The organism is Microbacterium sp. NPDC058062, assembly GCF_042885375.1.
GTDB classification, from domain to species: domain Bacteria; phylum Actinomycetota; class Actinomycetes; order Actinomycetales; family Microbacteriaceae; genus Microbacterium; species Microbacterium trichothecenolyticum_C.
In genome coordinates this window covers 1-57671 of the sequence record NZ_JBHVSC010000008.1, presented here as the reverse complement: position 1 = coordinate 57671, position 57671 = coordinate 1, and the positions used below count along the sequence as shown (strand labels likewise).

Genomic DNA, 57671 nt, shown 5'->3' with positions numbered 1-57671 from the left:
CCCGGTTACGCGCCGTACCCGCCCGGATATGCGACCCCGGGGTACCCGCCAGCGGGCGCGGTGTTCTCCACCGCACCGGCGCAGCCGGGTTACGGGCCACCCGCACGGTACGGCACCCAGCCGGGCTACGGCGTGCCGCCCGGCTACGGCGCACCGGCCCAGCCGGGTTACGACGCGCCGACCGGGTACGGTGCACCGGCCCAGCCGGGTTACGGCGCGCCGACCGGGTACGGTGCACCGGCGCAGCCTGTATACGGCGCCCCGGCGCCGCCTGCCTACGGTGCGCCTGCGCAGCCGGCGTACGGTGCGCCCGCCGACCGCCCCGCAGCCCCGGCGCCCGCGCAGCCGCCTGTCGCTCCGCCCTCCGCAGACCCGGCAACCCCGGCGCCCGCGGACGAGCCCTCCTCCACCCGCTGGACCGCCCCCGGCGCCGCACCCGACGGCGCCGACCGCGAGTCGCCGTGGGCCTGATCCCTGCCGCTCTGCGCGCACTCGCGCGCGCGTCCGACGCCGTCCCGCCGCTCACGCCGGACGGTGACGAAGCGCGGCGGTGGGCGGAGCAGGAGCTGTCGGACCCGGCCTACGACATCGCCGAGCCGACGCCGTTCGACCGCATCGCGCGCGCCGTCGGCGACTTCATCGCGTCGCTGTTGAACCCGGACCTCTCGGGCGGCTGGGGCTCGACCTTCGCGCTCGTCGCCGCGATCGTCGTCGCCGTCGTCATCGTCGCGGCTTTCCTGCTGTGGGGCGTGCCGCGGGTGACCCGGCGTGCCGCCTCGCGGACGCCGCTGCTGTTCGGCGAGGCCGAGCACCGCTCCGCCGCCGAACTCCGGGCGGCCGCCGCCGAGCGCGCCCGCGCGGCGGACTGGGACGCGGCGATCGTGCTGCGCTTCCGCGCCCTCGCCCGCGGCTGCCTCGAACGCGGTGTCGTCGACCCGCCGCCCGGTGCGACCGTGCACGCCTTCGCTCGAGCCGCCGGCGCGGCCTTCCCCGCGCTCGAGCCCCGGCTCGAAGCCGCGGCCACCGCGTTCGACGACGTCCGGTACCTGCGGCGTCCGGGGAGCGAGGACCTCTACCGTCTCGTCGAGTCCGCCGACGACGCCGTCGTCGCGGCCCGCCCGGTCATCCGCGAGGAGGTCCCCGCGTGAGCACAGCGACGGCGACCCCGCGGGAGACGTCGGCTCCGGATGCTGGGCCCCGGCGCGGCCGCCGGATCGCGGCGTGGGTCTCGATCGGGCTCGCGCTGCTCGTGATCGGCGGGATCGGCGGGGCGGTGTCGGCGGCGAACCAGTGGGCGCAGCGCGACGCGCTCGACCCGGACTCGACCGGCCCTGGCGGCACGCGCGCTCTCGCCGAGATCCTGCGCGACCACGGCGTCGACGTGGAGGTGGTGCGCGATCGCGCGGCCGCATCGGAGATTCTGGGCACGGAGCCTGCGACCCTCGTCCTCCCGGACGCGCCGGCCCTCTCGGACGACGCGATCGCCGACCTCGCCGCCGACGCGACCGACATCGTGCTCATCGAGCCACGGGCCCGCACGCTCGATCTCCTGCTCCCAGGCGCCGCGCCCGCCGGGGTCGCCCCCGACACGGCGATCGAGCCCGACTGCGATGTCGACGCGGCGCTGCGCGCCGGTGCCGTCGCCCCGGGGGCGGTCTACAGCGCGGGCGATGCCGAGGCGTGCTACCCGGCGGGAGCCGGCTCCGGTCTCGTCGTGCGCTCCGCCGATGACGGCCGCGTCGCCGCGGTCGACGCCCGGCCGCTCTTCGCCAACGAGCACCTCGCCGAGAACGGCAACGCCGCGCTCGCGGTGAACCTGCTGGGGCGGCATCCACTCGTCGTCTGGTACGTCCCGAATCCCGGCGACACCGACCTGGCGAACGCGAACCCCTCGCTCGGCGACCTCACGCCGCCCTGGGTGAGCGCGGTCATCGTCCTCCTCCTGATCGCAGGCATCGCCGCGGGCGTCTGGCGCGGCCGCCGGTTCGGCCCGCTCGTCGCGGAGACCCTGCCCGTGACCGTGCGCGCCTCCGAGACGACCGAGGGCCGCGCCCGCCTCTACGCGCGCGCCGGCGATCCGCTGCACGCGGCGGACCGCCTGCGCATCGGCGGGCTGCGGCGCATCGCCGCCCTCCTCGGCCTCGGCGCGAACGCCGCCGCCCCCGAGATCGCCGACGCCGCCGCGGGCCGCACCGGGCTCGACCGGAGGATCGCGCGCGGCATCCTGATCGACGACATCCCCCGCAGCGACGCGGATCTCGTCGCCCTGAGCACACGCTTGAGAGATCTCGAGGACGCCGTGCGCACGGCCGTCCGCCCCGAAAGGAGTCCCCGATGACGGACACGCCCGCCACCGCGAGCACCGAGGCGCCCGCCGCGACAGACCGCCCACCCCTGGACGACGCCGCCCTGCGCGAGGCGATGAACCGCGTCCGCCTGGAGGTGGGCAAGGCCGTGGTCGGGCAGGACGGCACGGTGACGGGCCTGCTGATCGCCCTGCTGTCGCGTGGTCACGTGCTCCTCGAGGGGGTGCCCGGTGTCGCGAAGACCCTCCTCGTCCGGGCGTTCTCGACGGCGCTGGGTCTCGACACGAAGCGCATCCAGTTCACGCCCGACCTCATGCCGGGCGATGTCTCGGGGTCGCTCGTGTATGACGCGAAGACGGGCGAGTTCGAGTTCCGCGCGGGCCCGGTCTTCACGAACGTCGTGCTCGCGGACGAGATCAACCGCACGCCGCCCAAGACGCAGGCGGCTCTGCTCGAGGCGATGGAGGAGCGCCAGGTCTCGACCGACGGCGTGACCCGTCCCCTCCCCGACCCGTTCCTCGTCGCGGCCACCCAGAACCCCATCGAGCACGAGGGCACCTACACGCTGCCCGAGGCGCAGCTCGACCGGTTCCTGCTGAAGCTCATCGTGGAGGTGCCGGCCCGGGACGCCGAGCTCGCCGTGCTGCGTCGCCACGCGAGCGGATTCGACCCGCGCGACCTCGCGGGCGCGGGGCTGCGCCGCGCGGCGAGCGCCGACGAGATCCGGGCGGCACAGCGGGCCGCGGCATCCGTCACCGTCTCGGACGACGTGCTCGGCTACGTGGTGGATCTCGCGCAGGCCACGCGCCGCAGCCCTTCGGTGCAGCTCGGGGTGAGCCCGCGTGCGGCGACCGCGCTGCTCGCGGCATCGAAGGCGTGGGCATGGCTGGGCGGGTACCCGGCGATCACTCCGGACCATGTCCAGACGATGCTGTTGCCGACGTGGCGCCATCGGATCCGGCTGCGTCCCGACGCCGAGCTCGAGGGCGTGTCCGTCGACGCCGTGCTGGGTTCGGTGCTGCAGCAGACCCGCGTCCCGATCTGAGCCGCATGTACGTCACCGGTCGTCTGCCGCTGCTCCTCGCCGTCGGAGCGCTGCCTGTCGCGCTGCTCTCGGCGGCCGGCGTCGACGCGTGGATCGCGGCGGCGGGGTGGGTGCTGCTGTCCCTCGTCGCGATGCTCGGCGACGCCGCGGCGGCACCGGATCCCCGCAGGATCGCGGTGACGCGAAGGATGCCGGGGCGCGTGCTCCTCGGCCAGCCGGTCGTCGCCGAGCTCGTCCTGCGCAACGGCGGCGAGCGGACGCTCCGGGGCCGCATCCGCGACGCGTGGCAGCCGACGGCGGGCGCTCCTGCGGAACGGCCGGCCGTCGTCATCCCGCCCGGCGAGGCCCGGACCATCGCCGTCCCGCTGCTCCCCCGGCGCCGCGGCGAGCTGCGCTCTCGCTTCGTCGTCGTACGGTCGGACGGACCACTGCGCCTCGCCGGACGCCAGGCTCGCCTCGACGAGCCCGGCGCCGTGCGCGTGCTGCCGCCCTTCACCGCCCGACGTCATCTGCCATCGCGGCTCGCTCGGCTGCGGGAACTCGACGGCAACACCAGCGTGCAGGTGCGCGGCCAAGGCACGGAGTTCGACAGCCTGCGCGAGTACGTGCGGGGCGACGACGTGCGATCGATCGACTGGCGCGCGACGGCGCGGGCCAGCACGACCATGCTGCGCACGTGGCGCCCCGAGCGCGACCGGCACGTCGTGATCGTGATCGACACCGGGCGCACGGCGGCCGCGCGCGTCGGCGACGGGGTGCGGATGGATGCCGCGATGGAGGCCGCACTGCTGCTCGCGGCGCTGGCCACCCGGGCGGGCGACCACGTGCACCTGCTGATGTTCGACCGCACGATCCGCGCCCGCGTCACACGCGTGGACGGGCCCGGTCTGCTGCCCGCGCTGGTGGACGCGATGGCGCCCGTCGAACCCCAGCTGATCGACACCGACTGGGATGCCGCGTTCGCGCAGGTGCGCGCCCTCACCTCCCGCCCGTCCCTGGTGGTGCTCCTGACCGCTCAGGACGCCGCCGAGGCGGCGCGCGGATTCCTCGGGTCGCTCCCCGCCCTCGCGCGGGGGGCGCACGTGCTGGTCGGCACGGTCACGGACGAACAGGACGAGCTGCCGGAGCGCCCCGACGCCGCCGATGTGTACCGCGCCGCCGCCGTCGAGCAGAGCGCCCACGACGCCGCCGTCGTTGCGGCGGCGATCGGCCGCGCCGGGGGCGAGGCGATCGCCGCGACACCCGAGGACCTGCCGCCCCGCATCGCCGACCGCTACCTCGCGCTGAAGGCCGCCGGTCGTCTCTGAGACGTCGAGGAGCAGCATCCGCCACCCCGAACGGGTGGCGACCGCCGCCTGAACCGCCCGGGAAACTTGCGGAGATCAGGCGTTGTTCACGGACACTCCGCACGCGGTTCCTGGGAAACGGCTGAGGATGCCGCTAGCCTCGCGGCGAGGAAAGGAGTCCGCCATGTCGGATACCACCATCCCGCCCACCACGGTGAACAAGCTCGTCGCGGAGGCTCTGGGAACGTTTCTGCTCGTCTTCGGCGGTGTGGGCGCGGCGCTGTTCGCGGCCAACTTCCCGGCCGGTGACGAGGGCAATCCGCTGGGCATCGCCTTCGTCGGCGTCGCGCTCGCGTTCGGTCTGACGGTCGTGGCGGGCGCCTACGCCTGGGGGCCGATCTCCGGCGGCCACTTCAACCCTGCGATCACGCTCGGCCTCGCCGCTGCCGGCCGCTTCGAGTGGAAGAACACGATCGGCTACATCATCGCGCAGGTGATCGGCGGCGCCCTCGGCACGACGCTCATCGTGCTGATCGGCATCTTCGGCACGAACAACTGGCTCGCCAACGCGCAGGACAGCGGCTTCGCGTCCAACGGCTACGGCACCGGCGACTTCGGCTCGCCGGGCGGCTTCGAGCTGGGCGCGGCGATCATCGCCGAGGTTCTGCTGACGGCGATCTTCGTGCTCATCATCCTCGGCGTCACCCACTCGACGCGGGGCACCGCGGCGCTCGCGCCGCTTGCGATCGGCCTCACGCTGACCCTCATCCATCTGATCTCGATCCCGATCGACAACACGTCGGTGAACCCGGCCCGTTCGATCGCCGCCGCGATCTACGGCGGTCCCGGCCCGCTGTCGCAGCTCTGGGTGTTCATCGTGTTCCCGATCGTCGGCGGCCTCATCGCCGGCGTCCTGCACCGCGCGCTCTTCGAGCCCAAGGGCACGCTGCCTCCGGTGCCGGCCGAGGCGCGCGTCAAGTAATCACCGCACACACCACGAAGAGCGGCCCGCCCCCTTTCGGGGACGGGCCGCTCTTCTGCGGGTCAGCGGGTGTCAGACGAGGTCGAACCGGTCGAGCTCGGTGACCTTGCCCCAGGCCTTCACGAAGTCGCGCACGAACTTCTCGTTCGCGTCGTCCGAGGCGTAGACCTCGGCGACGGCGCGCAGCTCCGAGTTCGACGAGAACAGCAGGTCGACGCGCGTGCCGATGCCCACGGGCGCGCCCGAGCCGTCCTTGACGCCCGCGAACGCGTGCGCACCCGGGTCGAGCGGCTTCCAGGTCGTGCCGAGGTCGAGCAGGTTCACGAAGAAGTCGTTCGTGAGCTCGCCCTTGCGGTCGGTGAACACGCCGTACTCCGAGCCGTCCCAGTTCGCACCGAGGACGCGCAGGCCGCCGACGAGCACCGTCAGCTCCGGCGCGCTCAGCGTGAGCAGGTTCGCGCGGTCGATGAGGTGGTGCTCCTCGGGCATGAACGCCTGCGGTCCGTAGTAGTTGCGGAATCCGTCGGTGGTCGGCTCGAGGAACGCGAACGACGTGACGTCGGTCTGCTCCTGCGTGGCGTCGGTGCGGCCCGGGTGGAAGACCACCTCGGCGTCGACGCCGGCGTCCTTCGCCGCCTTCTCGACCGCCGCGTTGCCGGCGAGCACGATGAGGTCGGCCAGCGACACCTTCTTGCCGTCGGTGCGGCCGTCGTTGAACGACGCCTGGATCTGCTCGAGCTTCGCGAGCACCGTGGCGAGCTGGGCGGGCTTGTTGACCTCCCAGTCCTTCTGCGGGGCGAGGCGGATGCGGGCGCCGTTGACGCCGCCGCGTTTGTCGCTGCCGCGGAACGAGGATGCTGCCGCCCACGTGGTCTCGACGAGCTCCGACACGCTCAGCCCGCTGTCGAGGATCTGCGCCTTCAGCGCCGCCGCGTCCGCCGCGTCGATGAGCTCGTGGTCGACCGCGGGCACGCGGTCCTGCCAGAGCAGCTCCTCGGCGGGGACCTCGGCGCCCAGGTAGCGCTCGATCGGGCCCATGTCGCGGTGGGTGAGCTTGAACCAGGCGCGCGCGAACGCGTCGGCGAACGCCTCGGGGTCGTCCTTGAACTTCCGCGAGATCGCGTCGTACGCGGGGTCGGTGCGCAGGGCGAGGTCGCTCGTGAGCATGCGGGGCTCGCGACGGCCGTTCGAGTGCGCCATGGGCACCATGTCGGCGCCGCCGCCGTTGATCGGGCGCCACTGGTGGCCGCCGCCCGGGCTGCGCATGAGCTCCCACTCGTAGGCGTAGAGGATGTGGAAGAACTCGTTGTCCCAGCGCGTCGGGTGGTACGTCCACGTCACCTCGAGGCCCGACGTGATGGTGTCGTCGCCGTGGCCGGTGCCGTGGCCGTTCTTCCAGCCGAGACCCTGCTCCTCGAGGCCGGCGGCCTCGGGGTTGTCGCCGACGTTCGTGTCGGGCGCGGCGCCGTGGGTCTTGCCGAAGGTGTGACCACCGGCGATGAGCGCGACGGTCTCCTCGTCGTCCATCGCCATGCGGCCGAACGTCTCACGGATGTCGCGCGCCGACTTCAGCGGGTCGGGCTCGCCGTTCGGGCCCTCCGGGTTCACGTAGATGAGGCCCATCTGCACGGCGGCGAGCGGGCGCTCGAGGTCGCGGTCGCCCGAGTAGCGCTCGTCGGCGAGCCACGTGGTCTCGGGACCCCAGTACACGTCGGCGTCCGGCTCCCACACGTCGGCACGTCCACCGGCGTAGCCGAAGGTCTCGAAGCCCATCGACTCGAGCGCCACGTTGCCCGCGAGGATCATGAGGTCGGCCCACGACAGCGACTGGCCGTACTTCTTCTTGACCGGCCAGAGCAGGCGGCGCGCCTTGTCGAGGTTGACGTTGTCGGGCCAGCTGTTCAGCGGTGCGAAGCGCTGCTGACCGGCGCCGCCGCCGCCGCGGCCGTCGGTCACGCGGTACGTGCCGGCGCTGTGCCACGCCATGCGGATCATGAGCGGGCCGTAGTTGCCGAAGTCGGCGGGCCACCAGTCCTGCGACGTGGTGAGGGTCTCGGCGATGTCGGCCTTGACCGCGGCCAGGTCGAGCGACTCGAAGGCCGCTTTGTAGTCGAAGTCCTCACCGAGCGGGTTGGCGACCGCCGGGTTCTTGGCGAGGATCTTGAGGTTCAGCTGGTTCGGCCACCAGACGCTGTTGGCGTTGCCGGTGGTCGGATGCGGCTGGCCGCCGTGGATGACGGGGCAGCCCTCGGTCTCGTTCGGGCGCGGGCGGGTCTCGCCGTCCTCGCGCTCGTCGACCGGGGTGTCGATCGGGGTGACCGCCTGATCGGCGTCGGTCGGGTTCTCACCGATCTCCGGGATCGTGTCGTTGGTGTCGGTCATGGCTTCCTTCCAATCGGATGGGCTGGGAATCGGACAGGATCAGGGGCGCGCCGCGACGGAGACGGCCGGTTCGCCGTCGGCCGAGGCCGCCTGCGCGCATGCGGGGCAGATGCCCCAGAAGGTCACCTCGGCCACCTGCACCGCGTAGCCGTGCGCGTCGGCGGGCGTGAGGCACGGTGCCGCGCCGACGACGCAGTCGACGTCCTCGACGGCGCCGCACTGCGAGCAGATGAGGTGGTGGTGGTTGTCGTCGACGCGCAGCTCGAACAGACCAGGGCGGCCCGCGGGCTCGATGCGGCGCGCGAGGCCGGCGTCGACGAAGTCGCCGAGGGCGTTGTACACCGACTGCAGGCTCGTGGCGGGAAGCGTCCGGGCGACGACGGCGAACAGCTCGTCGGCGCTCGCGTGAGGGCGCTCGATCAGCGCATCGACGACCGCGCGCCGCGAGTCGGTGACCCGCAGTCCCGCGGCACGCAGTCGCGTCGCCGTGTCGACGGCGCGCGCATCGACGTCGGTCTGCGGGGTCATACCCCGAGCTTAGCGTTGTTTTGAGTAACTCAAAACAGTGATATGCGGCATCCGTCTCGGGGATCAGCCCGCGACGAGCGTCGGGGTGCCCGCCTCGTACTCGGTGAGGTCGCCGGTCTCCCCCAGCCGGTGCGCACGCCGGCCGAACACGAGCATGTAGACGAGGAACAGGGCGAGCGCCGCCGCGCCGATGCCGATCTTGACCGGCCAGGGCCAGGGCTGCGCCGTCACGAAGCCCTCGATGACGCCCGACACGCCCAGCGCGATCACGAGGCCGATCGCGATCGTCGCGAGGGAGCGGCCCGCCGCGGCGAGCGCTTCACCGCGCGAGCGCGGCCCGGGTGCGACCCAGGCCCAGAAGATCCGCAGCCCCGCAGCCCCGGCCACGAAGATGCAGGTGAGCTCGAGCAGGCCGTGCGGGAGGATGTACAGCACGAACACGTCGCCGCGGTCGAACGCCGCCATGATCGCCGCCGCGGTGCCGACGCCGACCGCGTTCTGCACGAGCACCATGATCGGCCAGATGCCGGTGATGCCGAACAGCACGCACTGTGCGGCGATCCAGGCGTTGTTGGTCCACACCGTTCCGGCGAACACCGCCGCGGGGTTCTCGCTGTAGTAGTCCGTGAACTGGTTCTCGGCGTACTTCTCGAGCTGCGCCTGACTTCCGAGGCTCGCGATCAGCGCAGGATCACCGGAGACCCACAGCGCGACGACGACCATCACGATGACGAAGCCGACCGCGATCGCAAGCGTGGTCCACCGCACGCGGTACAGCGCGGCGGGCAGCTGCAGCGCGAAGAAGCGCGGGATCTGGCGCATGACGTTCTCGGGCGCACCGGTCAGTCGCAGCCGGGCGCGGCCCAGCATGGTCGAGATGTGGTCGCCCTGGACGCTGCGGCCCGCCGATGTCTTCGCATCGGCGAGGTCGGCGGAGGCCGCGCGATACCGGGTGACGAGCTCGTCCACCTCGGCGCCCGACAGGCGACGGGCGCGGCTGAGCTCGTCGAGGCGCGCCCACTCCTCGCGCCGAGCCGCCGTCAGCGCGTCGAGGTCCATGCGCTTTACTGTAGCCATGCCCGCCGAGCAGCCCGCCATCGTCGACATCCACCAGGACGAGGTGCTCACCGGCGAGGCCGTCGCGCTCGACGTGCAGCCGCTCGGCTTCTTCATGCGCGCACTCGGGGTGATCATCGACATGATCCTCGGCGTCGCGGTGTTCCTGCTGCTGGTGTGGGGCATCACCTGGCTCGCGGGCATCGGCGCCGTGGACGAAGCGGTGATGCCGATCCTCACGATCGTGCTCCTCGTGCTCGTCATGGTGGTGATCCCGACCGTCGTCGAGACCACCAGCCACGGGCGCAGCCTCGGCAAGCTCGCCGTCGGCGGCCGCATCGTGCGGGCCGACGGCGGCGCCTCGGGTTTCCGTCACGCCTTCATCCGCGCCCTCGTGGGCGTGTTCGAGCTGTGGTTCACCGTGGGCGCCGTCGCTGCGCTCGTCGGCGCCTTCACCCCTCGGTCGCAGCGTCTCGGCGACCTCCTCGCCGGAACCTACTCCGAGCGCACGCGCACGCCGCGCCTCCCCGACCCGCAGCTCGGCGTCCCGCCTCAGCTCGCCGAATGGGCCGCCGTCGCGGATATCGCGCGACTTCCCGAACGCCTCTCCCGGCGCCTGGCTCAGTTCGCCCGATCGGCGGCGAGCATGGAGCCGACCGCGCGTGCGCGGGTCGCAGCATCCCTCGCCCGAGAAGCCGCCGAGCACGTCTCACCGGTGCCGTCCGTCGACCCCGAGACGTTCCTCATCGGGGTCGTCGCCGTCCGCCGCGAGCGCGAGCTGCGGGCACTGCGGCTCGAGACCGCGCGCGCTGATGCGCTCGCGGGTCCGGTGTCGGCGCCGCCCCGCGGCTTCCCCGAGCGCTGAGTCCGGGGCCGCACTCAGTAGCGGTAGTGCTCCAGCTTGTACGGACCCTCGACCGGCACGCCGATGTACGACGCCTGCTCGGGGGTGAGCTCGGTGAGCTGCACGCCGAGCGCGTCGAGGTGGAGGCGCGCGACCTTCTCGTCGAGGTGCTTGGGGAGCACGTAGACCGCGGTCGGGTACTCGTCGCGCTTCGTGAAGAGCTCGAGCTGAGCGAGAACCTGATTCGTGAACGACGCGCTCATGACGAACGACGGGTGGCCCGTCGCGTTGCCCAGGTTCAGCAGACGGCCTTCGCTCAGCACCAGCACGCTGCGCCCGTTCGGAAGGCGCCACTCGTGCACCTGCGGCTTGATCTCGATCTTCTCGACCCCCGCGAGGGACTCGAGGCCCGCCATGTCGATCTCGTTGTCGAAGTGGCCGACGTTGCCGACGATCGCGAGGTGCTTGAGCTTGAGCAGGTCGTCGACGGTCACGACGTCCTTGTTGCCGGTGCCGGTAATGACGATGTCGACCTCGCCGGCGACGTCGTCCAGGCGCGCGACCTGGTAGCCGTCCATCGCGGCCTGCAGCGCGCAGATCGGGTCGACCTCGCTGACGATGACGCGCGCCCCCTGCCCGCGAAGCGCCTCGGCGGCGCCCTTGCCCACGTCGCCGTAGCCGCACACGAACGCGACCTTGCCGCCCATCAGCACGTCGGTCGCGCGGTTGATGCCGTCAGGGAGCGAGTGGCGGATGCCGTACTTGTTGTCGAACTTCGACTTCGTCACCGAGTCGTTCACGTTGATCGCGGGGAACAGCAGATCGCCGGATGCCGCGAGCTCGTAGAGGCGGTGAACGCCCGTGGTGGTCTCCTCCGTGACGCCGAGGAGGCCCTCCGCCATGCGCGTGAAACGCTGCGGGTCGCGCGCGAGGCTGGCGCGCAGGGTCTCGAGGACGATGCGGTATTCGGCGGAGTCGTCGGCCGCAGCATCCGGAACCGAGCCCGCCTTCTCGAATTCGACGCCCTTGTGCACGAGGAGGGTGGCGTCCCCGCCGTCGTCGAGGATCATGTTCGGGCCGTCGTAGCCCTCGGCGGTCCAGTCGAAGATGCGGTCGGCGAGGCGCCAGTACTCCTCGAGGGTCTCGCCCTTCCACGCGAAGACCGGGACGCCGGCGGGGGCGTCGACGGTGCCGGTCGGTCCGACGACGACGGCCGCGGCTGCCTCATCCTGCGTGGAGAAGATGTTGCAGCTCGCCCAGCGTACCTGCGCGCCGAGGGCCACCAGCGTCTCGATGAGCACCGCGGTCTGCACCGTCATGTGCAGCGACCCCGCGATGCGGGCGCCCTTCAGCGGCTGCGATGCCCCGAATTCCTCCCGCAGCGCCATGAGCCCCGGCATCTCGTTCTCGGCGAGGCGCAGCTGATGGCGCCCCGCTTCCGCGAGGGAGAGGTCGGCGACCTCGTACTCGAAGCCCTCGCGGGACTCGGTGACCTCGGTGGCGGCAGGCGTGGCGACGGGCGTGTGGGTCGGCATCCGCCCATTCTCCCACGCCCGTCGCGGGCCAGGAGAAGTGCAGGATCAGGCCCGCAGGGTCTCGTGCCTGACCACGACCCAGCCCTTGGGCACGGAGAGGCGGTCGGTGTGGATCGCGCAGAGGTCGTGGGCGTGCGGATCGCCGGCGGCGCCGAGCGGACCGAGAGCCGCCATCTGGTCGCCGTAGTCGTAGGTGAGCGTGGACACCGCCTCACGGGCGCATCCGACCTTGGAGCAGACTCTCTCGCGCATCGCGTAGACGCTATCGCGCACGGCCGACACAGGGACGGATGCCGCGCCGCAGCGTCTCCGGCAGACCCTCGTCTGCGCACCCGGTGAGGGCGCGTCCTCAGCTGAGGACCGCTGCCGAGATGCGGACCGGATCTCGGCGCGTCGGCCCGCATTCCCGCAACGCTCCTCAGCTGAGGACGTGGCCACGCGACCTAGGATGGGGGCATGGCGTGGCGTCGGAGCAAGACCAGCGAGCGCGCGCCGCGGCGCGCATCCCGTCACGGACGCCACGGACGCGAAGGGCGCAGCTCCGTGGTCCGCCCGCCGCTGCCCCCGCTCGACACCCGCGTCGACCGGTTCGACCTGTCGGTCGGCACCGCTGCCGAATTCCTGCGCTCGGCGTGGCCGGAGCTGCGCGACGTCCGCTTCGAGGTCGCCGACATGCCCGCCGCGACCGACGACGACGGAATCCCCCGGTGGACGGTGCTGCCCGACGCGGGCCGCATCATCCTCTACCGTCTGCCGATCGAGCGCCTCAGCCACATGCATCGCGACGACGAGCTGCACCGGCGCATGCTGGTGGAGGGTGCCGTCTTCCGCGCGGCGGCCGAGTACCTCGACCGCGACCCGTGGGACCTCGGACCGGAGCGCTTCAGATACTTCTGACTCCCCAAGGGCCGACTCCCGGTCAGGGGTAGACGACGATCTCCGGGGTCGCGACGTCGGCCGGCCACACCGGCACGCCGGCGAGCGCGCCATCGCCCGCGAACGACAATCCTGCGCGCACCGGAGCCGCAGGCTCGAAGAGGTACAGCGTTCGGGTCGCCAGTCGCACCGCGACCGACCCGTTCGCCGGAACGCTCAGGCTGATGGCCGACCCGCCGTCGGTCGGGGTCACGTTCACCGTCACGGGCTCGCCGGAAGGGTTCACCACCGTGAGCGAGGGCGTCGGACCGCCGGGCGTCGCGAACAGCGACGGCACCGTCACCTCGGGCGCCGGCGTGTACCAGGCGAAGTCGTCGCCCGCCGAGATGCCCGTCGCCTGCCACACGGCTGCGACCACGGGGGCGTCCGCCTCGACCGTGACCGTGTAGGCGCCGGGCGGCAGCCCGTTCAGGGCGAGCTCGAGCGGCTTGCCGGCCTCGAGGGACAGCTCCTGGGGCTCCCCGACCGTCTCGGTGCGGCCGGCGGAGTTGACCGACACGCGTGCCGTGGCGGGAAGGTTGGGCGACAGCATCCGCAGCACCGTCGTCTCGTTCGTCGCGCCGTCCTCGTCGGTCGGACGCGTGACCGTGATCCCCGTGATCATCTGCGTGTTCTCGGTGTGGGCGATCGGCCCGACCTGATCGACCCCGCCGGGCGTCAGGGTGCGGGTGATGCTCGTCTGCAGCGACGCGTGGATCGGCGCACCGATCGCCGACACGCGGACGACCGGCGTCTCCTCGCCGAGCGCAAGGCCGGCGAGCGGGACCACGCGCTGCGTTCCCGGCGCGATCACGAGGTCGGCTCCGCCGGGCGGCGTCTCCGGTCCGTCCACCCCGTACACCGTCAGCTGCACGGTGGCGGGGACCGCGCCCGGGTTGGCGAGCAGCACCAGATCCGCGGCGCCGGTGGCTCCCGATCCGCCGACCAGCCACGAGTCGAGGAGCGGCGGGCGGCAGGCGGAGACCGCGAAGCCCGAGAGGTCGTCGGCGTTCGCCGTCGCCGAACCGGTCGCGGCGATGTCGACAGCCTCGCCGTCACGCGGCTCCGCCGTGTACGCGAGCGGGCCGGGTCCGACCCCGGTCGTCTGCAACTGCTGCTCCGTGGCCCCCTCGCCGTCTGCGGTTCCTCCGATGACGGACTGGGGCGCGGCGAGGGTCACCGTGGACGCTGCGGTGGGGTTGCGTCCGATCGACAGCAGCCCGCCGTCGCAGGCGATCACGGATGCGGCCGGAGCCGGGGTCGCGGGAATGCTGAGCGGCTCGCGCACGACGGTCGGCCACGGCACCGAGACCGCGGTCACGACCGCGACCACCGCCGCGACCGATACGGCGGTGCCGATCAGCAGGCGGGCGCTCGTCGTCGCCCAGCGGAACACGCGGCGGTCGCTCATCGACCCTCCTGCCAGTGGGGTCCCACGACGCGCGGGGTGCGCCGGGCCTCCCGGATCGAGGCGGCTGTCGGCACGGCCAGCAGCAGCGCGATGCCGAAGATCGCGAGCTGCCCGAACGCGATCCAGCGACCGAGGACCGACACGGATGCCGCCTCCTCGGGCCTCGGCGCGATCTCGTCGACGACGCGCCACAACTCGCCCTTGGCGGTGTCGCCCACCACGACGAGCGTGTCGCGCTGGCCGAGCGCGGTCATGGCCGAGAGCCGCATCGTGCGCGCGGCATCCGTTTCCGGTTGCGTACTCGGGGCGAGCAGGATGAAGCCGACTCCGCGGTCCGCAAGCTGTCCGACGACGTCCTCCGAGGAGGGAGTGACGAGATCGGCGGCGAGCCCCGCGAGCTCGGCGTCCTGCCGGGTCGGCTCGGTTCGCGTCGACAGCAGGGTCGTCTGCCCGCCGATCGTCTCGCTCGCGCCCCACACCACCTGCGCGGCGACCCCGGCGTCCGCCTGGGGGGTGAGCACGATCGTCCCGACGTCGGGATCCTCGCGCCCCTCCGCGGCGACGAAGGCGGGAAGCGTGCTCGCCGGCCCGTCGGCGATGGTGGCCGCTCCTCGAGTGAACGCGGTGAGCGAGGGAACCGCGAGCACCGCCATGGCGGCGAAGACGAGCGCCGCCGCCACGCCCCGCACCAGGGCGACGCGAGGCGCCAGCCCGGCGTCGAGCGCCACGAGGGCGCCGCCGAGGCCGCCCAGCCACGCCAGGCTCAGCCCGGTGCCCGGCCAGAGCGGCACGGTGATCGACTGCGAGAAGGCGACCGAGATCCCCACCGCGGCGAACGCGGTACCCAGGCCGAGCGCGGTGACGACGAGCAGCACGATCCCGGCCGCCCAGCGCTGCGTGAGGGGTGCGGCGAGGGCGAGCAGCGCGAGTGGCACCGTGAGCAGCGGTACCCACCACGTGGGCCCGTCAGGCAGGATGGTCGCCCACCCGGCGAGGTCAGGGGTCGGGATGCCGGCCGCCAGCAGCGCGCGCCCGGCGGCGTCCGCGGCCACCTGCGGGCCCGCCCACGGCACGCCGGGGTCGGCGACGAGGCTCCACGCCTGGCCGTTCGCGAGCGCGTTCCAGACCAGAGGGAGCGCGAGCGCCGCGGACGGGATGAGCGTCCAGATCAGACGTGCGACGCCACGACCCGCGCGCAGGATGACGGCGGCGAGCACCGCACCGATCCACACCACCAGCATCGCCGGTGCGAGCGAAGGAGCGGTGGCGACCACTCCCGCCAGCAGGATGGACGCCGCACCGGCGCCCGCCCACGAGCGGTGCGCGACGGTGCCCGCATAGAACAGCCACGGCAGCAGAAGGTGCAGGATCACGCCCGTCGGGCGGCCCTGCGTCAGGGCGACGAGCAGCGCGGGCGACAGCGCCCAGACCGCCCCGCCGAGAAGTCGAAGGCTCGCCCGCTCTGTGACCCGTGTCGCGGCGAACCACCCGCCGAGCGCGGCGAGGGGCAGCGCCAGCACCCAGAGCAGCACGAGCGCGCGCGACGGCGCCCAGGCCCACAGGGAGCCGAGCACGGCAACCACCGCGGCGAAGGGATCGGCAGGACCGATCGTGTCGAGGCCGAGCGCACGCTGGCCGTACATGGCGTCGTCCCAGAGCTGCCCGACCGTGGTCGCCAGCGGCTGGAGCGCTCCCCCGCCCAGGACCGGCCACGCCAGCAGCGCCGGAAACGCCGCGACCGAGACGACGAGCGCGGCGAGCACGAGCCACGCCCCGCCCCCGGCGAAGAACCTCAGATCGCTGCGGCGGTGACCACCGAGCATGACCTCGGGGTCGTCGTCGAGTCGTTCGCGCAGCTCGCTCCGCGTCGTGCGCAGTGGTGCCACCTGCGCCCATGACCCGGTGCGCGCCTGCGCGAGGTGACGGCGCCCGCGCCAGACGGGCACCAGACGAACGAGGACAACAGCAGCCGCCGCCCACTCCGCAGCGATGCGTCCGGGCTGCTTGCGGGCCAGGTCCACGATCGAGCGCCACAGCGCGAGCGGAAGGATGGTGAGCCAGTGCAGCGGTGCCACGAACGCCGGCGCATACACCAGCCGGCGGTGCAGCTGCGCGACGCGTTCCGCGTACACGGCGCGGCGCTGCCGCTGCGGGGTGAGGGGCGTCGGCAGACCCGCGACGCCGTCGCCCGCCGTGGCGACGAGTGCACTCGGCACGAGCAAGACGCGCCCGCCCGCCAGGCGTGCCCGCACGCCGAGATCGAGCCCCTCGTCGGCGCCGGAGAGTCCCCGATCGAGGCCGCCGAGCCGCTGCCACGCGTCGGTTCGGGCCAGGATGCCGCGGACGTCGGCGCCGAGCACGTCCTCCCGCGCGTCGTGCTGACCCTGGTCGAGCTCGTCGTCGGCGAGCCCGACCGTGCGGCCGAACCGCGTCATCCCGACCCCGAGCGACACGATCTCCGTGCGGTCGTCCCAGCGCACGAGCTTGGGCGCGACGAAGGCGACCGACGGCGACAGCTCGAGCGCGCCGGCGAGGCGGGCGAGCGCGTCGGGCTCCGGCGCGGTGTCCTGCGCCAGGAGCCACACGGCATCCCCGTCGAGACGCGGCGCGACCAGGGCGGTCGCCGCGGCATAGCCGGTGGACGCGCCGGCCCGGAAGACGAACTCGGCTCCCGCGGCATCCGCGATCTCGAAGAGATGGTCGTCGCCCCCGCACACCACGATGGTGAGGACGTCGACAGGACGCGTCTGCTCGCGAAGCGCCGCAAGGGTGCGCTTCAGATGGAATGCCGCCGGGGTACGACCATCGGGACGAACCACCAGGATGGCGTGGACGCGGTTCGAGGTGACGGTGTTCGACGTGGCGGTGGGCATGTCCTGGTCAGCCTAGGTGGCGCTCGGAGCTCACGCCGGGCGCACGCGCCGGGTCGGCCGGATCGACCGGCCGCCCGGCGTGCGCGTCAGCCCGCTCGACGCTTCAGCTTGCGACGCTCGCGCTCGCTGAGACCGCCCCAGATGCCGAACCGCTCGTCGTTCTGCAGCGCATATTCGAGGCATTCGCCTCGCACGTCGCACGACGTGCAGATGCGCTTCGCATCACGCGTGGAGCCGCCCTTCTCAGGGAAGAACGCCTCCGGATCGGTCTGCGCACACAGTGCGTCGGTCTGCCAGGCGAGCGGATTGTCTTCTTCCGCATCGATGTTGCGGCGTACCCCCGGAACCCCCAGTTGAACCGGATCGACGAACCAGTCGTCGGGAACGCCGGAACGGTATTGCGAAACCGTCATGTCGTTCTCACCCCCCGTGATCCTGCTCCACGCTGGTGCGTGTTGTAGGGCTAATTACACCCGTGTAGTTCGATGAGGTCAAGTCGCAGATAGTAAATGCTCAACCGTCTCTTGAACCTTCACGACGCGCCGACGGCGTGTCGCTCTGTCATAACGGTCCGATGAGAAAGCGATGAAGCGATGATGAGGTGCGGCGTGTCAGCGCCCGGGAAGGGCGATGAAGAGCTCGCCTCCGCCCCGCACGCGCAGGCCGCCCTCGTTCGGCGTGACGAGCACAGCTGCTCCCGGGGCGAGCGTCGCGGCCTCCTGGCTGGCCAGTCCCGCCACCGCCGGACGTCCCGCCGTCGCGACCGCGATCGCGGGACCCTCGAGCGCCACCTCGACGCCCTCGGCGCTCGGCGAGACCGCGAGCAGCGCGAAGTCGGCGACCGGGACGTCGTACCGGCGCACGCCCGCCGCGATCTCACGAGGCCGGATCACGGGCGGCAGCCCCGGCGTCGCGTCGAGCACGCTCACGAGCTCGGCGGCGTCCACGTGCTTGGGTGTGAGGCCACCGCGCAGGACGTTGTCGCTCGCCGCCATCAGCTCGACGCCGAGACCGTCGAGGTAGGCGTGCAGCACGCCGGCCGGCACGAAGAGGCCCTCTCCGCGCTGCAGGGTCACGAGGTTCATGAGGAGCGCGACGACGATTCCGGGGTCGCCGGGGAACGCGGTGTCCAGTGTGCGTGCGAGCGCGAGCTCGGCGGCGAACTCGTCGGACTCGGCCGCGACAGCGGCCGCGATGACGTCGCGTGCGGCGTCGGCACCGTCGGACAGCAGCCAGCCGATGACGGCCGAGAGAGAGGCATCCGTGTCATCCAGACGCTCGGCGAGCGGCCCGGCACCTTCGCCGAGCGTCGCCACCAGGCGACGCGTCGCGTCGAGGTCGCGAAGACCCGCGAGCGCGCGGAACTCGTCGCTCAGCGCGACGATGAGCTCGGGCTTGTGGTTCGCGTCGCGGTAGGTGCGATCGCCGGCGTCGCGCGGGATCCCCGCCGCCTCCTCGCGCGCGAAGCCCTCCTCGGCCTGGGCCTTGGACGGGTGCGCCTGGATGGACAGGGCGGATGCTGCGGCCAGCAGCTTGAGCAGGTACGGCAGCGGTTCGCCGAGACCCGACGCCGCGCCCTCGTCCGCGATCCAGCGGTCGAGCGTGCGACCGTCAGCGGTCTCGGAAGGATCGCCGGGGTGGTCGCCGAACCACACCTCCGCCTCGGGACGACCGGACGCCTCGCGCCCCTCGAGATCGGCGAGCAGGGAGGTCGAGCCCCAGGCGTAATCGCGGGGGTGGTTCGCGAGCGGGATCAGCACCCGAACAGCCTAGCCAGGCGGGGTCGGGACCCCGCTTCCCGGGCTCGCAGATCGGACGGGCGCCCGGGGTACCCTGAGAGCGATGGCCGTCCATTCGAAGCATCCGGCGTCGGCGCCGCCGGAACCGCCGGTCCGCGAGAAGACCGGCCACCTCATGCTGCGCGGCTGGTGCATCTTCGTGCTCTTCATGTCGCTGTCGGGCACTGCGTGGGTGAACGCGTTCGGTCAGACGGCGGCGACGGTCATCACGATCGCGGGCGGCGTTCTCTCCGCCGTCCTGTGGATCGTGCTGCGCCCGCCCGTGCAGTGGCGGCGGCTGCCCTGGTTCGTGGTCGCGTACGTCGCGTGGGCCACGCTTTCGCTGACGTGGTCGGCCTGGCCGGGAACGACCGCGCTCACCCTGCTCCTCCTGTGGATCACCACGCTGCAGGCGCTCTTCATCGGCAGCGTGCTGACCTGGCGCGAGCTCGTGCGCGCCGCCGCGTCGGCGCTCAAATGGGTGGTGGCGCTCTCCTTCGTGTTCGAGCTGTGGGTCTGGGTGTTCATCCGCGGGCCGATCATGCCCGGCTGGATCATCGAGAAGGCCGACGATCCGATCGAGTACTGGTCGCGCGGCAACCTGTTCGAGTGGGACAAGCGCATCCAGGGCATCATGGGCAACGCCAATCTGCTCGCCCCGGTGGCGCTCCTGGCGATCATCGTGTTCGGCATCCGTCTCGCCTCCGGTGCCCCGCGACGCACCTTCCTGTGGATCTGGATCGGGCTGTCGGCCTTCTTGTTCGTGCGCGCCGGGTCGGCGACCGCGTACCTCACCGCTGCCGCGGTGGTCGTCGTGCTGGTCACGGTGCTGCTGATGAGAACGGCGACGAAACCCGGCGAGCGCACCAAGTACTACGTCGCCTACGTCGTCGTCGGCCTCGGCGGGCTGCTGACGCTGTGGCTCGTGCGCGACCTGATCTTCTCGACCCTGGGCCGCAGCGCCGACCTCACGGGCCGCGAGGGCATCTGGGAGGAGGTGCTGGCGCGCACCGGCGAGCGCCCGTGGACCGGATGGGGCTTCGCGACTCCTTGGGTCACCGCCGACCCGGCGTTCGACATCCGCATCATCGACCACGGGCAACTCGTCATGCAGGCCCACAACATGTGGGTCGACGTGTCGATGCAGCTCGGCGTCATCGGCGTCGTGCTGCTCGCGTTCCTCTACCTCGCCTTCGTGTGGCGCGCATGGTTCTTCGCGATCGACCGACCCCGGTGGGACCTCCGCGCCGATCGCCCCTATTCGCCGCTCACCCTGCTTCCCACGCTGGTGGGCGCCATCCTGCTCGTGCAGGGGCTCGCCGAATCGAGCCCGCTGCTGCTGTGGGGCTGGCTGTTCCTCGTGATGCTCGGCTCGAAGATCAAGCAGTCGCCCCATGTCGGCGTGGGTCCCGCCGAGCGGACGGTCGCGATCGAGCGCGGCGAGGCCGTCGCGCGTGACGGACGCGCGGGGCGCGAGCCGGGCACGCCGGCGGCCGCGGCGGACGACCTGCCTGCAGGGCGCGGCGCGTGACCGACTCGCCGCATGCCGCGGCGCCCGGGTGGCTGGGCACACTGCTGGCCTCGGCATCCTTCGCCCGCGCCTTCACGCTCGTCGTCTTCGCCACCGTCTTCTCGGCCTACGCGATCGAGCGGATCGCCGGCCGTGTCACCTACGTCACCATCGTCACCGGGCTCTGCGTCTTCGGTCTCGGCGTGATGATCTCCCGCCGCCGCGAGCTCTCGCTGCTGCGGCTCGTGCCGACGACCGTCGTGATGTTCGTCGTCTGGGCGTTCGCGAGCATCTTCTGGTCGAGCGACTCGAGCGCCTCGTTCTGGAGCTGGGTGTCGATGGCGGCACTCGCGTTCCTCGCGGTGGTCATCGGGCATGTGCGCGACACCCTGCAGACGGTGCGCGCGCTCGGCGATGTGCTGCGGGCGCTCCTCGGCGTCTCGCTCGCGCTCGAGGTGCTCTCAGGCATCCTCCTCGACATCCCGTTCACGTTCCTGGGCATCCAGGGCAGGATCGCCGAACTCGGCCCCGTGCAGGGCATCTTCGGCACGCGCAACCTGCTCGGGTTCGTCGCCGTGATGGCGCTCATCACGTTCCTCATCGAGTACCGCACGCAGTCGGTGCGCCCCGGCGTCTCGCTGGCGTCGGTCGTGCTGGCGGGAGGCCTCGCGGTCCTCAGCGACTCCCCCACCGTCGTCGTGCTCGCTCTGGGTGTCGGGCTCGCGGTCGGCGCGCTCGCCCTCGTGCGCCATGCCCGCCCCGAGCGCCGCGCGGGCCTGCAGCTCGCCCTCGGCGCCCTCGTCGTCGTCGGGGTGTTCGTCGGCTACACGGCGCGGCATCAGATCATCGCGCTGCTCGGCGCCGGCACCGACTTCTCGATGCGGGTCGAGCTGTGGAACTTCATGGTCGACCTCCTCCGCCAGAAGCCCGTGCAGGGCTTCGGCTGGTTCGGCGTCTGGGACCAGGGCGAGTATCCCTTCAACGCCATCAACTTCTGGTTGAACAAGGACCACGCCACCGGCCTGAACGCGTACTTCGATGTGGCGCTGCAGCTCGGCTGGGTCGGGTTGGTGCTGTTCCTCGCGCTGGGTGCGCTCGCGCTGGGTCGTTCGTGGCTGGTCGCGGGCGAGCGCCGGTCCGTGGTGTACGCGTGGACGCCGTTGATGCTCGTCGCGCTGCTCGTGGACTCGATGTTCGAGAGCTTCACCTTGACCGGGCTCGGGTGGCTCATGCTCGTCCTGTGCGCGGTGCGGGCGGGCCAGTCGCGTTCGTGGCGCGAGAAGCTCGACAGCGGGACGGATGCCGACGGCCCTGGCGCGACGCCGGCTTCGGGGCTGCCCCACGCCCAGGGAGAGCAGGGGACGGCAGGGTAGGCTTCTCTCCGGCCCGACGTCTCGGCGCCAGCCATCGTTTTCCGGAGATCATCCCCGTGACCCACGTCCCGTCTGCCGTGCAGTTCGACCCCACCAGCGCGACCATCGCCGTCGTGACCTTCAACCGGTCGGGTCTGCTGGCGCGGCTGCTGACGAGCCTCACCACGATGGACCCGAAGCCGGGCCACATCGTGATCGTCGACAATGCCTCGACCGATGACACCACCGATGTCGTGGAGTCCTTCCGCGAGAGCCTCGAACCGGCCGAGCTGGTGTACCGCCGGCTCGAGACGAACACCGGCGGCTCCGGTGGCTTCAGCGAGGGCATGCGCGTCGCCTACGAACTCGGCTCCGAGTGGATCTGGCTCATGGACGACGACGTCGAGGTCCTGCCCGACGGCCTGGCGAAGATGGGCAAGTGGGCGCCGCGCTTCAAGAGCATCCAGGGCCGCCGCTACGACTACGACGGCAGCGCGTTCTACTGGCAGTACCGCGTGGCCGAGCCCCTCGGCATTCCGATCCCGTTCGCTCCGGCCGAGTTCGACGAGTCGGGCTACAAGCCGATGAACTCCGGATGCTTCGAGGGCATGTTCATCCACCGCGACATCGTGCAGCAGATCGGCCTGCCCGACCCGCGGTTCTTCATCTACTGGGATGACCAGATGTACGGCTGGCTCGCATCTCGCAAGACGCAGTCGGTCATCGTCGACGAATTCGTGCTGCGGCGCACGCGCGAGATCAAGCAGTGGGACATGGGCATCCGCCACATGAACGCGTCGAGCAACGCGTACCGCTACTACATCATGCGCAACCGCGCCTACATCAAGAAGTACTACCGCTCGCTCGACGTCTACAACCCGCTGCTGTTCGGCCTCGGCACGAGCCTCACGTTCGGCAAGGAGCTCATCCGCCTGGTGTTCGTGGAGCGCACGTTCCGCGGCACGTCGAACCTCTTCCGCGGTCTGCGCGACGGGCGCAAGATCGCGAAGGATGCCTCGTGGCAGCCGATGCCGCCGCTCGAGGCGGCGACGGCGCAGGCCTGATTCAGGCGCCTGTCGGGTAGTCCGCGTTGTAGCGGTCGAGCACCTCGTCGATCGGGGCATCCATCGCCAGATGATGCTTGTCGAGGTAGAGACCGCGCGTGCAGAAGCGGCGCAGGTCGCGCTCGCTGTGTGAGACGAAGAAGAGCGTGCGCCCGTCGGCGAGGAGTTCGTCGATACGCTTGTAGCACTTCTCCCGGAACGCCTTGTCGCCGACCGCGAGGACCTCGTCCACCAGGAGGATCGGCTCTTCCAGCTGCGACACCACCGAGAACGCCAGGCGCACCTTCATGCCGTTGCTCAAGTGCTTGTAGGGCGTGTCCACGAAGTCGTCGAGCTCGGCGAAGTCGATGATGCCGTCGAATCGACGTGCGACCTCGGCCTTCGACATCCCATGCAGCCCGGAGGTCAGGCGTACGTTCTCGCGCACGGTGAGGTCGCCCACGAAGCCGCCGGTGATCTCGATGAGCGGCGCGACGCCCCCGTTGACCGATACCGAGCCCTCGTCGGCCAGGAGCACTCCGGCGACGAGCTTCAGCAGCGTCGACTTGCCCTGACCATTGCGCCCGACCACGCCGATCGACTCCCCGGGCCTCACATCGAAGCTCACGTCGCGCAGCGCCCAGAATTCGCCTGGCTTCGACCGGCGGGTCGAGTCCGAGAACAGGTCCTTGATGCTGCGCCGACCCCGCCTGTTGCGGCGGAAGCGCACGCCGAGACCCTGCACCTCGATCGCGAGATCGGACGCCGTCATCACAGCTCCTTCAGAACGGGACGCTCGAGCCGCCGGAACACGAAGATCCCGAGGCCGAGGAAGAGGAAGCACATGACGGCCCCGATGCCGATCACCCAGGGATCCCACTCCTCCGCGAAGAACCCGACGCGGTACAGCGCGAAGATGCCCGACAGCGGGTTGAACGCGGCGAGGGTCTCGAACGCACCCGGGAGATCCTCGACGCCATAGATCACCGGCGAGGCATAGAAAAGGGCTCGGAGAATGAGCTTGGTGGTGCGCTCGAGGTCGGTCCACATCACGCAGAGCGGCGCGACGAGGAGCCCGAGGCCGACCAGGAGCACCCCCTGGAGGGCGATCGCCACGGGAACCCACAACAGGCCCCAGTTGAGTTGAGCGGGGTGCTCGGAGAACTCGGAGAACACGACGAAGAGCGCGAGGACCGGCAGGGAGCACAGGAACTCGATGCCTTTGCTCAGCACGATCCGGTTCACCCAGATGGAACGCGGGATCGCCGTGGATCGCACGAGACGCGCGTCCTTGTTGAAGGCGCGCGTGAAGTCCGATACCGACGAGTTGAACCATACCCACGGCAGGAGCGCGGTGATGAGGAACACGATGTACGGTTCGTGACCGACCGTGCGCTGAAAGACCTGGGTGAAAACGAACCAGTAGATCGCGCTCATGACGAGCGGGTCGAGGATCGACCACAGGTACCCGAGTGCGCTGGTGGCGTAGCGCACCTTGAGATCACGCGCGGACAGCAGCCACAGCGAGTGGAGGTAGCGCCGGGGCGATCCGGGGGCGCCGACGGCGGCTGTGGTCACGTTGACGATCTTAGGCGGCTGGCATTCACCCTCGCTGACACCGCGGCCGCGGCCCGCCGCCGGTGCGGGTGGCGGCGTCAGCTACGTCGGCGCCATGCCCCGAGGGAACGCAGCGGCGCGGTGACACGCCAACTCGTGCTCGCGGTCATCGCATCGATGTGATCGCGCTGGGCCTTCAGCTCGACGGCTTGCTGTTCCTCATGCGCCGAGCGGGCGCGTACCTCTGCTCGCACCTGGTCCAGTTCGCGCGGCAGCGTGAGCAGCCACGCCTGCCGAGCCGCCACCTCGCCCAGCCGGGCGAAGTCCGAACGAATCCGCTCAGCGGTCGGGGCGTCTGCTTCGAACAGGGCGCGCAGCGCCGGCGCAGAGGGCTCGCCCATGCTCAAGACACCGAGCCCATGCCCATGCGAGAACGCGAACGACCGGCCGGGCGTGGCGATCTCGTCCCAGAGCCGCCAGACGCCGAAGCCATTCCCCTTCTCGGCTATGTCGTGGAACAGCACGACGCCACCCTCCCGCACGGTGCTGCGCCACTCCGAGAAGTCGGCGAGCGCATCGTCGTAGCCGTGGCGTCCGTCTATGTGGAGGAGGTCGACCGACGCATCCGCGAAGAGCGGGCGCGACTCGTCGAAGCGCCCACGGATGAGACGGACGGAGTCCGCGTACTCTGCGCGCGAGATCCCGTCGACGTAGTCGAGGACGTCTTCGCCGTAGAACCCCGCGTGATCGTCGCCCTGCCAGGTGTCGAGTGCGTTGATCGTCGTCGTCAGTCCCAGCCGCTTCGAAGCCTCGGCGAAAGCGAAACACGAGTACCCGAAGTGCGTTCCCAGCTCGACGACAACGCTTGGGCGCAGGACATCGATCATCCAGGCGGCGAAGGGCCCGTGGGTCCACCATGCCGACGTGGGGTAGTGGACCGGCATCCAATACGCGGCGGGCGTCAGCCAGAACGGGGCGCTCGCGCGCCCCTTCCGTGCGGCGCCGGCTTCCACGGACAACTCCATACTCGCGCTCCATTGCTCGGGTTCGAGCCAGCCTATTCGGTCGACTCCGCACCTCGGAGGTCTTGCGGGCGTGCACGCTCGGACGGTCGAGCCGCCTCGCGGGCTCGGCGCGGGGCGACCCGTCCGATGTCATACACTTGACGGCGACCTGAATCGATGGGACCCATGACGCAGATCCTCGCCTCCAAGGCGCGGACGGGCCCGACATCCAACACGTTCTGGCCACGGTCGACCAGCCTGTTCCTGTTGCTCGTCGGCCTCGTCCTCGCCGTGACTTCCTTCATCGTCGTGATGAACATGCCGGAACTCCCCTGGCACTCGGCGCGGGACGCGGAACTCCGCGCCACCTACGACGCGTATCGCACGACTGGGACGCTGCTCATCAAGGAGACGGGCTCGGGGTCCTATTACACGCAAGCTCCGGCATCCGGCCCCTGGAGCTCCGCGGCATGGGACGACGATCCCGGCTCGTACATGATCGCCAGTCTCATGAGCCACGTCACCGGCTCGGACTCGCCGTACCCCGGCCTGGGCCTCGTGCAGGCGCTGCTCATCTCGATCCCCCTCCTTTGGCTGCCGATGGCCGTCGCCCGCATCTTCCGCCGGGCGCGGGCGGGTTACGCGATGCTGCTGCTGCCGGCGCTCATGTGGATCGTCAACAACGGCACGGTGCTGATCGGAACCGAGTTCGGACTCTCAGACGAGATTGCGACGCTGCGTGTATACGCCCTCTACGGGATCGCCGCGTCGATGGCTTTCCTCTCCCTCACGCTGCTGCTCCTGTTCAGCACCTACCGACTCCGACTGCCCGCGCTCCTCGGCGCGAGTCTGCTGATCGGCGTCCTGGCCGGATTCGGCAATCTGGCTCGTTCCCTGTCCGGGATGGGGATCGCTGCCGCGGTCGCCGTGCTCTGGTGGCTCAACTCGACCGGCCGCTGGCGCTGGGCCAAGGCGCTGGCTGCCGGAGTCCTCGCCATGGCGCTCGCATTCGGTGTGCAGACCGGCGCGATGAGCATGGTCAACGCCGGACGCGTCGTGGCGACTGGCGAATCGCTCGAGCAGCTTCCGGACGCGCACGGCGTCTGGCATCCCCTCTATCTGGGGCTCGCCTGGCCCGAGCCGATCACCGGGCAGCCATCCCGCTTCGGAATCGAGTGGTCCGACGAATTCGGGTGGAACAAGGCTCGCGAGGTGAATCCCGATGTGATCATCGCGAGCGAGGAATACGACCTCATTCTGAAGGATTACTACCTCGACGCGGTGGCCTCCGACCCGATCGGTGCTGTCAAGGTCTACGTGCAGAAGACGCTGTTCGTCATCAAGCATTTCGGGGCGATGATCATCTTCATCGTCGTCGGGTTCGTGCTCGCCCTCACCCGGAGATCGCCGCAACGGCGGCCGCTCGTAGCGGCCCTGGCGATCGCGCTGCCGACCCTCGCGCTCGGATTCGTGCCACCCGTGCTGGTGATGCCGTACCTCTATTACTTCTCCGAGCTGTCCGCTGCTCTCGGCATGCTCACGGCGGTCGCCCTCGGCGCGTTCGTGTGGTCGATCACGTCGATGCCCTCGCACGTGCGCGCGCTCGAACGCACACGCCTCAGCACCCGTATCGAGCCTGCGATGGAGGCCGCTGATCACGTCGGCCTCAGCGTCGTCGTCCCCACCCGCAACGGCGAACAGGTGATCGGCGACACGCTGGCGACGCTCGGACGCGAACTCTCCGACGACGACGAGATCGTTGTCGTCGAGAACGGCTCGACCGATGGAACCGTCGGCGCGTTGGAGCGCCTGACCGCCGAGTGGACGGCCCGACCGGCCCTCGTCGTGCTCCATTCCTCGCCCGGCTTGGGCGAAGCGCTCCGGACGGGGCTGCTCGCAACCCGCGGTAGCCGTGTCCTGCTCTCGGCGGACGACCTCCCGTTCGGTCTCACCGATCTCGAGCATTTCCGCACCCTCCCAGAAGCCACCGTCGTGGCGATCGGCTCCAAGGCCCATCCGCAGTCCGACGTCGTGCGCGGTTGGAGACGGTCGGTGCAGTCGCGGATCTTCCGATTCCTCCGCGAGGCGCTCCTGCAGTCGCGAGTCGGCGACAGCCAGGGCACGATCTGGGTCGCTGGGCCATGGGGCCGCTCGTTCGCGCTGCAGTCGCGCGAGACCGGGCTGATGTGGACCACGGAACTTGTTCTGGCCGCCGAACAGCAGGGTATCCGCGTGACGGAGGTCCCCGTGCGTCTCAGCAACGGTCACGAGAAGGGCGCGAGTCGGTTCCGCTTCTCCGACGCATGGCAATCCGTCGTCGGGTTCACGCGGCTCGCGATCTACAAGGACGACTACTGCAACGAAGACTGGACGCGCTCGACGCGTGCTGACGACGAAACCGCCGCAGAGGTCGAGACGGCTCCCGCCGTCATCGCCGCCGTCGGCGGGACGCCCTGATGGTGGATGGCTCCAGCCCTCCCTCTTCCGAGGGGCCGTCCGATCCACGCCGGCTCGGCGGCCATATTCGCGCTCATGCACGCGGCCTGTCCGCCGTCGCACTGGCGACGATCATCGGCATCCTCGCCTCGTTCCTCGCACAGATCCTGAGTGCGCGGTACCTCGCCCCCGCCGAGTTCGGCCTGTTCGCCGCGTTCCTCGTCATCGTCAACGTCGCCGCAGTCGGCAGCTCGTCGCTGCAGAACACTGTGACGGTCCACACGGCGGCCACACCTGGGGCGTCGGTGCGCAAGAAGAGCCGTTGGCCCTGGGAGGCCATCGCGATCGGGTTGGCGGGAGGCATCGCCGTCGCCGCGATCTCACCGCTGATCGCGCAGTCGCTGGCGACCGACGTGGCCGTCGTCTTGGCCGCCGCGGTCTCGATCCCCCTCAGTTTCGTCTTCGCCGATGCCCTCGGACTGCTGCAGGGAAGCGGCAACGTCGCCAAGGCGGTCTGGTGGACGACCGCATCTCAGCTCGTGCGCGTCGCCCTCATCCTGGTGACCATTCTCGTCGGCGCCGGCATCGGCGGGGTGATCGGTGCGGTCATCGCCTCAATCGCGGTCTGTCTTATCGGAGCGGAATGGGCTGCTCGCCACGTGAACCGACCGAACACCGGCGCGTTCAGCATCACAGGCGCGACGATCATCGTGCTGACCGTGGCCTTCGCCTGGCTCACCACGTCTGACGTCATCTTTCTCCGCGCCGGCGCCCCGGAGGACGTCGTCGGCGCCTACGCCGCGGTGACCGTCCTCGTGCGCGCCGGCCTCATAGTCCCCTCAACGCTGTCGCTCTACCTGCTGCCGCGTTTCGTCCGCAATCGCGACAATCCCCGGTTGTCGCGTCTGGGCGTGCTCGTGACCTTAGGCGTCTCGTTCGCAACCAGCGCGGCCATGATCCTGCTGTTCGCCCTGCTGGGTGAATGGATCGTGGCTCTCCTTTACGGTGACCGGTATGCGGCAGCCGTGTCGCTGCTGGTGCCGACGGCGCTCGCCTACCTGCCGTGGATCGCGGCGCAGGGCCTCCTCATCAAGATGACCTCGTCGGCGTCCAAGTCAGCGGCGGCCATCCTCCTCGTGGCGGTCATCGCGCAGTGGGCGGCCTTCACCGCCGTCATCCCGGACGTCGCGGCGATGCTCTGGGCCTACGGCATCATCGGCGCAGTGGTCCTGATCGTCTTTCTCGTCATCGACGCGATCCACGCACGGCGGATCACCGCGCGAGCCGCGGCCCGCTGATCAGCCGCGAGGAGTGTTGCTCTCCTCGACCTGACTCGGCACCGCGAGCCCGCGGGCGACCAGGTCCGCGACGATGATGTCGGACGGAGATTCTTCGATGGCCCGCCCAGTCTGCCGATATCCCTCGTAAGAGCCGAGGAACTCCGAGAGCACGGCGAGATCCCACTCCGATAGCACTGCAGTCGTACCGAAGCCCTCGCGGCCCTCCGTCACCTTGCGGTGGATGAGCGTCGGCACTCCGAGCGCGGCGGCCTCCTGCTGGACGCCGCCGGAGTCGGTGACGATGAAACTCGCTTCGCTCATCGTCGCGACGAACTCGCTGTGCTCGAGCTTCGTCATCAGCGTGAACTTCTCGAATCCGAGTTCCTCGATGGCGAGCGCGATCGCCGAACTGGAGTAGGAGTCGACGATGATCCGCAGCGGCAACGGGGTGTCGGCCTCGAGCGTGGCCAACGTTTCCCGGACGAACGACGGAACAGAGATGAACTCGTAGCGATGCAGCAGGACGAGGCCGTACGGCTTCGCCTCGCCGTCGGCCGAAGCCGCCGCACGCCCGACGACGTCCCGCACGGCGTCCTTGGCTGTGTTGCCGTGGGTGAGCACGACGTTCGGCTTGCCCGCGAGGTTGCCGGCTGCCTCTTCCGACGGCACGTAGTGGATATCGGCGAACCGGCCGACGATGCGACGGTCGAGCTCCTCAGGGAAGGGATTGCGCCAGTCCCCCGAGCGCAGTCCCGCCTCCACGTGAGCCACCGGGACGTGAAGGCGTCGGCCGATGAAGGTGCCGAGCACGGTCGTGACGGTGTCACCGTGGACGATCACCACGGAGCCCTCCGGAAGCGAACGACGGATCGAGCGCAGGTTGCGAACAGCCCATCCCACGACGTCGAACACCCATCCCACCATCTGGATAGGCGTCTGCAACGGCCGGCCGCGCCAGCCGTCGGCGATGACACGGTCCGGCGACCTCAGACCGAGCTCGGGGATGGCGCGTCGCAGCGACTCGGTGTGTTGCTGCGTCACCCATTGCTGATACGGCACGCCGAGGGCATCCAGTCGCCGCGCCACGGGGGCGATCTTGATCGCCTCTGCGGTCGTGCCGTAGATGAAGATGATCATGCGAACTCCTCCTTGCGGGGCCGCAGGAACGCGCGCCGATGGATGAACACGCCGCGGACGAGACCGAGCCAGAACGGCGCGACGAAGACGGGCAGACAGACGACGAAGGCGAGAAGGCCGCGCCGCGGGCAGCGGTTGAACGCGGCGACGGCGACCGGGACGAGCGCGGCCACCACGAGGAGGATGGCCACAGCGAGCGCGAGCGCGCTCATGCCGACAGCCACGAGGACGATCAGTGCCGCCACGGCGCCCACCGGGAGAACCGCCAGCAGCAGCAGCACGGTCGAGCGCAGCACACTCGTGCCCGCGTAGCTGTCGACGAAGAGGGTGCCACGGTCGAAGCTGTGGCGCACGAACCCGCGCAACGTGGTCCGAGGGCGGTAGGTGGCGGCGATGCCGGGGTCGAGGCGGATGGACGAGGAGGCCGCGATGTGGCGGAGGATCTTCGTGTCGTCCGAGACGAACCGTGCGTCGCCCTCCGGCCAGCTCGCCAGAAAGGCAGCCTCGAGGTCCTCCTTGCGGGCGATGAACATCCCCGTGCCCTTAGGCGCGGAGTCGAACGTCTCCTGTGTCAGTTGGAAGGGACGGGGCGAACGCAGGAATCCACCCCAGAAGACGTGCGTCGGCACCTCCCAGAACAGCCCAACGAGGGGCGAGGCGGGGTCTGTCACGACATAGCCGTTCCACGCTCTCTGCGAGGGATCGGCTTCGGACGCGCGCGCGTAGTGCCGCAGGGCGTCTGGGGCGACCAGCACGCGCGAGTCGAGCAGGAAGACGGTGGCGGATCGCGCACGCCGCAATCCCGCCCATCGTGCGAGGAAGCGCCCGCTGTTCTCCTGGGAGACGACCACGATCGGTCCCGGGAATCCGACAGTCGCGGCCTGAAGGACCGCGAGGGTGTCGTCGGTGGATCCGTCGTCGACCACGACGACCTCGACCGCGATCTGCGCCTCGCGCACCGCTGCCGCGAGAGCGTCAAGGGTCGACGGAAGCCAGCGCGCGGAATTGAACGAGGGGATCACCACGCTGAGCGCGAACGATGTGTCCCCTGTGAGGCCTTCACTCATCGTTCGAGCAGTCCCCCGACGCGGCGTGCGCCTGGTCGTCCGAGGAAATCGTGGCCATCGTCGCACGGATAGCATGGTTGACGGTCGCCGGTCACCCATCCAGCTTAACCGGGCAGGCCCCCGTCGCTGCATCCTGCACGCGACGAGAGCGATCGACGACGAGAATGAGCCGGATTCGATGACACCTCGCCCCCGCGGACGCCTGCTGGCGACCATCCTCGTCCCCGTTGCGATGCTCGTCGCTCTGCTGGCGTGGGGGATCTCCTCCCCCGTGGGCTCGAGCCCGGATGACGACTACCACATGGCCAGCATCTGGTGCTCCGCGGGTGAGGCCGAGGGCATCTGCGAGGCGACTACTGATCCAGACGAGCGGATGCTTCCCGGTGACCTCCTTCGGGCCGCGAAATGCTACGCGTTCATCGAGGATCAGTCTGCATCCTGCCCGCTGCCCGAAGGGAAGATGCTCCCGACCGACCGGGGGAACTGGTTCCACGCCTCGTATCCGCCGGTGTTCTACAGCGCGATGAGTCCGTTCGTCACCCACGATGTCGGGGTGTCGATTGTTCTGATGCGCTCCGCGAACGCCCTGCTGTACGTCGGCATCGTCACGGCCCTCTTCTTCCTGCTTCCCCGGCGGCAGCGCCCCGTCTTGCTGTGGGGGGCCGCCATATCAGCCGTCCCCCTCGGCATGTTCCTCATTCCGAGCGTCAATCCGAGCTCCTGGGCGGTGCTGTCCGCGACCGGGCTCTGGATCGCCGCGTGGGGATACTTCGCCCAGACAGGGGTTCGCAAATGGCTGCTGGCAGGGCTCAGCGCGCTTCTCCTGATCATCGGCGCGGGCTCCCGCAGCGATGCCGCGGTCTACGGTGTCATCGCGCTGTTGGCGGCGGCGGCGCTGTCGTTCCGCAGGGATCGCCGATACGCAGTCGACCTCATCGTGCCGGCTGTGCTCGCTGTGATCGCGGTCGTCTTCTTCTTCAATGCGGGCCAGTCCGCGATCGTGACCGGCGACACCGCCGTCGAAGACGGCGCGCTGTCGACAGGCACGCTCATCCTCATCAACGGAAAGATGCTGCCCCAGCTGTGGGCGGGTGTCTTCGGCCTGAGCGGTCTCGGCTGGCTGGATACGATCATGCCGGGCATCGTCTGGATCACTGCTCTGACGATCTTCGCGGCGCTGTGCTTCTGGGGCTTCCGACGCGGCGACTGGCGAAAGTGGGTGGCCGTCGCAGGCGTGGCGGCAAGTCTCGTGGTGATCCCGATGTACATCCTGGTCCACGACGGCGTGACAGTCGGATCCGGCGTACAGCCGCGCTACATCTACCCGTTGATCATCATGCTGGGCGGAGTCGCCCTCGTCGGCTTCGCCAGGGGCGGCCTCGGGCTCGGTCGCGTGCAGCTCGTGATCGTCGCTGCCGGGCTCACCGCGGCCAACAGCGTCGCACTCCACACGAACCTGCGGCGTTACATCACGGGGATGGACTCGCAGAGCTTCAACCTCAACGCGAACATCGAGTGGTGGTGGAACGCCCCCGTCTCACCGATGGTCGTCTGGGCCGGTGGTTCACTCGCGTTCGCGGTTGTTCTCGGAACGCTCGTGGCGGTGCTCTGGAGGGGCGCCGCGACGGCCGAGACGTCGCGGGTCGACCTTCAGGAGTCCGTCTCGTCGTGAGTCCGGGCGCCCTCGAGCTCCTTGACACGAAGCTCCAACAGAGCCGTACGCTCTGCGAGCACGCGCGTCTCGGACTCGAGGTCCGTGAGTTCCCCGCTGTGCTGGATGCACACCATCACGAGCACACCGATGCTCACGAAGAAGACAAGATTGGCGGGGATGACGACGCCGGCGAGTGACGCCACCCACTCGAGCGCGCCAGGGAAGAGACCGGCCAGGAGCGCCAGAACTGTTGCGATCAACCACCAGATGGCGTGACGCTCGCGCAGTCGTCGTCTCCGAAGCATCTCGATGACGAAGGCGAGCATGATGATCGCCACAATGATCCCGACGATGTACGCGGTGGTCGTCATGCCGGTGCTCCTTCCTGCGCAGTACGCAGATCGAGGGTGGCGACGCTCGGGGCCGGGCGGAGGTACGCGAATCCGAGGGCGACGAAGGCCCGCAGCAGGTAGACCGCGGCCTTGAAGGGATTGTGCGACGGGCGTCCGCCGGTCCGCGCCCGCATCGCGACCGGCACCTGCGTGATACGGCAGCCTGCCCTCGCGGCGATGACAAGCGCTTCGATCGTGTCGCCGAGATACTCGGCCGGGTAGTTGTCGGCGAACAGCGCCACCGCGCGCGGCCCGCTGGCCTTGAAGCCGGAGGTCGTGTCGGTGAGCGTCGTCTTGGCCGTGCGGCTCAGCACGCTGGCGATGATGCGCATCGCGAAGCGACGGATGCCGCCGGCCTGGTAGTCCCCGACCCCGGCGAATCGCGCTCCGATGACGATGTCGGCCTCGTCGAGCTTTTCGAGGAGCTGGGGCACCGCCGCGGGGTCATGCTGGCCGTCGGCGTCGATCTGGATGACGACGTCGAAGCCGTTCTCGACCGCGTATCGGAAGCCGAGGCGCATCGCTCCCCCGACGCCGAGGTTGAACGGCAGCCGCACGACCTTGGCGCCGGCTTCATCCGCGATTCGCGAGGTGGTGTCCTTCGATCCGTCGTCGACGACGAGGCAAGTCATGCCGGGCAGCGTCGAGCGCACTTCCTGGATGACGGCCCCGATGGACTCCTCTTCATTGAAAGCGGGGAGCACGATGAGCACGCGCGAGGGAGAAGGGGGCATGGCCTCGATTCTACCGACCGCGCCTGGGCGGCCCTGCGTCGCGCTCGCGGTGCGGGCGGACTTCGGTCACGCCAGTTCGTTGCTCCACATCGAGAGGGCGGATCCGATGGCCATGTGCATGTCGAGGTACTGATACGTCCCCAGCCGACCGCCGAAGTGCACGCCGTCCTCGTCCTTGGCGAGCTCGCGGTAGGCGAGCAGACCTGCGCGATCCTCGGGAGTGTTCACGGGGTAGTAGGGCTCGTCGTCGTGGGTGGCGAAGCGTGAGAACTCGCGCATGATGACGGTCCTGTCGCGCGGATACCGCTCTGCGCGCTCCGGGTGGAAGTGCCGGAACTCATGGATACGGGTGTACGGGATGTCCGCGTCCGCGTAGTTCATGACGGCTGTGCCCTGGAAGTCGCCCACTTCGAGCACCTCCTGCTCGAAGTCGAGCGTCCGCCACGACAGCGAGCCCTCCGCGTAGCCGAAGTACCGGTCGACGGGACCGGTGTAGACGATCGGAACCTGACCGACGGTCGCCCCCTTGTGCAGAGGCTGCGTCTCGTCGAAGAAATCGGTTCCGAGCCGCACCTCGATGCCGGGGTGGTCGGCCATGCGCTCGAGCCACGCCGTGTAGCCGTCGACAGGAAGCCCCTCCCACGTGTCGTTGAAGTAGCGGTTGTCGTAGGTATAGCGCACGGGCAGGCGGTTGATGATCTCGGCGGGCAGATGCCTGGGATCCGTCTGCCATTGCTTCGCGGTGTAGTCGCGGATGAACGCCTCGTAGAGCGGGCGTCCGATGAGCGCGATGCCCTTCTCCTCGAGATTCTCCGCCGACTTCGCATCGAACTCCCCGGCGAGCTCGTGGATGAGGGCCCGGGCCTCTGCGGGTCCGTAGGCGGCGCCGAAGAATTGGTTGATCGTTCCGAGGTTGATCGGAAGCGGGAAGACGACTCCCCCGTGATTGGTGTACACCCGGTGGACGTAATCTGTGAACGTGGTGAAGCGGTTGACGTAGTCCCACACGCCGGGGTTCGACGTGTGGAACAGGTGCGCGCCGTAGCGGTGGACCTCGATCCCGGTCGTCGGCTCGTTCTCGCTGTAAGCGTTTCCGCCGATGTGGTCACGCCGGTCGATGACCGTGACCTTGCGGCCGGATGACGCGGCACGCTCGGCGATGGTGAGTCCGAAGAACCCCGAGCCGACGATGAGCAGATCCATGACGAGTGCAGCCTTCCGGGTCCGAACGCACCTGCAACCTTATCGCGGCGCCTGTCGGGTCCTTACCGGTGAACTCGCATCCCAGCGGGGCATGGGAGGATGGAAGGCGTGCATGCTGACCCGAGGCCAGAGCGTAGGTCCCTGCTCGTCCGCCTGTGGTCGACCAGCGTGGCGCGCTTTCTTGTCGTCGGGGGATTCAGCTTCCTCTTCGACATCGGCCTCCTGTGGTTGCTGCACGAGGCGTTCGGGATTCCGCTCGCAATCAGCACCCCGACCGCGTTCCTGATGAGCTTCGTCGTCACATATACGCTGCAGCGCACGGTCGCCTTCCGCTCATCGGAGGGAGTCGCGCCCAGCGCCCTCCGCTACACGATTCTCGTCGCCGTCAACACGGTCGCAACCACCCTGATCGTTGCGGCCTCGGACGCCATCGGTCTGCCGTGGGCAGTCGGGAAGGTCGCCGCGGTCGTGGCGACGACGGTCTGGAACTACTTCCTGTACCGCTACTGGGTGTTCGCGAAGCGCGACGTCGACGACTGAGCCGGAAGCGGTCTCAGTGCCCGTTGACGGACACCGGGTCGGACACGACCTCGGTGACGCCCTCCCGGGCGGACAGCAGCGCGCTTTCGACCACCTCGAGCGTGTGGGCCGCTTCGGCCATGGTCGACAACTCGGTGCGCGCGCCGAGGACCGAGTCGCGGAACGCCTCGAGCTCCGCCCGCAGCGGCTCCTTCTTCGCGAAGGCGAAGCGCGTCACATCACCCTCGGACACGCCGCGGAAAGTCGATACCGATTCCCACTCGAGCGCCACGGTGCCGTTCGCGTAGAACGTGAGGTCTCCCGTGGCCGTGTCGGCGATGAAGGTGCCTCGCTCGCCGGTGACCACGGTCACGCGCTCCTTCATCGGGCTGAGCCAGTTGATGAGGTGGTTCGCGATGATGCCGTTGCGCAGGCGACCGGTGATCGCGATCATGTCCTCGTGGTCCCGTCCGCTCTTGTGGGCGGTCTGAGCCGACACCGCGCGGTACGTCGACTGCGCGACCCACGCGGTCAGGTCGATGTCATGCGTCGCCAGGTCTTTGGCGACGCCGACATCGCCGATGCGACCGGGGAAAGAGCTCTGGCGGCGGGTGGCGATCTGATACACGTCGCCGGCGTCACCGGCCTCGAGTCGTGCCCGCAGCTGCTGCAGCGCGGGGTTGAAGCGCTCGACGTGGCCGACCGCGCCGATCAGTCCGCGGGCTCCGAAGGCCTCGGCGACGCGGCGTCCCGTGACAGCTTCCTCGGCGATCGGCTTCTCGACGAGCGTGTGGACGCCGGCCTCGGCGAGGGCGAAAGCGGCGTCGGCATGGAACCGGGTCGGGATCGCGACGATCGCGATGTCCAGACCGGCGGCGACGAGCTCGTCGACGCCGGAGAGCACCTCGAGGCCTCCCGCGACGCGATGCGGGTCCCCGGCGGGATCGGCCACGGCGACCAGCTCGACGCCCTCGACATCGCGCAGGATCCGCGCGTGATGGCGGCCCATCATCCCGAGTCCGATGAGCCCGGCGCGCAGGACGGCCATCAGGCACCCGCCCCGGCGACGGCCTCGACGGCCGAGACGATGCGATCGAGGTCGGCGCCGCTCAGCGACGGGTGCACCGGGAGCGACACCGCCTCACGGGCGGCTCGCTCGGTTTCGGGCAGATCGAGCCCCGGTGCATAGGGCGCCAGCGATGGCAGGCGGTGGTTCGGGATCGGGTAGTAGACGCCACTGCCGACACCGTGCTCGTCCTTCAGCGCTCGCACGAAACCGTCGCGGTCGTCCTGAACGCGGATCGTGTACTGGTGGTACACGTGGCGCGCCCCGTCGGCGACCGGCGGCACGATGACGCCGCTGAGGTTCGCGTCGAGGAACGCGGCGTTGCTCCGCCGCGCATCGGTCCACCCGTCGACCTTCGTGAGCTGAACGCGCCCGATCGCCGCATGAAGGTCGGTCATGCGGGCGTTGAACCCGACGACCTCGTTCTCGTACTGACGTTCCATCCCCTGGTTACGCAGCAGACGGACGCGCCGGGCGAACTCGGCGTCGACTGTGGAGACCATTCCGCCCTCACCACTGGTCATGTTCTTGGTCGGGTAGAGCGAGAACATGGCGAATTCGCCGAAGGTGCCGACCTGGTGGCCGTCGAGCGCGGCCCCGTGGGCCTGCGCGGCGTCCTCGTAGAGCGACACACCGTGGCGATCTGCGATCGCGCGCAGCTCCTTCATCCGGGCGGGGTGCCCATACAGGTGAACCGGCATGATGCCCTTCGTCCTGTCGGTGATCGCGGCCTCGACCGACGACGGGTCGAGGGTGAAGGAGTCGGGCTCGATGTCGGCGAACACCGGCGTCGCGCCAGTGAGCGCTACCGAGTTGCCGGTGGCTGCGAAGGTGAACGAAGGCACGATCACCTCATCGCCCGATCCGACCCCGGCGGCGAGCAATCCGAGGTGCAGGCCCGAGGTTCCCGAATTCACGGCGACGACCGGGCGACCGGCGACGAAGTGCTCGGAGAACTCGGTTTCGAACGCGGCGACCTCGGGGCCCTGGGCGACCATGCCGCTCAGCAGGACGCGATCGACCGCGGCTCGCTCTTCGTCACCGATGATCGGCTTTGCGGCGGGGATGAACTCGGTCACTGTGTTTCCTCCAGAAGGACTCCGTCTGCCTCGACGTAGGTGGTATCGGTCGCCGGGCAACGCCAGCGATTCTCGCCGTCCTCGACGAGGGGCACACCGGCGCGACCGACCCAGCCGATGCGGCGGGCGGGCACGCCGGCGACCAGAGCATGCGCAGGCACGTCCTTGACGACGACCGCCCCGGCGGCGACCGTCGCCCAGGCCCCGATCGTCACCGGAGCCACGCACGTCGCACGGGCGCCAATGGAAGCGCCCTGCTCGATCGTCACCCCCACCGGAGTCCAGTCGTGCGCGCTCTTGAGTGTGCCGTCCGGGTTGATCGCGCGCGGGTAGGTGTCGTTCGTGAGGACGACCGCCGGTCCGATGAACACGCCATCGGCGAGCGCGGCCGGCTCATAGACCAGCGCATAATTCTGCACCTTGCAGGCATCGCCCATCGTGACCCCGGTCCCGATGTAGGCACCGCGACCCACGACGCAGTCGCGTCCGAGCCGGGCGCCCTCCCGGACCTGGGCGAGATGCCAGATGGAACTGCCGTCGCCGATCACCGCATCGGCGGCGACATCGGCGCTTGCGGCGATCCTGACGAGGGAAGGGTCGGTGGGGCACACGTCATGCAAGCTTACCCGGGCGCGACGGAGCCTCCGACTACTATGATCCAGTGACCTCGCGCCCCCGACCTCCGCTGACGCTGGTCGCGGCGTTCGCCATCCCCGTCCTGTTCTTTCTCGCACTCGTCGGGTGGTCCTTCGCATCGCCGGTGGGCTCGAGCCCCGATGACAACTTCCATCTGCCGTCGATCTGGTGCGGGCTCGGCGAGCGGGAAGGACTCTGCGAGACATCAGGGGACCCGGACACCCGCATGGTGCCGGCGCCGGTGGTGAACGCGCCGTGCTACGCCTATCACCCCGAGATGAGCGCCGCCTGCTGGAACAGCGAGCAGGACGGCATGGCCGAGGCCACGTGGATGAATGCCAACGGACTCTACCCGCGGCTCTTCTACGCGACCATGGGCGTCTTCGCCTCGGAGGACGTCGTCAACTCCGTCCTGATCATGCGGGTGTTCAACAGCGCGCTCGTGGTCGGGCTGCTGACTGGCGTCTTCTTCGCGCTGCCGCGTCGTATGCGACCGGCGCTCGTGATCTCGGCGCTCGTGACCGCGGTTCCGCTCGGCCTGTTCCTCATCGCCTCGACCAACCCGTCCGCGTGGGCGTACGCGTCCTCCGCCGTCGTCTGGGTGACTCTGTACGGCGCGACGCAGACCGCAGGCACCCGCCAATTCGTCCTCGCGGGCCTGGCCGTGCTCGGCGCCTGCCTCGGGGCGGGGGCGCGCGCCGACGCCGCGGCGTTCGCAGTTTTCGGAGTGGTGATCGCCGCGGTCCTCGGCGCACGCCGCGGACGCCGACTCCTCGTTCCGGCGATCGCCGGAGCCGTCGTCGTCGCGGTGAGCGTGGCGTTCTATCTCAGTGCCGACCAGACGAGCGCGCTCACATCAGGCTTGCCGAACACCAATCCCCCGCTGACGGGCGCGCAGCATGTCTCGAACTTCTTCGGGGTTCCGTCGCTCTGGCTCGGAGTCTTCGGCGACGCGGGGCTCGGCTGGCTCGACACGTCGGTGCCCGTCACGGTGCCGGTCTTCGCCTTCGCCGCATTCTGCGGGGCGGTGTTCATCGGTGTGCACCGCCCTGGGCTGCGACGGTCGATCGCCCTGGTCCTCGCGTTCATGGCCTGCTGGCTCGTGCCGTTCGTCCTTCTGGCCCAGTCGCACGCGGTCGTCGGAACGATCGTCCAGCCGCGCTACATCCTGCCCCTGCTCGTCATCCTCGCCGGCGTCGCCTGCCTGCGACCCTCTGTGCTCCAGGCATGGACCGGTGCCCGCGCACTCATTGTGGGCGTCGCTCTGGTCGCAGCCGCCGCGCTCGCGATGCAGTTCAACATCCGTCGCTACACGGTCGGTGCCGGGAGCATCGCGATCGACCCCGGCGCGGGTGCGCAGTGGTGGTGGGGCGGCGCGGTCGCCCCCGCCGTCGTGTGGATCGGCAGCTCACTGGCGTTCGCGGCAGCCTGTGTGCTGCTCTGGTTCGTGGTCCGCGCGACTCGCGCCATCACGGGAACGGATGCCTCCGAGGAGCACGAGGTTGCGGTGGAGCCGTCGGCCGCCGACGATGCGGCGACGGCCGGCGTGACCACGGCGGCCGCAGACGATCAGACGTCGCGGTAGGAGATCCCGTCGCGGAGTCCTCGGAAGAAGGCCCCGATCTTCTTCGGCCGGCCTTGCTCGCAGAACAGCACCTTCGCCCAGGCCTTGACGGAGTAGCGCAGGTCGTCGCGGAACCACTTGCCAGGGCCGAACCGCCGCGCGACGATCACCCTGTTGCGCGACGTGTAGTAGTGCCGCATCGGCGAGTAGTTCGCGATGTAGACGCGCCGCCAGAGGAACCGTGCGGGCTGCGAATCGCCGAACCGGTGGTCGAGGAGCGTGTCGAACACCTTGAGGTTGGTATAGCCGGCTCGCCCCGCTCTCAGCGAGATGTCGTGATCGACGTAGTCGATGAAGAGGGCCTCGTCGTGGAGCCCGATGTCTTCGAGCAGGGGCCGCGAGAACAGCGCCCCCGACGAGATGAGCGCTTCGATCGGCGCGCTCCCCTGCCCGCGGTCGGCGTCGTACACGTTGCCCGTCTCTGCCGCGCGCAGGGCCGGCCCGACGATTCCGACCTTGAGGTCGGCGCGCGACTGCGCCCTGAGCAGCGCCTCGAGCATGCCGTCTGCGACCGTGCTGTCCTGGTCGAAGATCCACACGAAGTCGAATCCGGCCGCGAGAGCCGCCCGCATACCGGCATTGAAGCCGGCGGCGACGCCCACGTTTCCCGACTGCTCGAGCACTTCTACCCGATCGTCGTCGAAGTGTGCGAGGAGAGCTCGGGATGCGGCATCCGGTGAGTTGTTCACGACGAAGACGCGCGCAACCTGAGCCAGCAGTCGCGAGATGTTCTCGCGGATCTCGTCAGTAGGGTGGTAGGCGAGTACGACGCCGGCGGTGCGATCGGGCGCGTCAGCCACGATCACCGCTGCCGGCGCTGTCGACGGTGACCGCGGCGGCCACGGTGCCGAAGGTCGGATGCGCGCTGGTGACGGTGAACAGCGCACCCTGCATGAGGCCGTGGCTGCTCTCTTCGCTCACCCCGGCCGCGTTCGCGTTCACGTAGTACTGTCCCGGCCCGAGGTGCACTTCTTCGATGCGGAGGTCGACGTGCACCGGCCCCGAGATCGGCGCGAGCCGCACTCCGAGAACTTCGGTGTTGCTCGCCAGCGCCATGTGTCCGAGCGGGGTGTCGATGCTGAAACCGAGCTCCCAGCGCTGGATCGGGCGCAACGAGTCCACGTGCACCCGGATCGTGAGAGGGTCGCCCGCGGCCACGTTGCGCGTCAGCTCACCGTCCGCATCCAGAAGCTCGATGCGCTTCACCTGGATCGGGTGCATCGTGCTCTCAGGCGGCGCCTCCCCCACGCGACGACCGTCCAGCACGTCGCGGAGGGCCCCGATGGCCGCGTTGGTGTCGCCGTCGAATACGACCTTGCCGTTGCTGAGGACGATGCCGCGATCGCAGAGTTCCGCCACCTGCTGAGCGGAGTGGCTCACCAGGATGATCGTGCGGCCCTCTTCGCGGAACTGGGCGATCCGCTCCATGCACTTCCGCTGGAACGCCTCGTCGCCGACAGCCAGCACCTCGTCGACCAGGAGGATGTCCGGATCGGTGTGCACGGCAACGGCGAACGCCAGACGCACATACATGCCGGACGAGTAGAACTTGACTGCGGTGTCGATGAAGTCGCCGATGCCGCTGAACGCCACGATCGCATCGAATTGCGCATCGATCTGGTCACGCGTCAGGCCGAGGATCGATGCGTTGAGGTAGACGTTCTCGCGCCCGCTCAGATCGGGGTGGAAGCCGGCGCCGAGCTCGAGGAGGGCCGCCATGCGACCGCGCGTCTCGATCGTGCCGGACGAGGGCGACACGATGCCTCCGATGAGCTTGAGCAACGTGCTCTTGCCCGACCCGTTGGCACCCATGAGACCCACCGTCGTGCCGGCTTGGATCGACAGCGACACATCGTCCACGGCGATGAAGTCCTGCCGGTGGGCGCTGCCGAGGCGGCCGAAGTAGACGATGCGGTCCTTCAGGTTGTTGTCCTTGCGCACGGTGAAGTGCTTGCTGACCTCGGTGAGCCGAACGAGATCGGGACGCGGAGTGGTGGTGTCCATCAGAGCTCCTGCGCGAAGTTGCCCTGCATGCGGACGAACGCACGATGGGAGAAGAAAAGGAACACGAGGCCGACGACTCCGGCGATGACCATCCGCAGACCCAGGTTGTCGGGGTAGTCGGCGGGCGTGCCGGCGTTCCAGAACGCCTTGTGGAATCCGAGCACGCCGATCGTGATCGGGTTCGCGGCGTAGACCTCGAGGACCCAGGCCGGCAGCGAGAAGCGCGCAAGCGCATCCGTGACCATCTGCCATGAGTAGACGATGGGTGATCCCCACATCGCCAGCATCATGACGACCTCGGTGAGGTACTGGATGTCCCGCAGATAGACGTTCAGCGCTGCCAGCAGCAGGCCGATCGCCAAGCCCCAGACCAGGATGAGGCCCACTGAGGGGAAGAACCACAGCATCTGGGCAGGCGCGGGCAGCGCGCTCAGGACGAGAGCCGCGACGAACAGGATCAGCAGCTGCACCACGAACATGAAGGACGCCGCGCCGATGGAGGCCAGCGGGAAGATCTCGCGGGGGAGGTAGATCTTCTTCACGAGACCGGCGTTGCCGATGATCGACCCGGTGGCGCCGAAGACCATGTCGCTGAAGAAGGCGAAGAGCGTGAGGCCGGAGAACAGGTAGATCGCGAACTGATCGATCCCACGGGCCGCCCCCAGGAATTGCCCGAGGACGATGTAATACATCAGGAATTGGATCAGAGGGCGGATCACGGTCCACAGGAAGCCCAGCGCGCTGTCGCGGTAGCGCGCCTGCAGATCGCGACGTACGAGGAGGTTGAGAAGCTCGCGACGCGAGAATATCTCGCCGAGCTTTCCGCCGCGCACACGCGGACGATGGCCGCGGGTGTCGACGACGGTGAACGGCTCAGCCGCGAGCCGAGCAAAACGTGCGGAAGTGTCCAAGGGGGGTACTCGCTATCGGGTAGACCAGAGAACTATAGCCGCCGGTGTGCGGGCGGCGGGCGCAGCGATCACGGGCGCCGCCTGAAGGCCAGCGCGTTGGCGATCGTCGTGCGCGGGTGGCGGAGCCGGCGCGCCCATCTCCCCAGTGGCCGCTCGGGTTCGAAGGCGCCGAGGATCCGCCCTTCCGCCCCAGGGTGGTTGAGCCGGAGGTACATGCGGAGGAAGTCGCGCGCGCGTCCTTGACCGACGTACCCCGCCCGGCGGATGAACCGGATCTGCTCGTAGCTGTAGCCGGGTGTCGTGGCGGAGAGCTCGTCGAAGTTGAACTCAAACGCGGTGTGCGAGATCGAGACATACTCCGTGGTCGAGGCGGTGCGCGTGTGGTAGCCGAGCTCGGCCGCGGCATAGGAGGGCATGCGCTCGAGGATGTGCGCGAGGCCGCCGTCGCGATACGCCTCCGCGCCGCCGAAGTCCTCGTAGCGCCACTCGCGCTGCACCAGCGGCCGGAGCGCTTCGGGCCGCGCGATGTACATCGACCCATACGGCGCGAGGGGCGAGATGTCGTCGAGGGGCACACGGATGCCGAGCTCGGCGGCGAGCTTCTCGAACCCCGGTCTGTTCGACCACCATCCTCGACCCATCGAGGGGTAGCCGATGTGGATCATCGGCGGGTAGACGAGGCCGAGCCCCGGCTCCTTCTGGAAAAGTGCGAGCAGGTTCGAGGTGTATCCCGGGCTCGCGAGCAGGTTGTCGAACTGCTGTTCTTTGAAGTGGCGGCCGACGTTGAAGCCGTCCTGGGGGGTCTTCTTCGAGTGCAGCTTCACGACGAGGTCGTACCGGTGATCGAGCAGGATGTCGCGGCATCCGATCAGGAATGCGCTCTGGTCGCGTCCGTCGTTGGTGACGACGCGCACCTCGACCGATCCGCGCGCGGGCCGCTCGGCCAGCAGCCCGCGGATCGCGTCCGCTTTCTCGGACGTAGGTGTGGTCACCACCAGGTCGTACGCTCCAGGGAGCGTGTCGGCGAGGTCGACCATTTCGCCGGTCATCTCCTCGTAGAAGATGTGCGCGGTGACGACGATCCGGAACGGGTTCGCCGCGTCGTACGAGCCCGCGACGTCCGTCAGGACGTCGAAGAGTCCCGCGTCGGCATTGAGATCGCGCGGAGGCACGTTGCGTGCGAGATTCTGCATCGCCAGCGCGACCGGATACCCGTGACGCGCCGCCTTCGCGAGCGTCCAGCGCCCGATGACCGAATGCCGATCGAGATACGGCGGCCATTCGCCGAACGGGCGCCGGCGGAGCACGGGGCAGCCGGCGTCGATCAAGCCGCCGGCGTCGAACAGCGATGCGTCATCGAACCCCGTGTCCGCGCTGGGGTAGGCGACGTCGGCGGTGTAGCCGCGGTCGGTGAAGTGCTCGGTGAACATCGCCTCGTGCTTGAGCACGGCATCGAAATACGACGGCATCTCGGGAAGCTCACGCCAATACGACGCCCACTGCTCCGACAGGAACATCTCCCGCCGCACCGCGATCCAGAACGACTGCAGGTGATACGGCAGCACACCCTTACCCGTGAACGGGTTCGGCTCCTCCCGGGCATGATCGGTCATCCCCCAGAAATGAACCGCACGCTCCCCCATCCGCTCGAACACCGGGCCATACGGACGCACCGGCCCGAACCAGGTGTCATTGGTCAACAGCACCTCGTCGAACTTCGCCAGCGCATCACCGACATGCTCCAGCGCAGCCTTGTGCGCCCAGATGTCGAACCCCTCGTTGTCACGCACCAGGATCTCGTCGGACACCGGCTCCAACGCCGCCCGCCCCTGATCGGTCAACTTCCCATTGACGACCACCAGCACCCGCGCCGCATGCTCACGCAGCCCCGCCAACGCCAACGGAATGTAGTCATCCACATCCCCACGACGATCGAACACCACATACACCACAAGACGACGACCACCCACAGGAAAACCACCCGGAACGGCCACCGGGGTCGCCCCGGTCGATTCGGTTCCGTCACTCACTGTTCTTCCCTCGTCTCCGGGATCCCGCGGACCTTTCGTGCGACGGCCTTGCCGCGGCGCAGCACACCGCGTGCGATCCGGCCCGCGGGGGACAGGATCGGGTTCAGAGCCTGCATCGTGCGCGGATGATTGGTCCGCATGTACATGCGGGTGATCGCGACGGCGCCCCCCATGCCCATCCACCCGGCGCGGTGGAAGTACTGGATCTGCTCGACCGGGTAGCCCGGCGTCGTGGACGACAGCTGATCGACCTTGTACTCGAGCGCGACATGACTGATCGCTGCGTGCTCGGGGGTGAGCACCGTGCGCACGTGGAAGCCGAGCTCGCCCGCCGCAAGGGGCACCAGGCGCTCGAGCACCTTGCTCAGCACGGCCGCGCCACCCGGCGGCTTGATGAAGTCGGCGTAGCTCCACTCTGCGTCGGTGAGCAGTCTCAGCGCCTCGATGCGTGCGATCCACATTCCACCTAGTGGGGCGAGAGGCGAGACTCCGTCGAGCGGCACCCGGATACCGAGGCCCTTGGTGATCTCGAGCCCCCGCTCGCGGTAGGCGTGCCAACCGCGACCCGGGGTCGCGTAGCCGATGTGCATCGGCGGCGGGAAGACCACGCCGAGGCCCTCCTCCCGCTGGAACAGCGCGAGGATGTTGGCCACATAACCGGCGCTCGGCAGCAGATTGCCCAGCTGATACCTGCGGAAGTAGCGCACGGCGTTGGGATCGCGCTTCGCCGGTGTCCGCCCGTGGACCTTGATCGCCAGGTCGTGGTCGCCGGAGCGCAGCACGTCGCGCCACCCGATGAAGAATGCACTCATGTCACGCCCACGCTCGGCAGGGGTGAGGCGCACCTCCCTGCGCGCGGCGCGCGGCAATGCCGCTTCGGCGACTCCGCGCTCGATCTCGCTCAGGCTGACCGTGTCCACCGTCGACACGAACAGGTCGAAGTCGACGGGGATCACCGCCACAGAACCGAGGACGCGCTTCAGCGACGCGGGCGACGCGACGTGGACGAAGACTGCGACACGGAACGGTCGTCCCGGGTCATAGGACGTGTCCACGTCCGGCAGGACCTCGAGCATCCCCGCGTCCGCGTTCAGAGTCTTCGGCGCCACGTTCCGCGCGAGATTCTGGAGGATCGCCGCGACCGGATACCCATGGCCTGCGACGCGCTCGAGATTCTGCCGCCCGATGACGGCATGCCTGTCGAGGAAGGGCGGGTAATGGAAGAAAGGCCGCCGCTTGAGAACCGGACACCCATCGTCCATGAGCAGGTCCGGGTTGAACAGTGCCGGGTGATCGGTGGGATAGTCCGCGCTGGGGTAGGCGACGTCGGCGGTGTAGCCGCGGTCGGTGAAGTGCTCGGTGAACATCGCCTCGTGCTTGAGCACGGCATCGAAATACGACGGCATCTCGGGAAGCTCACGCCAATACGACGCCCACTGCTCCGACAGGAACATCTCCCGCCGCACCGCGATCCAGAACGACTGCAGGTGATACGGCAGCACACCCTTACCCGTGAACGGGTTCGGCTCCTCCCGGGCATGATCGGTCATCCCCCAGAAATGAACCGCACGCTCCCCCATCCGCTCGAACACCGGGCCATACGGACGCACCGGCCCGAACCAGGTGTCATTGGTCAACAGCACCTCGTCGAACTCCGCCAGCGCATCACCGACATGCTCCAGCGCAGCCTTGTGCGCCCAGATGTCGAACCCCTCGTTGTCACGCACCAGGATCTCGTCGGACACCGGCTCCAACGCCGCCCGCCCCTGATCGGTCAACTTCCCATTGACGACCACCAGCACCCGCGCCGCATGCTCACGCAGCCCCGCCAACGCCAACGGAATGTAGTCATCCACATCCCCACGACGATCGAACACCACATACACCACAAGACGACGACCACCCACAGGAAAACCACCCGGAACGGCCACCGATCGGCTGGCGATGTCGACTGCGTCTGTCATGCGTGCGTATTCTCCACCGTCGATCGCTGCTTCGCGGCGCGATCGAGCGCCGCGGCCGGAGTCGATCTTAGACCGCAGGCTGGTTGGATCCCTGGGCGAGTGCCTTGAGCAGATATGCCCCGTACCCGCTCTTCACAAGGGGTTCCGCCCGCGAGCGCAGTTCCTCGTCCGAGAGGAATCCCATGCGCCAGGCGACCTCCTCCGGGCACCCGATCGAGAGTCCCTGGCGCTTCTCGACGGTGCGGATGAAGTCGGTCGCCTCGCTCAGCGAGTCGAACGTCCCGGTGTCCAGCCACGCCGTTCCGCGCGGAAGCAGTTCTACCTTGAGGTCGCCTCGCGTGAGGTACGCCTTGTTGACGTCCGTGATCTCGAGCTCGCCGCGCGGAGACGGCTCGAGGTTCTTCGCGATCTCCACCACGTCGTTGTCGTAGAAGTACAGTCCCGGCACCGCATAATTGCTCTTCGGCTGAGCGGGCTTCTCTTCGAGCGACACGACGTTGCCCACCCCGTCGAACTCCACGACGCCATAGGCGGTGGGATCGTCGACCCAGTAGCCGAAGACGACGCCGCCCGTGAGGTCGGTGTACTGACGCAGACGCGTTCCCATCCCCTGGCCGTAGAAGATGTTGTCGCCGAGGACGAGAGCCGCCGAGTCCGACCCGATGTGGTCCTCGCCGAGGATGAATGCCTGTGCAAGTCCGTCGGGCGAAGGCTGCGACTTGTACGTGATCGAGACCCCGAAGCGGCTGCCGTCTCCGAGCAGCCGCTGGAACTGATCCGAGTCCTGGGGGGTCGTGATGATGAGGATGTCCTGGATCCCCGCGAGGATCAGCGTTGACAGCGGGTAATAGATCATCGGCTTGTCGTAGACGGGCACGAGTTGCTTCGAGATTCCCAGTGTGATCGGGTGAAGCCGCGAGCCCGTTCCGCCGGCCAGGATGATTCCACGCATGGGTCTAGTCTCGGGCATGCGCCCAGGTGAGCCAAACCTGGGCCCGCACCCCCGCCCGGTATTCTGGAACGATGCGCAGACTCCTGGTCACTGGCGGTGCCGGTTTCATCGGCTCGAACTTCGTCCACCACGTCCTCGAGCACACCGACGACCACGTCACGGTCCTCGACAAGCTGACGTACGCGGGCAACCGCGCCTCACTCGACGGTCTCCCCGCGGACCGCTTCGCGTTCGTGCAGGGCGACATAGCCGACGCGCCCCTGGTCGACGACCTCTTCTCTCGCGCGGACGCCGTCGTGCACTACGCGGCCGAGTCGCACAACGACAACTCGCTCCACGACCCGCGCCCGTTCCTCGATACGAACATCATCGGGACGTACACGCTGCTGGAAGCCGCCCGCAAGCACGACACCCGCTTGCACCACATCTCGACCGACGAGGTGTACGGCGATCTGGAACTCGACGATCCTGCGCGGTTCTCCGAGTCGACGCCGTACAACCCGTCCAGCCCCTACTCCTCCACGAAGGCGGGCAGCGACCTTCTGGTGCGCGCGTGGGTGCGGTCCTTCGGCGTGCGCGCCACCATCTCCAACTGCTCGAACAACTACGGGCCGTATCAGCACGTCGAGAAGTTCATCCCGCGCCAGATCACCAACGTCATCCGCGGCATCCGTCCGAAGCTCTACGGAGCGGGCGAGAACGTCCGGGATTGGATCCACGCCGACGACCACTCGTCGGCCGTGCTCGCGATCCTGGAGCGTGGCCGCATCGGCGAGACCTACCTCATCGGCGCCGACGGCGAGAAGAACAACAAGGATGTCGTGGAGCTGATCCTGCACCTGATGGGTGAGTCGAAGGACGCCTACGACCATGTGACGGATCGCGCCGGGCACGATCTGCGCTACGCGATCGATTCGACGAAGCTCCGCGAGGAGTTGGGGTGGACGCCGTCCTACGACGACTTCGAGGCCGGCCTCGCAGCCACGATCCAGTGGTACCGCGACAACGAGTCCTGGTGGGCGCCGACGAAGGACGGCGTCGAGGCGTTCTACGCCTCGAAGGGGCAGTGACTGTGGTCGACGACGCTCCGCTCGAGTTCGGCAAGCCGCTGAGCGTCGAGGAGACGCCGATACCGGGCCTCGTCGTCTTCGAGCTTCCCGTGCACGGCGACGCCCGCGGCTGGTTCAAGGAGAATTGGCAGCGCGAGAAGATGACTGCCGCCGGGCTGCCCGACTTCGGTCCCGTGCAGAACAACATCTCGTTCAACGACGCGGTGGGAACGACCCGTGGGATCCACGCGGAGCCGTGGGACAAGTGGGTATCGGTCGCGACCGGACGCATCTTCGGCGCCTGGGTCGATCTGCGCGAGGGTCCGACGTTCGGAGCGGTGTTCACGACGGAGCTCGATCCGTCCCGTGCCATCTTCGTCCCCCGCGGCGTCGGGAACTCCTATCAGACGCTGGCGCGCGACACCGCGTACACCTACCTCGTGAACGACCATTGGTCTCCTGACGCCTCGTACAGCTTCCTGAACCTCGCCGATGAGACCGCGGCGATCGAGTGGCCGATCCCACTCGCCGACGTCGAGATCTCACCCAAGGACCTCGGCCATCCGCGCCTTGCGGACGTGACGCCGATCCCGCCCAAGAAGACGCTGGTCCTCGGTGCGGCGGGTCAGCTCGGCCGGGCCCTGCGCGCGGCATTCGACGACTCCGCGGCTGTCGAATTCGCCACCAGGGCGGAGCTCGATGTCACCGCGGCCGACTTGGCGGAGTCGAGGCGCTGGCGCGACTACGGCGTCATCGTGAATGCATCGGCTCACACCGCCGTCGATGTCGCCGAGACGGCCGAAGGACGCCAGGACGCGTGGGCGGCGAACGTGACCGGAGTCGCCGCTCTGGCGCGGATCGCCGCAGCCAACGGGATCACGCTCGTGCACGTGTCGAGCGACTATGTCTTCGATGGAACGCTGGACCGCCCTTATCGCGAAGACGACCCGGTCCGCCCCCTCGGCGTGTACGGCCAGACGAAGGCCGCCGGGGACGCGATCGTTTCGACGGTCCCCCGGCACTACATCGTCCGCACCTCCTGGGTGATCGGCGACGGGAAGAACTTCGTCCGCACGATGGCGAGCCTCGCAGAGCGCGGAGTGGACCCGCGGGTGGTCGACGACCAGGTGGGTCGCCTCACCTTCACCCCGGAAATCGCCCGCGGCATCCGCCACCTGCTCGAGTCCGCCGCGCCCTACGGCACGTACAACCTGACCGGAGCCGGCGCACCGACGTCGTGGGCTGACGTCGCCCGCGAGGTGTTCCGACTCACGGGACACGACCCGGAGCGCGTGACCGGAGTATCCACGGCCGACTACTTCGCCTCCGCCACCGCACCGGTGGCGCCGCGGCCGGCGAACAGCGTCCTGGAGCTCGCGAAGCTCACGGCGACCGGTTTCGACGCCGAGCCGGCATCCGACAGACTCGCGCGTTATCTCGCGACCGCCCCGTGAGCTCGCCGGCGCCCGCGCCTCGCCTCGCGAGCCTGGACGGTCTGCGGGGCGGCGCGGCGCTGATCGTGCTGCTCCACCACGCGCTGCTCACGATGTCCGGATTCGCTGCTGTGTACTGGGGGCAGCCGTTTCCGGCGTATGTCGCCCCGTTCGCCTACACGCCCCTCCACGCGGTGTGGGCGGGGTCTGAAGCGGTTCTGGTCTTCTTCGTGCTGAGCGGCCTCGTGCTCACCCTGCCCGCCGTCCGACGACGCGCGCTGCCGTGGGTCTCGTACTACCCGAGCCGCCTCGTCCGGCTGTATCTGCCAGTCCTCTTCTCTGTAGCGCTTGCGGTCCTGCTCGCTCGGTTGTGGCCACGGGCGACAGATGACCGCTACAGCCCGTGGATACAGATGCACAACGAGGCGCCCACGCTCGCGAACGCACTCCACAACAGCCTGCTCCTCAACGGGACCACGTGGCTCAACAGCCCGTTGTGGTCGCTGCAATGGGAGGTGCTGTTCTCGCTGCTGCTGCCGCTGTACGTGTGGGTCACGCTGCGATGGGGCGCGCGACACTGGGCTGTGATCGCAGGAGCGCTGATCGCACTGGTCGTGCTGGGCGACGTCAGCGGCGTCACGGCGCTCCGGTATCTGCCGTTCTTCGGGCTGGGCTCGCTCGTCGCGGTCAACCTCGACCGGCTCGGCGAGCTCTCGCTGAGGTTCGACCGGTCCCGCCGGAGCAGGGCGGCACAGCTCGCGCTGATCGTCGCGGCCCTGCTCCTTCTCACGTTCCGCTGGTGGCCGGGCAATCTCCTGCCCGCCGCCGTCGCCCAGGCGAACGGAGCCGTGGTGGCGGTGGGGGCAGTCGCCGTCGTGCTGATCGCCGTCTGCCTTCCCGTCGCCGCTCGAGTGCTGTCCTCGCGCATCCTGGTGGCGGCGGGGACCATCTCGTTCAGCCTGTACCTCGTGCACGAGCCGATCCTCGTCACGCTCGCCGTCATCGCTCCGCCGGACAAGTCCTGGATCGCGCCAGCGGTGGGGATCCCACTCGCCCTTGTCGCGGGCTGGCTCTTCTACGTGCTCATCGAGCGGGGGACTCACCGCCTCGCGCGCGGGACCGCCGGATGGCTCGCCCCTCGTCGCACCGGATCGGCACAGCGGTCGCACGCCGACCACCGCTGAGGCGTCAGCGCTGCCTTCCCGCCTCGTGGGAGTGCGGGATCAGGGGACGACGACGTCTCGACAGCCCAGGAAGCTGTGCCCGCCGGCACCCGTGTTGATCGCGTACACGCACACGGAGTTCTTGCCCGACGGCATCGACACGAACTCCGAGAAGCCATGGGCGTCCCCCAGCCGATACGCCGCCCCGACGTCTGCGCGAGGCTTGTTCGCGGTGTACTCCGCGCCAGTAGCTCCGACATAGATGTGGATCTTGATGGATGCCGATGTGTCGGGGTCGAGCGCCCAGCCCGACATCGTCGCCCCTCCGGCGCTCGCGGCGATGCCTTCGAAGTTGCCCAGGGGGGCGCGGCCGAGGTCGGGCCCGGTCTCGACGACCGTCGCCGATCTGCACCCCAGGAAGGTATGCCCGCCCGCGCCGGTGTTGATCGCATATGCGCAGATCTGCGTCGTGCCCGCCTGCAGCGTCAGCTTCTCGCTGAACCCGTGGTTGGGTCCTGACGCCGGATAGCTCGCGCCCACGTCCGCGCGGGCCTTGTCGGCCGTGTACTCCGTGCCCGTCGCGCCTGCGTAGAGGTGCACCTTGATCGGTGCGGCGGTGTCGGGATCGATCGCCCAACCGGATGCGGTCGCGACGTTGCCGCTCACCGTAACGGACTCGAAGTTGCCGAACGGCGCGCGCCCCAGATCCGGCGCCATGTCGACGACGGTCGCCGACTTGCAGCCGAGGAAGGCGTGGCCGCCTGCACCGTTGTTGATCGCATAGGCGCACACCTGGGTCGTGCCGACAGGCAGGGTGACTTTCTCCGCGAATCCGTGGTTCACGCCGGACGCCGGGTAGATCGCCGCGACGTCCGCCCTCGCCTTGTCGGCCGTGTACTCCGTGCCCGTCGCGCCGACGTAGAGGTGGATCCTGATCGGTGCTGTCGTATCGGGGTCGATCGCCCATCCTGACGCGCTGGCCGTATTGCCGCTGACCGTCAGCGCCTCGTAGTTGCCGAAGGGAGGGCGGCCGAGGTCGACCGATCCAGGAACGGTCACCGTCTGACAGCCCAGTGTGGTCGTCCCGCCGGCGCCGATGTTGATGGCGTAGGCGCATACGGATCGCACACCCGGCGAGGCAGGCAGCTTGGCGGTGAATCCGTGGTTCGTCCCGTAGGCCGGATATGTGGTCGTCAGCTCGCTGCGCGCCTTGTCGGCATTGACTGCGGTGCCGACCGAATCGACGTAGACGTGCACCGACGTCGGCCCGGTGGAGTCGGGGTCGATCGCCCATCCACTCACTTCGACACCGCTGTCGACGACCTTGACGGTGTCGAACTTGCCCACCGGGGAGCCGCTCATCGCCTCTGCCTGCAGGCACTTCAGAAGGACGTTGGCACCCCCGCCCACGTTGATCCCGTACACGCACACGTTCGTCGGGCCCGCGCCGACAGCCGGAACCCGCACGTCGAAGCCGTGACGGCTGCCCACTGCGGGGTACGCCGCCCCGACGTCGCCCCGTTCGAGGTCCGCGGTGAACGCTGTGCTCTGCGACCCGGCGTAGACGTGGATGGAGATCGGCGCCGTGGTGTCCAGATCCGCCGCCCAGCCGGACACCCGGAACTCGCCCGGGAGCGCTTGGACGAGCTCGACGTTGCCGAAGGGATCGTTGTAGACCTGGGTCGAGCCGAACCAGTCGGTGAAGAACTGGAAGAAGTTGCGGTTGCCATAGGACGCACACGGATCGCTCGACGCGTTGTAGCCCGCGCGGATGGCGGCGGCGTTCGGCTGATAGGGCGTGTAGTAGTAGAGGCTGGCGGTTGCCTGATTCTGGATGTACACCGGCGCAGACCCGCAGGCTTCGTTCGGGTGCCACCGGACGTTCCATGTCCTTCCCGGCGCGTACCAGGTGAAGTACTGGCTCGTCCCCGGCGGGTTGGCGTACCGCTTCAACTGCCATGCTGCGCCGAAGACCTGATTGAAGAATCCGTAGTACCGCGCGTCGCAGGCTGCGGTGTCCGGGCACCCCTGCCCCATGGCTGCGCGGTAGTGATCCTTGGTCGGCGTGCTCGACAGCACGAGGCCCTGCTCCTTCTGGAGCATGACGAGAATGACCTGTGGGTTGATGCCGCAGGCCTGCGCGACTTTGTAGATGATCGCCGACGCCCGCTCCGACATCCCACCGGCATACGCCCCGCACATCGCGTCGGCGGCCGTCGACCGCGATGTGTCGTAGTAGTCCTTCAGACATGTGTACCCCGCCGAACAGCGGGCGAGGCGAGCTTGGAGGAACGACTGGATCTGCGCCTCGGACATCGTGCTGCGATCGTAGAATTTCGCGTCGCTGATGATGTTGCCCGGCTGGAACTTCGACAGGTCCGCCGTCTTGACGACCCCGCTGGCAACGGCATCCCCCGCCACCGCGGTATCGACCCGCTCCGTCTCGGCCTGGTTCGCCGACGCTGTTGCCGGCGCCAGCAGCAATGCCGCGACGAGACTGACCGCCATCGCGAGAACACCGACCCGGCGTCGCGCAGGCGCGCGACGTTCCCCCCTGTAACCTGCAGCCACGTGACCAGTGTGACGCATGAGTCAGATGGTACCGCGTAGCCTCGCCGAAGGAATAGGCCGATCCGCGCGGTTAATCCGCTCCGCTAGAGCTCCGCGTGCAGCATCCACACCTTGTCGGCGGCCTCGCGCCACGAGAACGCGCGACCGCGATCCCCCGCGAGCACGCCGAGGCGCTCGGCGGCGGCTGTCGACCCGAGTCCCGTGGCCAACGCCGCGCCGAGCGCGTCCGCGAGGCTCGCAGCATCCGTTCCCGAAACCAACGTTCCGCCGTCGAACACGACCTCGTCGTGCACCGCTGACGACGCCGCGATCACGGGCACGCCGAGGGTCAGGGCATCGACCACGCGCCACGGGAACGCCGCTCTGCGCGAGGGCGCCACGAACGCGACCGCCGCGCCGAACACCGCAGCTCGGTCGGAGGTGTCCAGAACCCCCCGAACGTGCAGCGCCCGCTCCGGAAGCCCCGCCGCAGAGGCGAGGTCCGCCACCGCCGGCTCGTGGCCCTCCTCGACGTCGATCACGACGACAGGAAGATCGACACCGGATGCTGCGACCGCAGCGAGTCCGACGTCCAGCCCTTCTGAGCCCAGCGGCCCGCCGGCCAGCAATACGTATCCCTCGGGAACATCGAGCGAGCGCCGCCGCCCGACCTCATCCGTCGGCACGGCGAACCCGAGCGGAGACGCCCCGGCGATCACGCGCACCCGGTCCCGCAGCCCCGGCGCGATCTCCCGCAGTCGCGCCGCCAGCGAGTGGGTCGGCACCACCACGGCGTCCGCATGCTTCACCGCGCGCTTCAGCATCGCCTTGTGCCAGGCCACCACCGCTCGGGGCAGCTCCGAGGGCGACTCCCACGGCCGGAGGTCCCAGACCGTGACGACGGCCTGATCGTGGTTGTGCACCCGATCGTGGCGCACGAGCGGTGCGAACAGCGACGGCGAATGGATCATGCCACCGCCGATGCCGGTGCCCACGCCCAACTGCAGCGCAGCCGCGAGCTCGCGTCGCGGCAGGGCCGTGCGGCGCACACCCGCCAGACCCGGCACCGAGTCCAGTGCGCCTTCGACACCGCCGGCCGGCGCGATCGCCTCGACCTCGCAGCCCGACGGCGCTCCGAGCACCAGCGCCCGCGCGAGCTCGCGCGACGCCTCGACCAACTCGGGCTCGGAAGGCGCAACGAGCTGATCCAGCACGACGCGCAGCGTGGCCACCATCGGTCAGCCCGCCGGAGTCGGGGTCGGCGGGTGGAGCGTCGTCTGCACCAGCTGTGCGATGTAGGCCCAGTCGGGGCTGAACTCGTCGATGCCACCGGCGGGCGTCAGCTCGAGCGTCTGCACCGGCTCCTCCTTCGCCTTGACCGCGAGGTCGACGAGCGTCGGGATCAGCGATTGCGGCAGGTCCGTCTCCACGATGTCGGCGCCGGCGGCCGCGACATCCTGGAAGCGCGTCAGAACGACCTGAGGCGTGAACTGGGCGAGGATCGCCTCCTGCAGCTCGCGCTGGCGCCTCATGCGGTCGAAGTCGCTCGTCGTGTAGCGCGAGCGGGCGTACCACTGCGCGGTGTCGCCGTCCATGTGCTGCTGGCCGGCCTCGATCCAGCCGGTCGCCCATGCGTCGACGTTGTGCGGATCGACGCCCTCGGGCGGACCGCCCTTCGGCAGCCGCTCGACGACGCTGATGTCGACCCCGCCGAGCGCGTCGACCAAGGATGCGAAGCCGTGCATGTCGACGAAGGCGTAGTACGGGATCTTGATCCCGAGGATGCCCTCGGCCGCGTCCTTGGTCGCCTCGATGGCCGGCGTCGAGCCCTGGGCCTCGGCATCCGGATACAGTCCGGCCCCGCGGTCTTCGCGACACTGCTCGACGGCATTCGTCAGCTGGTTGATCCCGCTCCCCCAGCCGCAGGTGGGGTCGCCGTGGCCTTCGAAGCCGTTCGGGTACTCGTCCTGCATCGGCCCCTCGGCGAACGGGAAGTTCGGCATGTCACGGGGGATGCCGGTGATCGTGGTCGCACCGGTCGCGGCGTTCACCGAGACCACCGAGATGCTGTCGAACCTCATCGAGTCCCGGCCTTCGCCGCTGTCGGCGCCGAGCAGGAGGATGTTGTAGTAGCCGTCGTCGGGCGGAACCGTCGGACCGCTCGCCCCGAAGATCGAGCTGATCGTGCTGCGCACGGCGCCGACGGCGTTCGAGGCATAGACCGCGGTTCCGCTCGCGACCACGAGAAGCCCGACGCCCACCAGCGCGATGGCGAACCGCGCGATGCCCCCCGTCTTGACCAGCCGCACCAGGCGCAGCGTATCGATCGTGAGCACGACCCACAGCACCGCGTAGGCGAGCAGCAGTCCCTGCGCGATCAGCAGCGGCAGCGGACGCAGCAGCCCGAGCCAGTCGGGTAGCCACGCGCTCGTCACGATGCTCAAACCCGCCATGGGCGCGAGGAGCGCGAACAGCGCGGCGACGACGAGGAGAACCCACATCACCAGCGTCGCGGCGATGCCGAATCGGCCGAGCTTGCGGTTGCCCGCGAGCACTTGCGCAGAACCCGGGATCAGGAAGTTGAGCCCGACCAGCCACCACCCGCGGCGCGTCATCACGGCGCGGGATGAGGCATCCGGATTCCTCATCGGGCGCTCCTCGACGACACCCGGACCTGACGGGCGGGCGTTGAGGCGGGGCGCGCTCATGACGCTCACAGCGACTCCTTGAGCCGCCGGTTCTTCTGCTCGACCTGCGCTTCGAGATCGCGGGCGTATGCCTCGATGCGGTCCGCGATGTCGGCGTCCGCGCTGCCGAGGATGCGCGCGGCGAGGAGGCCGGCGTTCTTCGCGCCGTTGATGGAGACGGTGGCGACCGGGATGCCGGCCGGCATCTGCACGATGCTGAGCAGCGAGTCCATGCCGTCGAGGGTCGCGAGCTGCACCGGCACTCCGACAACCGGCAGGGCGGTGAGGGATGCCAGCATGCCGGGGAGGTGCGCGGCGCCTCCGGCGCCGGCGATGATGACGCGCAGCCCGCGGGCCCGCGCCTCACGCCCGTAGCGGACGAGCTTGTCGACCGTGCGGTGCGCCGAGACGACCTCGACCTCGTGCGCGATGCCGAAGTCGGTGAGCGCCTGAGAGGCGTCGCTCATGACCCGCCAGTCGGAGTCGGAGCCCATGACGACGCCGACGAGCGGCGCCTCGGAGGAATGAAGGGGCGCAGTCACTCGTCAAGGGTAGGGGTCGTGGCTGGAAACTCCCCGCAACGGCGCGCTTTCGAGGACGTCAGACCCTATGAGGGTGGGGTGCTGGTGCTCTTGTAGGCCCAGGGCCTCACGGTGCAGATTCGTGGATCATCCCGAGGAGTGGCCTTGGGATG

Annotated in this window: 49 protein-coding genes (1 of these 49 running past the window's edge); 19 read left to right on the top strand and 30 right to left on the bottom strand. The window is 69.3% G+C overall.

Annotation, left to right across the window (positions count from 1 at the left end):
* From ACFVSU_RS20745 to aqpZ, 6 genes are all read left to right on the top strand, one after another.
* On the top strand, window positions 1-471 hold the 3' end of the coding sequence (locus ACFVSU_RS20745) for a glycerophosphoryl diester phosphodiesterase membrane domain-containing protein (RefSeq protein WP_387147536.1). Its footprint begins 1074 nt before the window's first position; the window shows 471 of its 1545 coding nt (coding positions 1075-1545); its start codon lies off the left edge, out of view; it ends in the stop codon at window positions 469-471.
* Window positions 462-1148: a DUF4129 domain-containing protein gene (locus ACFVSU_RS20740; protein WP_387147533.1), complete on the top strand. Its 687-nt coding sequence runs from the start codon at window positions 462-464 to the stop codon at window positions 1146-1148. The genes ACFVSU_RS20745 and ACFVSU_RS20740 overlap by 10 nt, the downstream gene beginning before the upstream one ends.
* Entirely contained in the window at window positions 1145-2338 is a 1194-nt protein-coding gene (locus ACFVSU_RS20735; RefSeq protein WP_387147530.1) for a DUF4350 domain-containing protein, read from the top strand. The genes ACFVSU_RS20740 and ACFVSU_RS20735 overlap by 4 nt, the downstream gene beginning before the upstream one ends.
* On the top strand, window positions 2335-3351 hold the full coding sequence (locus ACFVSU_RS20730; RefSeq protein WP_056370478.1) for a MoxR family ATPase: 1017 nt from the start codon (window positions 2335-2337) through the stop codon (window positions 3349-3351). Before ACFVSU_RS20735 ends, ACFVSU_RS20730 begins: the two co-directional genes overlap by 4 nt.
* A 5-nt stretch (window positions 3352-3356) precedes the next feature.
* Window positions 3357-4658, top strand: coding sequence for a DUF58 domain-containing protein (locus ACFVSU_RS20725; protein ID WP_387147527.1), 1302 nt, complete (start codon window positions 3357-3359; stop codon window positions 4656-4658).
* A gap of 163 nt (window positions 4659-4821) precedes the next feature.
* Complete coding sequence (aqpZ, locus tag ACFVSU_RS20720; RefSeq protein ID WP_387147524.1) at window positions 4822-5619, top strand: aquaporin Z; 798 nt, start codon at window positions 4822-4824, stop codon at window positions 5617-5619.
* 72 nt (window positions 5620-5691) lie between these two features.
* Here the strand turns inward: aqpZ and katG are convergent, their stop codons facing one another.
* From katG to ACFVSU_RS20705, 3 genes are all read right to left on the bottom strand, one after another.
* Window positions 5692-8001, bottom strand: coding sequence for a catalase/peroxidase HPI (katG, locus tag ACFVSU_RS20715; protein WP_387147521.1), 2310 nt, complete (start codon window positions 7999-8001; stop codon window positions 5692-5694).
* Between the two features lie 39 nt (window positions 8002-8040).
* Window positions 8041-8529 carry a Fur family transcriptional regulator gene (locus ACFVSU_RS20710; protein ID WP_387147518.1) on the bottom strand — a complete coding sequence of 163 codons (489 nt, stop codon included), beginning with the start codon at window positions 8527-8529 and terminating at the stop codon, window positions 8041-8043.
* Window positions 8530-8592: 63 nt separating this feature from the next.
* Window positions 8593-9588, bottom strand: coding sequence for a stage II sporulation protein M (locus tag ACFVSU_RS20705; protein WP_387147515.1), 996 nt, complete (start codon window positions 9586-9588; stop codon window positions 8593-8595).
* A 16-nt stretch (window positions 9589-9604) separates the two neighbouring features.
* On the opposite strand from ACFVSU_RS20705, the gene ACFVSU_RS20700 reads away from it, so the two are divergent.
* Window positions 9605-10450, top strand: coding sequence for an RDD family protein (locus ACFVSU_RS20700; RefSeq protein ID WP_387147512.1), 846 nt, complete (start codon window positions 9605-9607; stop codon window positions 10448-10450).
* 14 nt (window positions 10451-10464) lie between these two features.
* On the opposite strand, the gene ahcY is transcribed toward ACFVSU_RS20700, so the two are convergent.
* Complete coding sequence (gene ahcY, locus ACFVSU_RS20695; RefSeq protein ID WP_387147509.1) at window positions 10465-11964, bottom strand: adenosylhomocysteinase; 1500 nt, start codon at window positions 11962-11964, stop codon at window positions 10465-10467.
* A 45-nt stretch (window positions 11965-12009) separates the two neighbouring features.
* Window positions 12010-12216, bottom strand: a complete 207-nt coding sequence (locus ACFVSU_RS20690) for a DUF3499 family protein (RefSeq protein ID WP_045301176.1) — start codon at window positions 12214-12216, stop codon at window positions 12010-12012.
* Between the two features lie 204 nt (window positions 12217-12420).
* Here ACFVSU_RS20690 and ACFVSU_RS20685 point away from each other — a divergent pair, with 204 nt between their 5' ends.
* Window positions 12421-12861 (top strand): metallopeptidase family protein, encoded by a 441-nt coding sequence (locus tag ACFVSU_RS20685; RefSeq protein WP_201448807.1) that lies wholly within the window; start codon window positions 12421-12423, stop codon window positions 12859-12861.
* Window positions 12862-12883: 22 nt separating this feature from the next.
* Here ACFVSU_RS20685 and ACFVSU_RS20680 read toward each other — a convergent pair whose 3' ends face one another.
* The 4 genes from ACFVSU_RS20680 to manA all read right to left on the bottom strand — a co-directional run bounded on the left by ACFVSU_RS20680 (window position 12884) and on the right by manA (window position 18923).
* A complete protein-coding gene (locus ACFVSU_RS20680; protein ID WP_387147505.1) occupies window positions 12884-14290 on the bottom strand; it encodes a DUF5719 family protein in 1407 nt (468 codons plus the stop codon).
* Complete coding sequence (locus ACFVSU_RS20675; protein WP_387147502.1) at window positions 14287-17163, bottom strand: glycosyltransferase; 2877 nt, start codon at window positions 17161-17163, stop codon at window positions 14287-14289. Before ACFVSU_RS20675 ends, ACFVSU_RS20680 begins: the two co-directional genes overlap by 4 nt.
* 86 nt (window positions 17164-17249) lie before the next feature.
* Window positions 17250-17576: a WhiB family transcriptional regulator gene (locus ACFVSU_RS20670; RefSeq protein ID WP_163616798.1), complete on the bottom strand. Its 327-nt coding sequence runs from the start codon at window positions 17574-17576 to the stop codon at window positions 17250-17252.
* A gap of 198 nt (window positions 17577-17774) precedes the next feature.
* Complete coding sequence (gene manA / locus ACFVSU_RS20665) at window positions 17775-18923, bottom strand: mannose-6-phosphate isomerase, class I (protein ID WP_387147499.1); 1149 nt, start codon at window positions 18921-18923, stop codon at window positions 17775-17777.
* 82 nt (window positions 18924-19005) lie between these two features.
* On the opposite strand from manA, the gene ACFVSU_RS20660 reads away from it, so the two are divergent.
* From ACFVSU_RS20660 to ACFVSU_RS20650, 3 genes are read left to right on the top strand one after another with little or no spacing between them, the layout of a single operon-like run.
* Window positions 19006-20472, top strand: coding sequence for an O-antigen ligase family protein (locus ACFVSU_RS20660; RefSeq protein ID WP_387147496.1), 1467 nt, complete (start codon window positions 19006-19008; stop codon window positions 20470-20472).
* Window positions 20469-21824, top strand: a complete 1356-nt coding sequence (locus ACFVSU_RS20655; RefSeq protein WP_387147493.1) for an O-antigen ligase family protein — start codon at window positions 20469-20471, stop codon at window positions 21822-21824. Before ACFVSU_RS20660 ends, ACFVSU_RS20655 begins: the two co-directional genes overlap by 4 nt.
* A gap of 56 nt (window positions 21825-21880) precedes the next feature.
* Window positions 21881-22867 carry a glycosyltransferase family 2 protein gene (locus tag ACFVSU_RS20650; RefSeq protein WP_387147490.1) on the top strand — a complete coding sequence of 329 codons (987 nt, stop codon included), beginning with the start codon at window positions 21881-21883 and terminating at the stop codon, window positions 22865-22867.
* A gap of 1 nt (window position 22868) precedes the next feature.
* Here the strand turns inward: ACFVSU_RS20650 and ACFVSU_RS20645 are convergent, their stop codons facing one another.
* The 3 genes from ACFVSU_RS20645 to ACFVSU_RS20635 form a co-directional block, all read right to left on the bottom strand.
* On the bottom strand, window positions 22869-23618 hold the full coding sequence (locus ACFVSU_RS20645; RefSeq protein WP_387147486.1) for an ABC transporter ATP-binding protein: 750 nt from the start codon (window positions 23616-23618) through the stop codon (window positions 22869-22871).
* A complete protein-coding gene (locus ACFVSU_RS20640; protein ID WP_387147483.1) occupies window positions 23618-24424 on the bottom strand; it encodes an ABC transporter permease in 807 nt (268 codons plus the stop codon). Before ACFVSU_RS20640 ends, ACFVSU_RS20645 begins: the two co-directional genes overlap by 1 nt.
* A gap of 77 nt (window positions 24425-24501) precedes the next feature.
* The gene (locus tag ACFVSU_RS20635; RefSeq protein ID WP_387147480.1) at window positions 24502-25428 is read right to left on the bottom strand and encodes a class I SAM-dependent methyltransferase; all 927 of its coding nucleotides are present in this window, start codon (window positions 25426-25428) and stop codon (window positions 24502-24504) included.
* Window positions 25429-25593: 165 nt separating this feature from the next.
* Here ACFVSU_RS20635 and ACFVSU_RS20630 point away from each other — a divergent pair, with 165 nt between their 5' ends.
* Window positions 25594-27864, top strand: coding sequence for a glycosyltransferase (locus tag ACFVSU_RS20630; RefSeq protein ID WP_387147477.1), 2271 nt, complete (start codon window positions 25594-25596; stop codon window positions 27862-27864).
* A complete protein-coding gene (locus ACFVSU_RS20625; protein WP_387147474.1) occupies window positions 27864-29141 on the top strand; it encodes an oligosaccharide flippase family protein in 1278 nt (425 codons plus the stop codon). Before ACFVSU_RS20630 ends, ACFVSU_RS20625 begins: the two co-directional genes overlap by 1 nt.
* On the opposite strand, the gene ACFVSU_RS20620 is transcribed toward ACFVSU_RS20625, so the two are convergent.
* Together ACFVSU_RS20620 and ACFVSU_RS20615 are read right to left on the bottom strand one after the other, a co-directional pair.
* Entirely contained in the window at window positions 29142-30260 is a 1119-nt protein-coding gene (locus tag ACFVSU_RS20620) for a UDP-N-acetylglucosamine 2-epimerase (RefSeq protein ID WP_387147471.1), read from the bottom strand.
* Entirely contained in the window at window positions 30257-31327 is a 1071-nt protein-coding gene (locus ACFVSU_RS20615) for a glycosyltransferase family 2 protein (protein WP_387147468.1), read from the bottom strand. The genes ACFVSU_RS20620 and ACFVSU_RS20615 overlap by 4 nt, the downstream gene beginning before the upstream one ends.
* Before the next feature lie 178 nt (window positions 31328-31505).
* Here ACFVSU_RS20615 and ACFVSU_RS20610 point away from each other — a divergent pair, with 178 nt between their 5' ends.
* Window positions 31506-32999 (top strand): DUF2142 domain-containing protein, encoded by a 1494-nt coding sequence (locus tag ACFVSU_RS20610; protein ID WP_387147465.1) that lies wholly within the window; start codon window positions 31506-31508, stop codon window positions 32997-32999.
* Here ACFVSU_RS20610 and ACFVSU_RS20605 read toward each other — a convergent pair.
* The 3 genes from ACFVSU_RS20605 to glf all read right to left on the bottom strand — a co-directional run bounded on the left by ACFVSU_RS20605 (window position 32978) and on the right by glf (window position 35310).
* Window positions 32978-33352, bottom strand: coding sequence for a DUF2304 domain-containing protein (locus ACFVSU_RS20605; RefSeq protein ID WP_387147462.1), 375 nt, complete (start codon window positions 33350-33352; stop codon window positions 32978-32980). The genes ACFVSU_RS20610 and ACFVSU_RS20605 overlap by 22 nt on opposite strands.
* Window positions 33349-34107 carry a glycosyltransferase family 2 protein gene (locus ACFVSU_RS20600; RefSeq protein ID WP_387147459.1) on the bottom strand — a complete coding sequence of 253 codons (759 nt, stop codon included), beginning with the start codon at window positions 34105-34107 and terminating at the stop codon, window positions 33349-33351. Before ACFVSU_RS20600 ends, ACFVSU_RS20605 begins: the two co-directional genes overlap by 4 nt.
* 66 nt (window positions 34108-34173) lie before the next feature.
* A complete protein-coding gene (gene glf, locus ACFVSU_RS20595; RefSeq protein ID WP_387147456.1) occupies window positions 34174-35310 on the bottom strand; it encodes a UDP-galactopyranose mutase in 1137 nt (378 codons plus the stop codon).
* 168 nt (window positions 35311-35478) lie between these two features.
* On the opposite strand from glf, the gene ACFVSU_RS20590 reads away from it, so the two are divergent.
* Window positions 35479-35850: a GtrA family protein gene (locus tag ACFVSU_RS20590; RefSeq protein ID WP_387147453.1), complete on the top strand. Its 372-nt coding sequence runs from the start codon at window positions 35479-35481 to the stop codon at window positions 35848-35850.
* Between the two features lie 13 nt (window positions 35851-35863).
* Here ACFVSU_RS20590 and ACFVSU_RS20585 read toward each other — a convergent pair whose 3' ends face one another.
* Genes ACFVSU_RS20585 through ACFVSU_RS20575 form a run of 3 tightly spaced genes read right to left on the bottom strand, consistent with a single transcriptional unit; the run spans window position 35864 to window position 38585 of the window.
* The gene (locus tag ACFVSU_RS20585) at window positions 35864-36877 is read right to left on the bottom strand and encodes a Gfo/Idh/MocA family oxidoreductase (protein ID WP_387147450.1); all 1014 of its coding nucleotides are present in this window, start codon (window positions 36875-36877) and stop codon (window positions 35864-35866) included.
* Window positions 36877-37974 carry a DegT/DnrJ/EryC1/StrS family aminotransferase gene (locus ACFVSU_RS20580; RefSeq protein WP_387147447.1) on the bottom strand — a complete coding sequence of 366 codons (1098 nt, stop codon included), beginning with the start codon at window positions 37972-37974 and terminating at the stop codon, window positions 36877-36879. The genes ACFVSU_RS20585 and ACFVSU_RS20580 overlap by 1 nt, the downstream gene beginning before the upstream one ends.
* The gene (locus tag ACFVSU_RS20575; protein ID WP_387147444.1) at window positions 37971-38585 is read right to left on the bottom strand and encodes an acyltransferase; all 615 of its coding nucleotides are present in this window, start codon (window positions 38583-38585) and stop codon (window positions 37971-37973) included. The genes ACFVSU_RS20580 and ACFVSU_RS20575 overlap by 4 nt, the downstream gene beginning before the upstream one ends.
* Window positions 38586-38635: 50 nt before the next feature.
* On the opposite strand from ACFVSU_RS20575, the gene ACFVSU_RS20570 reads away from it, so the two are divergent.
* Entirely contained in the window at window positions 38636-40195 is a 1560-nt protein-coding gene (locus ACFVSU_RS20570) for a DUF2142 domain-containing protein (protein ID WP_387147441.1), read from the top strand.
* On the opposite strand, the gene ACFVSU_RS20565 is transcribed toward ACFVSU_RS20570, so the two are convergent.
* The 6 genes from ACFVSU_RS20565 to rfbA form a co-directional block, all read right to left on the bottom strand.
* On the bottom strand, window positions 40180-41034 hold the full coding sequence (locus ACFVSU_RS20565; protein ID WP_387147438.1) for a glycosyltransferase family 2 protein: 855 nt from the start codon (window positions 41032-41034) through the stop codon (window positions 40180-40182). The genes ACFVSU_RS20570 and ACFVSU_RS20565 overlap by 16 nt on opposite strands.
* A complete protein-coding gene (locus tag ACFVSU_RS20560) occupies window positions 41027-42238 on the bottom strand; it encodes an ABC transporter ATP-binding protein (protein ID WP_387147435.1) in 1212 nt (403 codons plus the stop codon). The genes ACFVSU_RS20565 and ACFVSU_RS20560 overlap by 8 nt, the downstream gene beginning before the upstream one ends.
* Window positions 42238-43149: an ABC transporter permease gene (locus ACFVSU_RS20555; RefSeq protein WP_387147432.1), complete on the bottom strand. Its 912-nt coding sequence runs from the start codon at window positions 43147-43149 to the stop codon at window positions 42238-42240. The genes ACFVSU_RS20560 and ACFVSU_RS20555 overlap by 1 nt, the downstream gene beginning before the upstream one ends.
* A 68-nt stretch (window positions 43150-43217) precedes the next feature.
* Window positions 43218-45119, bottom strand: a complete 1902-nt coding sequence (locus ACFVSU_RS20550; RefSeq protein WP_387147605.1) for a rhamnan synthesis F family protein — start codon at window positions 45117-45119, stop codon at window positions 43218-43220.
* Between the two features lie 56 nt (window positions 45120-45175).
* Window positions 45176-47143: a rhamnan synthesis F family protein gene (locus ACFVSU_RS20545; protein ID WP_387147429.1), complete on the bottom strand. Its 1968-nt coding sequence runs from the start codon at window positions 47141-47143 to the stop codon at window positions 45176-45178.
* A gap of 67 nt (window positions 47144-47210) precedes the next feature.
* Window positions 47211-48095: a glucose-1-phosphate thymidylyltransferase RfbA gene (rfbA, locus tag ACFVSU_RS20540; protein ID WP_387147426.1), complete on the bottom strand. Its 885-nt coding sequence runs from the start codon at window positions 48093-48095 to the stop codon at window positions 47211-47213.
* Between the two features lie 71 nt (window positions 48096-48166).
* Here rfbA and rfbB point away from each other — a divergent pair, with 71 nt between their 5' ends.
* Genes rfbB through ACFVSU_RS20525 form a run of 3 tightly spaced genes read left to right on the top strand, consistent with a single transcriptional unit; the run spans window position 48167 to window position 51761 of the window.
* Window positions 48167-49165 (top strand): dTDP-glucose 4,6-dehydratase, encoded by a 999-nt coding sequence (gene rfbB / locus ACFVSU_RS20535; RefSeq protein WP_387147424.1) that lies wholly within the window; start codon window positions 48167-48169, stop codon window positions 49163-49165.
* On the top strand, window positions 49162-50598 hold the full coding sequence (locus ACFVSU_RS20530) for a sugar nucleotide-binding protein (RefSeq protein ID WP_387147421.1): 1437 nt from the start codon (window positions 49162-49164) through the stop codon (window positions 50596-50598). The genes rfbB and ACFVSU_RS20530 overlap by 4 nt, the downstream gene beginning before the upstream one ends.
* Window positions 50595-51761, top strand: a complete 1167-nt coding sequence (locus ACFVSU_RS20525; protein ID WP_387147418.1) for an acyltransferase family protein — start codon at window positions 50595-50597, stop codon at window positions 51759-51761. Before ACFVSU_RS20530 ends, ACFVSU_RS20525 begins: the two co-directional genes overlap by 4 nt.
* Window positions 51762-51800: 39 nt before the next feature.
* Here the strand turns inward: ACFVSU_RS20525 and ACFVSU_RS20520 are convergent, their stop codons facing one another.
* The 4 genes from ACFVSU_RS20520 to purE all read right to left on the bottom strand — a co-directional run bounded on the left by ACFVSU_RS20520 (window position 51801) and on the right by purE (window position 57471).
* Window positions 51801-54248: a hypothetical protein gene (locus ACFVSU_RS20520; RefSeq protein ID WP_387147415.1), complete on the bottom strand. Its 2448-nt coding sequence runs from the start codon at window positions 54246-54248 to the stop codon at window positions 51801-51803.
* A gap of 146 nt (window positions 54249-54394) precedes the next feature.
* Window positions 54395-55525, bottom strand: a complete 1131-nt coding sequence (locus ACFVSU_RS20515) for a glycosyltransferase (protein ID WP_387147412.1) — start codon at window positions 55523-55525, stop codon at window positions 54395-54397.
* Between the two features lie 3 nt (window positions 55526-55528).
* Window positions 55529-57007, bottom strand: a complete 1479-nt coding sequence (locus tag ACFVSU_RS20510) for an LCP family protein (protein ID WP_387147409.1) — start codon at window positions 57005-57007, stop codon at window positions 55529-55531.
* A complete protein-coding gene (gene purE / locus ACFVSU_RS20505) occupies window positions 57004-57471 on the bottom strand; it encodes a 5-(carboxyamino)imidazole ribonucleotide mutase (protein WP_387147602.1) in 468 nt (155 codons plus the stop codon). The genes ACFVSU_RS20510 and purE overlap by 4 nt, the downstream gene beginning before the upstream one ends.
* Between the last annotated feature and the right edge of the window lie 200 nt (window positions 57472-57671).

Bases quoted from the DNA above. Each gene is read 5' to 3' on its own strand.
- ACFVSU_RS20730 (WP_056370478.1), top strand. From the start codon at position 2,335: ATGACGGACACGCCCGCCACCGCGAGCACCGAGGCGCCCGCCGCGACA.
- ACFVSU_RS20725 (WP_387147527.1), top strand. From the start codon at position 3,357: ATGTACGTCACCGGTCGTCTGCCGCTGCTCCTCGCCGTCGGAGCGCTG.
- aqpZ (WP_387147524.1), top strand. From the start codon at position 4,822: ATGTCGGATACCACCATCCCGCCCACCACGGTGAACAAGCTCGTCGCG.
- katG (WP_387147521.1), bottom strand. From the start codon at position 8,001: ATGACCGACACCAACGACACGATCCCGGAGATCGGTGAGAACCCGACC.
- ACFVSU_RS20710 (WP_387147518.1), bottom strand. From the start codon at position 8,529: ATGACCCCGCAGACCGACGTCGATGCGCGCGCCGTCGACACGGCGACG.
- ACFVSU_RS20705 (WP_387147515.1), bottom strand. From the start codon at position 9,588: ATGGACCTCGACGCGCTGACGGCGGCTCGGCGCGAGGAGTGGGCGCGC.
- ACFVSU_RS20700 (WP_387147512.1), top strand. From the start codon at position 9,605: ATGCCCGCCGAGCAGCCCGCCATCGTCGACATCCACCAGGACGAGGTG.
- ahcY (WP_387147509.1), bottom strand. From the start codon at position 11,964: ATGCCGACCCACACGCCCGTCGCCACGCCTGCCGCCACCGAGGTCACC.
- ACFVSU_RS20690 (WP_045301176.1), bottom strand. From the start codon at position 12,216: ATGCGCGAGAGAGTCTGCTCCAAGGTCGGATGCGCCCGTGAGGCGGTG.
- ACFVSU_RS20685 (WP_201448807.1), top strand. From the start codon at position 12,421: ATGGCGTGGCGTCGGAGCAAGACCAGCGAGCGCGCGCCGCGGCGCGCA.
- ACFVSU_RS20680 (WP_387147505.1), bottom strand. From the start codon at position 14,290: ATGAGCGACCGCCGCGTGTTCCGCTGGGCGACGACGAGCGCCCGCCTG.
- ACFVSU_RS20675 (WP_387147502.1), bottom strand. From the start codon at position 17,163: ATGCCCACCGCCACGTCGAACACCGTCACCTCGAACCGCGTCCACGCC.
- ACFVSU_RS20670 (WP_163616798.1), bottom strand. From the start codon at position 17,576: ATGACGGTTTCGCAATACCGTTCCGGCGTTCCCGACGACTGGTTCGTC.
- ACFVSU_RS20660 (WP_387147496.1), top strand. From the start codon at position 19,006: ATGGCCGTCCATTCGAAGCATCCGGCGTCGGCGCCGCCGGAACCGCCG.
- ACFVSU_RS20645 (WP_387147486.1), bottom strand. From the start codon at position 23,618: ATGACGGCGTCCGATCTCGCGATCGAGGTGCAGGGTCTCGGCGTGCGC.
- ACFVSU_RS20635 (WP_387147480.1), bottom strand. From the start codon at position 25,428: ATGGAGTTGTCCGTGGAAGCCGGCGCCGCACGGAAGGGGCGCGCGAGC.
- ACFVSU_RS20630 (WP_387147477.1), top strand. From the start codon at position 25,594: ATGACGCAGATCCTCGCCTCCAAGGCGCGGACGGGCCCGACATCCAAC.
- ACFVSU_RS20625 (WP_387147474.1), top strand. From the start codon at position 27,864: ATGGTGGATGGCTCCAGCCCTCCCTCTTCCGAGGGGCCGTCCGATCCA.
- ACFVSU_RS20620 (WP_387147471.1), bottom strand. From the start codon at position 30,260: ATGATCATCTTCATCTACGGCACGACCGCAGAGGCGATCAAGATCGCC.
- ACFVSU_RS20615 (WP_387147468.1), bottom strand. From the start codon at position 31,327: ATGAGTGAAGGCCTCACAGGGGACACATCGTTCGCGCTCAGCGTGGTG.
- ACFVSU_RS20610 (WP_387147465.1), top strand. From the start codon at position 31,506: ATGACACCTCGCCCCCGCGGACGCCTGCTGGCGACCATCCTCGTCCCC.
- ACFVSU_RS20605 (WP_387147462.1), bottom strand. From the start codon at position 33,352: ATGACGACCACCGCGTACATCGTCGGGATCATTGTGGCGATCATCATG.
- ACFVSU_RS20600 (WP_387147459.1), bottom strand. From the start codon at position 34,107: ATGCCCCCTTCTCCCTCGCGCGTGCTCATCGTGCTCCCCGCTTTCAAT.
- glf (WP_387147456.1), bottom strand. From the start codon at position 35,310: ATGGATCTGCTCATCGTCGGCTCGGGGTTCTTCGGACTCACCATCGCC.
- ACFVSU_RS20585 (WP_387147450.1), bottom strand. From the start codon at position 36,877: ATGGCCGTCCTGCGCGCCGGGCTCATCGGACTCGGGATGATGGGCCGC.
- ACFVSU_RS20560 (WP_387147435.1), bottom strand. From the start codon at position 42,238: ATGGACACCACCACTCCGCGTCCCGATCTCGTTCGGCTCACCGAGGTC.
- ACFVSU_RS20545 (WP_387147429.1), bottom strand. From the start codon at position 47,143: ATGACAGACGCAGTCGACATCGCCAGCCGATCGGTGGCCGTTCCGGGT.
- rfbA (WP_387147426.1), bottom strand. From the start codon at position 48,095: ATGCGTGGAATCATCCTGGCCGGCGGAACGGGCTCGCGGCTTCACCCG.
- rfbB (WP_387147424.1), top strand. From the start codon at position 48,167: ATGCGCAGACTCCTGGTCACTGGCGGTGCCGGTTTCATCGGCTCGAAC.
- ACFVSU_RS20520 (WP_387147415.1), bottom strand. From the start codon at position 54,248: ATGGCGGTCAGTCTCGTCGCGGCATTGCTGCTGGCGCCGGCAACAGCG.
- ACFVSU_RS20515 (WP_387147412.1), bottom strand. From the start codon at position 55,525: ATGGTGGCCACGCTGCGCGTCGTGCTGGATCAGCTCGTTGCGCCTTCC.
- purE (WP_387147602.1), bottom strand. From the start codon at position 57,471: ATGGGCTCCGACTCCGACTGGCGGGTCATGAGCGACGCCTCTCAGGCG.